General features: G+C 71.8%; 39 protein-coding genes and 2 pseudogenes (1 of these 41 running past the window's edge). 19 read left to right on the forward strand and 22 right to left on the reverse strand.

Features of this window, described 5'->3' with window-relative positions; translation table 11 throughout:
* From ACFHWU_RS12740 to ACFHWU_RS12760, 5 genes and pseudogenes are all read left to right on the forward strand, one after another.
* A pseudogene (locus tag ACFHWU_RS12740) lies at positions 1–134 on the forward strand (IS5/IS1182 family transposase); the annotation flags it as partial.
* A 26-nt stretch (positions 135–160) separates the two neighbouring features.
* A complete protein-coding gene (locus ACFHWU_RS12745) occupies positions 161–511 on the forward strand; it encodes a hypothetical protein (protein WP_416590635.1) in 351 nt (116 codons plus the stop codon).
* A 123-nt stretch (positions 512–634) separates the two neighbouring features.
* Positions 635–907 carry a hypothetical protein gene (locus tag ACFHWU_RS12750; protein ID WP_416590636.1) on the forward strand — a complete coding sequence of 91 codons (273 nt, stop codon included), beginning with the start codon at positions 635–637 and terminating at the stop codon, positions 905–907.
* Between the two features lie 15 nt (positions 908–922).
* The gene (locus ACFHWU_RS12755; protein WP_416590637.1) at positions 923–1,192 is read left to right on the forward strand and encodes a hypothetical protein; all 270 of its coding nucleotides are present in this window, start codon (positions 923–925) and stop codon (positions 1,190–1,192) included.
* Between the two features lie 171 nt (positions 1,193–1,363).
* The gene (locus ACFHWU_RS12760) at positions 1,364–2,449 is read left to right on the forward strand and encodes an alkaline phosphatase family protein (protein WP_416590638.1); all 1,086 of its coding nucleotides are present in this window, start codon (positions 1,364–1,366) and stop codon (positions 2,447–2,449) included.
* Positions 2,450–2,494: 45 nt separating this feature from the next.
* Here ACFHWU_RS12760 and ACFHWU_RS12765 read toward each other — a convergent pair whose 3' ends face one another.
* Genes ACFHWU_RS12765 through ACFHWU_RS12780 form a run of 4 tightly spaced genes read right to left on the reverse strand, consistent with a single transcriptional unit; the run spans position 2,495 to position 8,817 of the window.
* On the reverse strand, positions 2,495–3,730 hold the full coding sequence (locus tag ACFHWU_RS12765) for an MFS transporter (RefSeq protein WP_416590639.1): 1,236 nt from the start codon (positions 3,728–3,730) through the stop codon (positions 2,495–2,497).
* Positions 3,708–5,675 (reverse strand): DUF4910 domain-containing protein, encoded by a 1,968-nt coding sequence (locus ACFHWU_RS12770; protein WP_416590640.1) that lies wholly within the window; start codon positions 5,673–5,675, stop codon positions 3,708–3,710. The genes ACFHWU_RS12765 and ACFHWU_RS12770 overlap by 23 nt, the downstream gene beginning before the upstream one ends.
* Entirely contained in the window at positions 5,672–7,597 is a 1,926-nt protein-coding gene (locus ACFHWU_RS12775) for an aminotransferase class I/II-fold pyridoxal phosphate-dependent enzyme (RefSeq protein WP_416590641.1), read from the reverse strand. The genes ACFHWU_RS12770 and ACFHWU_RS12775 overlap by 4 nt, the downstream gene beginning before the upstream one ends.
* Before the next feature lie 5 nt (positions 7,598–7,602).
* Positions 7,603–8,817, reverse strand: coding sequence for a hypothetical protein (locus ACFHWU_RS12780; protein ID WP_416590642.1), 1,215 nt, complete (start codon positions 8,815–8,817; stop codon positions 7,603–7,605).
* Positions 8,818–8,857: 40 nt separating this feature from the next.
* Here ACFHWU_RS12780 and ACFHWU_RS12785 point away from each other — a divergent pair, with 40 nt between their 5' ends.
* Both ACFHWU_RS12785 and ACFHWU_RS12790 read left to right on the forward strand, forming a co-directional pair.
* Entirely contained in the window at positions 8,858–9,880 is a 1,023-nt protein-coding gene (locus ACFHWU_RS12785) for a GNAT family N-acetyltransferase (protein WP_416590643.1), read from the forward strand.
* Positions 9,877–11,052: a hypothetical protein gene (locus ACFHWU_RS12790; RefSeq protein WP_416590644.1), complete on the forward strand. Its 1,176-nt coding sequence runs from the start codon at positions 9,877–9,879 to the stop codon at positions 11,050–11,052. The genes ACFHWU_RS12785 and ACFHWU_RS12790 overlap by 4 nt, the downstream gene beginning before the upstream one ends.
* Before the next feature lie 16 nt (positions 11,053–11,068).
* On the opposite strand, the gene ACFHWU_RS12795 is transcribed toward ACFHWU_RS12790, so the two are convergent.
* The 4 genes from ACFHWU_RS12795 to ACFHWU_RS12810 all read right to left on the reverse strand — a co-directional run bounded on the left by ACFHWU_RS12795 (position 11,069) and on the right by ACFHWU_RS12810 (position 16,073).
* The gene (locus ACFHWU_RS12795; protein ID WP_416590645.1) at positions 11,069–11,980 is read right to left on the reverse strand and encodes a nucleoside-diphosphate kinase; all 912 of its coding nucleotides are present in this window, start codon (positions 11,978–11,980) and stop codon (positions 11,069–11,071) included.
* Between the two features lie 341 nt (positions 11,981–12,321).
* Complete coding sequence (locus ACFHWU_RS12800) at positions 12,322–13,596, reverse strand: M16 family metallopeptidase (RefSeq protein ID WP_416590646.1); 1,275 nt, start codon at positions 13,594–13,596, stop codon at positions 12,322–12,324.
* On the reverse strand, positions 13,593–14,777 hold the full coding sequence (locus ACFHWU_RS12805) for a hypothetical protein (protein ID WP_416554045.1): 1,185 nt from the start codon (positions 14,775–14,777) through the stop codon (positions 13,593–13,595). Before ACFHWU_RS12805 ends, ACFHWU_RS12800 begins: the two co-directional genes overlap by 4 nt.
* 483 nt (positions 14,778–15,260) lie before the next feature.
* Complete coding sequence (locus ACFHWU_RS12810) at positions 15,261–16,073, reverse strand: DUF6406 domain-containing protein (protein ID WP_416590647.1); 813 nt, start codon at positions 16,071–16,073, stop codon at positions 15,261–15,263.
* 2,616 nt (positions 16,074–18,689) lie between these two features.
* Between ACFHWU_RS12810 and ACFHWU_RS12815 the strand changes: the two genes are divergently transcribed.
* Positions 18,690–19,424 (forward strand): hypothetical protein, encoded by a 735-nt coding sequence (locus tag ACFHWU_RS12815; protein ID WP_416590677.1) that lies wholly within the window; start codon positions 18,690–18,692, stop codon positions 19,422–19,424.
* Positions 19,425–22,325: 2,901 nt separating this feature from the next.
* Here the strand turns inward: ACFHWU_RS12815 and ACFHWU_RS12820 are convergent.
* From ACFHWU_RS12820 to ACFHWU_RS12830, 3 genes and pseudogenes are all read right to left on the reverse strand, one after another.
* Positions 22,326–31,304 (reverse strand): annotated as a pseudogene (locus tag ACFHWU_RS12820) (toxin glutamine deamidase domain-containing protein); the annotation flags it as partial.
* Positions 31,305–31,439: 135 nt separating this feature from the next.
* Positions 31,440–31,781: a hypothetical protein gene (locus tag ACFHWU_RS12825; protein WP_416590648.1), complete on the reverse strand. Its 342-nt coding sequence runs from the start codon at positions 31,779–31,781 to the stop codon at positions 31,440–31,442.
* Positions 31,778–32,170: a YbaB/EbfC family nucleoid-associated protein gene (locus ACFHWU_RS12830; protein WP_416554040.1), complete on the reverse strand. Its 393-nt coding sequence runs from the start codon at positions 32,168–32,170 to the stop codon at positions 31,778–31,780. The genes ACFHWU_RS12825 and ACFHWU_RS12830 overlap by 4 nt, the downstream gene beginning before the upstream one ends.
* A 176-nt stretch (positions 32,171–32,346) precedes the next feature.
* Here ACFHWU_RS12830 and mycP point away from each other — a divergent pair, with 176 nt between their 5' ends.
* Positions 32,347–33,654, forward strand: a complete 1,308-nt coding sequence (gene mycP / locus ACFHWU_RS12835; RefSeq protein ID WP_416590678.1) for a type VII secretion-associated serine protease mycosin — start codon at positions 32,347–32,349, stop codon at positions 33,652–33,654.
* A gap of 9 nt (positions 33,655–33,663) precedes the next feature.
* Here the strand turns inward: mycP and ACFHWU_RS12840 are convergent, their stop codons facing one another.
* The 3 genes from ACFHWU_RS12840 to eccB all read right to left on the reverse strand — a co-directional run bounded on the left by ACFHWU_RS12840 (position 33,664) and on the right by eccB (position 35,898).
* Entirely contained in the window at positions 33,664–33,948 is a 285-nt protein-coding gene (locus ACFHWU_RS12840; RefSeq protein ID WP_282232770.1) for a WXG100 family type VII secretion target, read from the reverse strand.
* Between the two features lie 14 nt (positions 33,949–33,962).
* Entirely contained in the window at positions 33,963–34,286 is a 324-nt protein-coding gene (locus tag ACFHWU_RS12845) for a WXG100 family type VII secretion target (RefSeq protein ID WP_416554038.1), read from the reverse strand.
* 196 nt (positions 34,287–34,482) lie between these two features.
* Positions 34,483–35,898 carry a type VII secretion protein EccB gene (gene eccB, locus ACFHWU_RS12850; RefSeq protein WP_416554036.1) on the reverse strand — a complete coding sequence of 472 codons (1,416 nt, stop codon included), beginning with the start codon at positions 35,896–35,898 and terminating at the stop codon, positions 34,483–34,485.
* A 124-nt stretch (positions 35,899–36,022) separates the two neighbouring features.
* Between eccB and ACFHWU_RS12855 the strand changes: the two genes are divergently transcribed.
* Positions 36,023–36,784, forward strand: coding sequence for an SUKH-3 domain-containing protein (locus tag ACFHWU_RS12855; RefSeq protein WP_416590649.1), 762 nt, complete (start codon positions 36,023–36,025; stop codon positions 36,782–36,784).
* Here ACFHWU_RS12855 and eccD read toward each other — a convergent pair.
* Positions 36,774–38,159 carry a type VII secretion integral membrane protein EccD gene (gene eccD / locus ACFHWU_RS12860; RefSeq protein ID WP_416590650.1) on the reverse strand — a complete coding sequence of 462 codons (1,386 nt, stop codon included), beginning with the start codon at positions 38,157–38,159 and terminating at the stop codon, positions 36,774–36,776. The two genes, ACFHWU_RS12855 and eccD, sit on opposite strands and share 11 nt — an antisense overlap.
* A 126-nt stretch (positions 38,160–38,285) precedes the next feature.
* Between eccD and eccCa the strand changes: the two genes are divergently transcribed.
* From eccCa to ACFHWU_RS12885, 5 genes are all read left to right on the forward strand, one after another.
* Positions 38,286–42,245 (forward strand): type VII secretion protein EccCa, encoded by a 3,960-nt coding sequence (gene eccCa / locus ACFHWU_RS12865; RefSeq protein ID WP_416590651.1) that lies wholly within the window; start codon positions 38,286–38,288, stop codon positions 42,243–42,245.
* Between the two features lie 77 nt (positions 42,246–42,322).
* On the forward strand, positions 42,323–42,919 hold the full coding sequence (locus ACFHWU_RS12870) for a hypothetical protein (RefSeq protein ID WP_416568083.1): 597 nt from the start codon (positions 42,323–42,325) through the stop codon (positions 42,917–42,919).
* A 31-nt stretch (positions 42,920–42,950) separates the two neighbouring features.
* Positions 42,951–44,540: a hypothetical protein gene (locus tag ACFHWU_RS12875; protein WP_416590652.1), complete on the forward strand. Its 1,590-nt coding sequence runs from the start codon at positions 42,951–42,953 to the stop codon at positions 44,538–44,540.
* Between the two features lie 107 nt (positions 44,541–44,647).
* Positions 44,648–45,931 carry a S8 family serine peptidase gene (locus ACFHWU_RS12880; protein ID WP_416590654.1) on the forward strand — a complete coding sequence of 428 codons (1,284 nt, stop codon included), beginning with the start codon at positions 44,648–44,650 and terminating at the stop codon, positions 45,929–45,931.
* Entirely contained in the window at positions 45,910–46,383 is a 474-nt protein-coding gene (locus tag ACFHWU_RS12885) for a hypothetical protein (protein ID WP_416554022.1), read from the forward strand. Before ACFHWU_RS12880 ends, ACFHWU_RS12885 begins: the two co-directional genes overlap by 22 nt.
* 7 nt (positions 46,384–46,390) lie before the next feature.
* Here the strand turns inward: ACFHWU_RS12885 and ACFHWU_RS12890 are convergent, their stop codons facing one another.
* From ACFHWU_RS12890 to ACFHWU_RS12900, 3 genes are read right to left on the reverse strand one after another with little or no spacing between them, the layout of a single operon-like run.
* Positions 46,391–47,701, reverse strand: a complete 1,311-nt coding sequence (locus ACFHWU_RS12890) for an SseB family protein (RefSeq protein WP_416554020.1) — start codon at positions 47,699–47,701, stop codon at positions 46,391–46,393.
* Positions 47,698–48,189, reverse strand: coding sequence for an SUKH-3 domain-containing protein (locus tag ACFHWU_RS12895; protein WP_416554018.1), 492 nt, complete (start codon positions 48,187–48,189; stop codon positions 47,698–47,700). Before ACFHWU_RS12895 ends, ACFHWU_RS12890 begins: the two co-directional genes overlap by 4 nt.
* The gene (locus tag ACFHWU_RS12900) at positions 48,189–48,572 is read right to left on the reverse strand and encodes a YwqJ-related putative deaminase (RefSeq protein WP_416554016.1); all 384 of its coding nucleotides are present in this window, start codon (positions 48,570–48,572) and stop codon (positions 48,189–48,191) included. Before ACFHWU_RS12900 ends, ACFHWU_RS12895 begins: the two co-directional genes overlap by 1 nt.
* A gap of 204 nt (positions 48,573–48,776) precedes the next feature.
* Here ACFHWU_RS12900 and ACFHWU_RS12905 point away from each other — a divergent pair, with 204 nt between their 5' ends.
* From ACFHWU_RS12905 to ACFHWU_RS12915, 3 genes are read left to right on the forward strand one after another with little or no spacing between them, the layout of a single operon-like run.
* Complete coding sequence (locus tag ACFHWU_RS12905) at positions 48,777–50,456, forward strand: right-handed parallel beta-helix repeat-containing protein (RefSeq protein ID WP_416554014.1); 1,680 nt, start codon at positions 48,777–48,779, stop codon at positions 50,454–50,456.
* Positions 50,457–50,459: 3 nt separating this feature from the next.
* A complete protein-coding gene (eccE, locus tag ACFHWU_RS12910; RefSeq protein WP_416590655.1) occupies positions 50,460–52,028 on the forward strand; it encodes a type VII secretion protein EccE in 1,569 nt (522 codons plus the stop codon).
* Positions 52,025–52,714, forward strand: coding sequence for a hypothetical protein (locus ACFHWU_RS12915; RefSeq protein WP_416554010.1), 690 nt, complete (start codon positions 52,025–52,027; stop codon positions 52,712–52,714). The genes eccE and ACFHWU_RS12915 overlap by 4 nt, the downstream gene beginning before the upstream one ends.
* Before the next feature lie 66 nt (positions 52,715–52,780).
* Here ACFHWU_RS12915 and ACFHWU_RS12920 read toward each other — a convergent pair whose 3' ends face one another.
* The 4 genes from ACFHWU_RS12920 to ACFHWU_RS12935 all read right to left on the reverse strand — a co-directional run bounded on the left by ACFHWU_RS12920 (position 52,781) and on the right by ACFHWU_RS12935 (position 57,019).
* Positions 52,781–54,316, reverse strand: a complete 1,536-nt coding sequence (locus ACFHWU_RS12920; protein ID WP_416590656.1) for an FtsX-like permease family protein — start codon at positions 54,314–54,316, stop codon at positions 52,781–52,783.
* On the reverse strand, positions 54,313–55,017 hold the full coding sequence (locus ACFHWU_RS12925) for an ABC transporter ATP-binding protein (RefSeq protein ID WP_416554006.1): 705 nt from the start codon (positions 55,015–55,017) through the stop codon (positions 54,313–54,315). Before ACFHWU_RS12925 ends, ACFHWU_RS12920 begins: the two co-directional genes overlap by 4 nt.
* Complete coding sequence (locus ACFHWU_RS12930) at positions 55,014–55,550, reverse strand: PadR family transcriptional regulator (protein ID WP_416554004.1); 537 nt, start codon at positions 55,548–55,550, stop codon at positions 55,014–55,016. The genes ACFHWU_RS12925 and ACFHWU_RS12930 overlap by 4 nt, the downstream gene beginning before the upstream one ends.
* Before the next feature lie 182 nt (positions 55,551–55,732).
* Entirely contained in the window at positions 55,733–57,019 is a 1,287-nt protein-coding gene (locus ACFHWU_RS12935) for an erythromycin esterase family protein (RefSeq protein ID WP_416590657.1), read from the reverse strand.
* Positions 57,020–57,123: 104 nt separating this feature from the next.
* On the opposite strand from ACFHWU_RS12935, the gene ACFHWU_RS12940 reads away from it, so the two are divergent.
* Positions 57,124–57,671 carry the 5' portion of a hypothetical protein gene (locus ACFHWU_RS12940; protein WP_416568076.1) on the forward strand. It continues 448 nt past the right edge of the window, so only the first 548 of its 996 coding nucleotides appear in the window; it begins with the start codon at positions 57,124–57,126; the stop codon falls past the right edge of the window.

Consider the following 57,671-nt stretch of genomic DNA (forward strand, 5'->3'; position numbering starts at 1 on the left):
ACAAGCAGCGCCACGCGGTCGAGTGCGGGATCAACCGGCTCAAGCGCAACCGTGCCGTCGCTACCCGCTACGACAAGCTTGCGGTCCGGTACGAGGCGACCGTGCAGGTCGCGGCGATCAACGAGTGGCTGTGATCGACTTTGATACACGCCCTAGACCCATGAAACCGCCGCTGTACGGCTACATCCGCCTACTGCCGCCGCACGCCAACACCAGCAACGCCATCGTGGACCAAGCCGAGCGACGCATGCAGCAGTTCGCCGACAGCCACGGCTACGAGCTGATCGCCGTCTTCATCGAACGCGCGACCAGCCGAGCCGCGTTCGACCACCTGATGCATGGCCTCCTCGTCGAGGACGTCCACCACATCATCGTCCCCGCCCACGAAACCCTCTCCGCACACCACAGCCACCTCTTCGACGACCTGATCGAGGAACTTCACGCAGCAGACGTGCTCATCTTCGATTTCGAAGCCATCGACACCTGCGACAGGAGGATGCGGCCATGCTAGGAATCGGGGCAGTCGTCGGCGCGGCGCTGCTCGGCTTCTGCGCCGGGCTGTGGTCATTCAAGGTTAAGTCCAGGTGGTGCCCGGACTGCGGGCGTACGACCTACCCGATAGCGGAACGGCCCGGTGAGTAGCCGACTACTCGCCACACCCGAGCCGAAACCCGGCGACGTACTCATCATCGGCAGGGAAGCCAGCGTCCAGTTCGCCGACGACCGCGCCATCCGACTCCGGGTCATCGCCGTCGACCGCAAATGGACCTACGACGGGTGGATCTGGCTCACCGGATACGTCATCGACCGCCACGGCAACGCCGCCGAACGACGCGAGATCTTCGTCCAGCGCCACGGACTCTACCGACTACCCCGGCGCATAGAAACCCGACCATCGACCAAATGATCAAGAAGGAGAGAAATGATCACCGAAATGCTACGTGACTGGTGGCTACGCTGGCTCGACTGGCACTCCGGCCGGTCCACGGCGTCAAAGCGGCTGCACCACCTGCGCCGCGAGTCGCGGCGACAACGGCAGACGACGCCGGCATCTGTCCGCCACCGCCGACTCGACAGCAACCGGGGACACCACTGGACCACACAGGCGACCGAACTGGTCCCGACCCTGCGCCCGTTGATGACATACGGCCAGCAACTCGGCTACCGGGTCGTCCTGCACGGCTCACCCTGACCGACCCCCGCCGCCGACACCCACCAAGCCGGGATCACCAAGATCATGTGAGGCTGAGATACCTTTCGACCGGCGGATAAGGTATCTCAGCCTCACATGGTGGCGGCGGTTCCGGCCAGCCCGGCGGCGGCGGTGGCGCCGGTGATTCACAAGCCGAGGAGGAGAAGATTTGTGAAGTCGGCTCCGTACACCTCCTTGGCGGACATGCCCGATGTCGTCTGCGACGAACTGTCCCGGGCACGCCGTGGGGTGATCATGCTTGCCGTTGACGGGTTGTCATACGACGCAGCGCTGGCGGCAGGCTGGCGGACCGCCGAGCTGACCCAGTTGGCCAGCACGTTTCCGAGCACGTCGACAACCGCTTGGCTGACCGCCATGACCGGAGTCGGGCCGGCTCAGCACGGCGTACCCGGGATGGTCTACCGCGTCCCCGGCCGTGGCACTCTGGTGTACGCCGTCACCGGCCAGGTGTTGGCGCAGGGGCCGGCCGACCCGGGCGGCGACCCCAGACTCGTGATCGAGCACCCGACCATCTTCGACCGGGCTGCAGGCGACGGCGTGCAGTGCCGCGCGGTGGCCCGGGAGATCGCCCACCTACCCGGCCCATGGGCGCAGGCGCTGCTCCGGGGCGCGACCGTCGTCCCGGCTGCACCGTCGGAGACGCTCGCCCGGCATGCCCGCGACCCTGCGTTGCTGGTTGACGCCGCGATGAAAGAAGTCGACGAGCAGATCGGCGGGCAGGCCGGCGACGTGCGGCGGCGGCAGCCGATGCTCCTGTGGACCTACATCAACCTCGACGACTACCTGCACCGCCACGGCTACAACGAACGAGCCGTGGCGGCCATGGCTGAGCTGGGCAGCCGGGCAGCCCGGTGGGCGCAGGCCGGCTGGACGGTCATCGGCCACTCGGACCACGGCCAGGTCCGGTGCACCCCGGACGAGGACCTGGTGCGGGCATGGTCTGCTCTGGACGATCCGGCACGGCGGTTGCTCCCGGCCGGCGGGGCGGGCCGGGTCCGGTGGCTGTACCCGGCCCCCGGCGACGAAGGCGAGTTTGGCGGCCGACTCGCTGCGGCGCTCGGCTCCTCGGCCCGGATCGTGGCCACGGACGAAGCACTGCGGGACCGGGTAGGCCCGGTGATCGCAGTCGCCGCAGACGAACGCTTCCCCGTGCCGGACACCAGCCTGAGCTGGGAACACGGCGCCGACTCGGCCGACGAAACGGTGGTGCCGCTGGCGATCTGGCGCGGCCGCTGAGACTGCCGTGCCGCCAGGACACGCGGCCGCCAGGACACGGGACCGCTAGGAGGCGGTGCCGACGGGCGAGACGTCAGCCGGCCGCTGCGGCCGTGTCTGGGCCCAAAACGGCAGCAGCGCGGCCCCCACCAGGATGAAGACTGCGGCGACCGCGAAGTAGATCGGCCGGTACCCGACAGTGCCGACGACCAGGGTGCCGACACCGATGCATACGGCGTACGGCGTATTGATGATCGCCTCAGACGCGACGATCGCGCGGCCCTGCAGCTCGGCGGAGGTGCGCCGCTGCACCAGAGTCACCTCGGCGACGAGAATCAGCGGCAACCCCAACCCGACCAGGACCGCCCCGGCGGCGACTCCGGTCAGGGTGGCGGTGCTGGCCGCCGCCAGGCCGACCCCGTTGAGCAGGAAGCCGGCGCAGGCCACGGTGTACTCGCCGTAGCGGCGCATCGCGGGACCGACCAGGAGACCGGCGACGACGCTGCCGGCGCCCTGGACGCCCCCGAGGATCCCGATGATGGCGGTCGGACGCTGCAGCCCGTCGCTGACGAGCGAGAACAGAGCCACGTTGATCATGCCGGCACCGCCGAACGCGACCGCGCTGGCGACGACGATCCGCCGGATGACCGGATGGCGGGCCACGTGCCGGGCCCCGGCGACGACCTCGGTCGCCAGCGAGCCCCGCTGCGTGGCGTCGGCCGACCGGACCAGATCCCGGGGCCGGCGCAGCAGCACCAGCGACGCGACGGACAGGGCGAACGTCGCGGCGTCCACCAGGATGACCGCCTCTATACCGCTGGCGGTGTAGAGCGCGGCGCCGACGACCGGCCCGATCACCCGCATCCCCTGACTGAGACTGCTGAGTACGCCGTTGGCGTTGCCGAGGCTGTCGTCGGGCAGCATCGAGTGCAGCAGTCCGCCACGGGAAGCCCGGTAGATCTGCCCGGAGCAGCCGTACAGGAAAGTGACGACGTACACCAGCCACAGGTCGGCCGTGTCGTCCACTGTCAGCAGTGCCAGGATCAGGACCGCCATCGTCCCGTCGTTGACCGTCATCAGCCACCGGCGCGGCAGCCGGTCCACCAGCAGACCGGTCAACGGCGACAGCAGTACGGCGATCGCCATGAGCAGGAAGACCAGGCCGGCGGCGCTGGTGGATCCGGTGAGGTCCTTCATCCAGATCGCCAACACGATGACCATCATCGTGCTGCCGAACATGTTGAACGCCTGACCGGCAAGGAGCAGCCGCATGTTGCGGTCACGCAGGATGACGGGTCGCATCGATCTCCTCAGCCGCGTCGAGATCCTCAGGATCGGGCACCGGGACGACCCAGCCGGCCCGGTGCAGCATGTCGAAGACCCGGTCGGCGAACGCCACCGAGATGGGGAGTTCGCCGGCCAGCGCCGCCCACCAGGCCGCGCTGCGGCGGCCACGCCGGCCGTCGACGGCCCGCAGCAGCGTGAGTACGCGGGCGTGGCTGCCACCCCGGTCCTCAGCCAGGCGTTCGGCCAGCCAGGCGCGATCGGCGGCGGTGGCGGCCAGTGCCCGGGGATTGACCGGGCCGAGCGCGGCGCGGGCCAGCACCGGACCCGACGCCTCGTCGTCGGCCGACGGCTCGACGCACGGCGCGCGGTCGACAGCGGTGGCGGACACGTCGGCCAGCCAGCGCGCCGTACGGACGATCTCCTCGGTCGGCACACCGGCGTGGGTGAGTGTGCTGACACATCTGCCGACGATCTCGCTGCGGTGGGCCACCCGCCGGACCGACGCGGCGTCGCCGGCCGGGTCCAGCACCGGGCTGCCGTCGTCACGGTACGGGAACGGTGCCGGCGGACGCTGCCGGCCGGGCAGCGCCGCCAGGATGTGCCCGGCGGCCCAGCCGGCACACGCGTCGGCGACGTCGGCGGCCAACGCCGGGTCCGCGCGTCCGCGTACCGCCGCCACGGTCGACGCCGCCACCGTGACGGTGCGACGCAGCTCGGCCGGGTCGACCATGTCGAGTGTGTCAGCGGAGGTGTGGTTGGCCCGGTCCGGCCAGTGCCCGAAGGACATTGTCGGGCACCGGGTCGGCGCGTCCGAGACGAGCGCGTGGTCGGAACCTCCGGAGAACGGCGCGGTGACCGTCTGCCCCGGATCGCACGGCACCGCGCCGCTGTAGGACCGGGCCCGTGCCGGCACCAGGTCGGCGCAGCGTCCGGCCAGGGCCGGCAGAAACGACGGTACGTCGTCCGGCCCTCGCTCGATCATCAGCGAGCTGCCGCAGCGGTACGGGTCCTGCCCGGCCATGTCCACGTTGACCGCCAGGCTGGGCCGCGCCACCGTACCGCCGCCCACGACCTCGTGCAGGTACGCGGCGACACCGACGAACTCGGGCGCCCACAGAAAACGCAGATCCGGTCCGCCGACTGGCCGGGCACCGAGCAGCCGGGCGGTCGCGAGCAGCGCGGCGACGCCGGAGGCGTTGTCGTTGGCGCTGGGCCGGGGGTGGCACAGGTGCGCCGAGAGCAGGAACTCGTCGCCGCCGCCGTCGCCCGGCAGGACCCCGGTCACCACCGGCATGGTGGCCGTCGACCCGGCCACCGCCACCTCGACGGTGACCGCCTCGCCCCGGTCGGCGGCCGCGCTGAGCCTGGCGAGCTGCGCGGCGGTGAGGCTGAAGCCGGCCAACGCCGCACCGGGCAGCAGTTCCAGCCGGCCGACCTGGTCGGCGAACCGGTCGGTCCGGGTGCTGAGCGGGTCTGCGGCGACCGCGACGGCGCCGCCGGCCGCCGCCCGCCGGGCGCATTCCGGAAACGGTACGCGGACGTCGTCCAGCAGCACGAGCGCGCCGGTCGGGTCGGTGCCGGCGCACATCGCCGACCAGCGCAGCAGTGGTGCGGCGACGCCGCCGGCGCGGGTCGGTGCCGAGTACGCCGCGAGGGTGTACGGCTGTGCCGGATAGTCGATCAGCGTCTCGCCGCCGTGCCGGAGGCTGGCCCGCACCGGGGTCCACGACATAGGGGCCTGGTAGGTCCACCACCGCCGGGCCCCGTCTGCCGGGAAGGTGTGCACGGTGACGTCGCGCAGGCCGGCGTCCGCCGCCCGCTGTGCGACGTAGCCGGCCGCTGCGTGGATCCCGGCCGAGGCCTGGTAGCGGTCGTGCCGGGCGACCTCGGCGACGTCGACCATGGCAGCGTCGACGTCGATGCCGTCGTGCACCGCCGCGACCAGCTGGGACAGTCTCATCGGCGGTCCGCCGGGGCGGGTCGACCGCCGGCGGCCCTGGCAGCGGCGGCCGTCATCGCGGCGGTGAAGGCTGCCAGGCGGGCCTCGGACAGCGGGACCGACAGCCGCAGCAGCGCGCCCGGTGGGCCGCCCGGCTCCAGCGACGGCACCTCCTTGGCGAGCACTCCTCGGGCGGCCAGGATCCGGCGTACCCCGTCCTCACCTGGCAGGGCTAGCCACGGCAGCCGGGGGTCGGTCGGCAGTGGGGTGAGACCGGCGGCGATCAGCTGCTCCTCGACGTACGGCTTCACCTGTGCGATCCGGTCCCGCAGTGCGGCCAGCGGATCTTGCTGGGTGAGCAGCGCGGCCGCCAGGTCCAGAGCGAGTGCGCTGACCGCCAGCGGTGGCGCCACCTGCCGGACGACGTCGGCCAGGTCCGGGGCGGCGACGGCGTATCCGACCCGCAGCCCGCCGGCGCAGAACCCCTTGGACATGCTGCGGATGACGACGGTGCCGGGCAGCTCCTCGGTGAGCGGGGCGGCGCTCTGGTCGGGCGGCAGGTAGGCACCGAGCGTCTCGTCGACGACCAGCACGCTGCCGACCGTGGCGCAGGCCTGCGCGACCCGGCGCAGCTGGTCCCCGGTCCAGATCGGGCCGAGCAGGCCGGGCCGGTCGACGACGGTCAGCACCGGCCGGTGGTGGGTCACGGCGGCCACCGCGTCCGCCGGGTCGCGCAGCGACGTGGCCCGGACCTGGCCGCCGGTGGCGCCGGGCAGCTCCGGATGGCCGGCCAGGTCGACCAGGACGGTGCCGCCGTCGCCCAGCCGGGCCAGCGCGTGCAGCAGGCCGGTGGCACCGGCACCGGCGGTGACCCGTTCGGGCGGCAGGTGCCGACCCGGCGGCCAGCGCAGGTACGCGGCGACGATGGGTGCGAGCCGCTGCGCCGCGTACGGGTCGGCGAGGTCGTAGCGGCGTGCCCGCTGGATAGCGGCCGGCCCGGTGTGCAGCGACGCCCACGCGGCGGCCAGCGCGGGTTCGACCGGCCCGGCCTCGTCGGGGGCGGCGCGCAGGTCCAGGGGCTCCGGGACGTGGTCACCGGCAGGTGACGGGTCCGGTGGCGAGCCCGGTGACGGGTCTGGTGGCGTTGGCGGACGGTGACCGTCGAGTGCCGAGGCCACCACCGGTGCCGGTCGGGCGACGTACTGGACGTAGCGGGTGTCCATGGTCAGCGTGGCACCTGCGGTGAAGTCCGCGTCGGTCCGGGCCACGGCGAACCCGGCACGGGTCAGCAGGGTGCCCACCTCGGTCGGGTGGTAGAGGCGCACGTCGTCGGGGAGGACGGCGGTGGTGCCGTCCGGCCGGCGGACGTCGACCCGGCCGCTGCTGCGTCCGGTGGCCGGGTCGTAGCGGCGTTGGAAGTGGAACGCGGTGCCGCCGATGTCCGCGTGTGCCTCGTCGCGGTAGTGCCGGGCGATGGCGAGCACATTGGAATGGTCGAGGATCAGCAGACCGTCGGCGGGTAGCAGGCGGCGTACCGCGCGCAGCAGGCGGAGCTGATCGGCGTCGGTTCCCCAGCCGAATGCCTGTACGCAGATAGCCGCGTCGACGTCGGGCAGCCCCCACCCGGGTGGCTGCGCGCCGAGCAGGTCCACCCGACGCAGGTCGAGGGTGACACCGGCGGCTTCGGCGGCGCTCGCGGCCCGCCGCAGCGCGTACCCGGACACGTCCACCCCGATCACGTCGAAGCCTTGCCGGGCCAGACCGATGGCGTGCCGGCCGACCCCGCAGCCCAGGTCGACCACCCGCCGGCCGGGGGCGTGGGTGGTCAGGACATCCGCAAGGTAGGCGACCTCGGCGGCGGTGCGTTCGGCCGTGTACTCGTCGTCGGCGAACGTCCAGTAGTCGGCCGTGAAGTAGCGCTCGTACCACGGGGTCGGCGGCATGCCGGTCAGGACACGGTGGTGAGTTCGCGACGGGCGAAGAAGTCGCAGACGTCGCAGAGGTCCGGTGCGTTGGCGACACCTTCCTGCTGCAGGTAGACCCCGCCGCAGACGCGGCAGGCCGCCTCCATGAAGGGGAACATGTAGCGCTGCATGTTCTCGAACGCGGAGAACATGTAGTAGTCGATGCCCGGCCACAGGTCGAGCAGATGGTCGGTCATTCCGTACGCCAGGGACCGCTCGTCGGGCCCGGTGGTGAACCGCCCCGGGGTGCCCTGTCGGTTCAGTTCCGGCGCGACCAGCTCCAGGTACAGCGTCAGTTCCTTCTTGGTGATCCGGTACAGCGGGAAGATGTACCGCAGGCCGCCGATCTGCCGGGTCGGGATGCCACCCATCCGGAATCCGCTGGTCATCCAGGTCACCATGCTGGCCAGCAGGTCGTCGGCGTTGAAGCCGAACGCCACCACCCCGGCGCCGCGCGCGTGTGCCTCCTCCTCCAGCATCCGCCGCAGCACCTGGTGGCCGATGACCATCGTCAGGTGGCTGCCCTCGTCGCTGACGATCTCGTTCATCGAGTCGACGAACGTGCCGCGTAGCCGGAACACCCGCTCGACGTCCGCCGCGGTCACGATGACCTGCTCGATCCCCAGCCGTTCGCCGGAGGCTCGGGCGGCGGCGAACGTCGCCGGCTCCTCCCAGTCGGGCAGGCCGGTGATGGTCACGGCCGTCATGTTCAGTGGGGGCAGCCGGTCCCTGGTCCGCTCCAGCAGGGTCAGGTAGGCGACGCTGTCCCGCCCGCCGGACAGCCCGACGATCACGTGGTCGCCGTCGCGCATCACCTCCCGGGACAGGACACTGTCGACGAACGCCTCCTCGACATACTGGATGAAGGCGGGAGCGTCGAACTGCTCGCCCCGGACCTCGATGGCGCCCTTGTCGTCGAAAACGATGCTCTTGGTGTAAACCGAGTTGGGTACCCCGTAGACCTGCCGTTTCGGGCGGCGCATCACATTCAGATCGTAATGCCGGACCTGCCGGACTTCGATGATGTCGTCGACGCCGACAACCGTGGTGTCCTCCGACACCACCTGCCCATCGCGCCAGCTCAACACGGAGTTGACCGGGATGCCGTTGCGGCGTAACACGTCGACCAGAGGCTGCCCCGCCGCCGCAGCCAATTCCTCGGTCGTGCCGACCTTCGTGTGGTAATAGACTGACGCCATTGTGCAACCATAGATGCCCGCCGGTGTCCGGTACAGTGCGATGATGATCCGCTCCATCGTCGTCGAGCACTACGACGACCCACGGGCGGCGTCGCGGGCCGGGTGGGATGCGGTCGCCGGCAGCGGTGACACACCGGTCTTCTATCAGGACGGCTACCTGTCGGCGTACCACGATGCGCCGCTCGCGCCGCTGGAGCGGCTCGGATACCTGGTGGCCCGGGAACCGGCCGGACGGCCGGTGGCCGTCCTACCGATCGCGCTGCACCGGCTCGCCGACCCGATCGGCGGGCTCCGCCGCCTGCATCCCGGCATCGAACGGGACAGCGCGTTGCTCAGCCACGTCTGGCACTGCTACGACACCCAACTGCTCGGCGCGGTCACCCGCACCGACGTGGTCACCGAACTGCTGGACACCCTGCGCCGGCTCGCCGATGACTGGAGGGCCCGCTGGTACGGGTTGGTCAATGTGGACTCGTCAGGCCCGACGGCGGCCGCGCTCACCGCCGCCGGGCTGACCGGGCGGCACCTGGTGGACCGTTACTCCACCGACCTGACCGGCCTCACCTCGTACGAGGACTATCTTGCCCGGCTGGCTCCCCGGCCCCGGGCCAACCTGCGCCGCAACGAGCGTCGGGCGATCGACGCCGGTTTCGTCTGCGACGTGACCACACCGGACGGCGCGGACCTGGTCGAGATCGCCGAGCTGTGCGACCGGACCGCCGCCCGGTTCGGCAACGCCGGTTTCTACCCAACCGAGACGTTCACCCGGTTCGTCACCGCCCTCGGCCCGGCCGCGCACGTGCTACGAATCCGTCAGCGGGGCACGCTCGTCGCGGCCGGGGTGTGCCTGACCGACCAGCACCGCTTCCACACCTGGACCTGCGGTGTCGAATACCGTGTCGACGGCAACGCCAGCCCGTACGCGGCGTTGTTCACCGAGTCGGTCCGGCTGGCGTTGCGGCTGGGCCGGCCGATCCTGGAGGGCGGGCGCAGCAACGACATCTTCAAACGTCGGCACGGGCTGACCGCCCGCCGGCTCGACGCCTACGTGATGCGGCTGTGAACTACCGGCTACGCGTCCATCCGGGCATCGCCCCGCAGTGGGAGCGGTTGACCGCCGGCGGGCCGATGCTGACCACACCGGGCTGGCTGCGTGCGATGGCGGGCCGACTCGGCGGGCGTACACTCACCTTCGTCGTCGAACAGGGCGGCGCGGCGTGCCTGGCCCTGCACGCCACCGTGCAGCCCGTTCCCCGCCCCGGTGAAGTGTTCGACCTGCACCACGTACTGGTCAGTGAGGCTCCCGCGCTGCCGCTGACCGAAGCGTCGCGGGCCGCGCGGGCCGAGTTGTCGAGGCGGGCCGAGATGTCCGGGCGGGCCGTGCCCGAGCCGTCCCGCTGGACACCGAACCTGCTGGTGATGCTGCCCGGCTACGAATGCCTCCCCGTCGGGCCGGCGGCGACCAGCCCGGCCGCGCTCGCGGTCGCCGTCGACGGCATCCTGGACTGGGCCGCGAACGCGGGCATCGCGACGGTGGCGTTCCTCTACACCAGACCAGAGGCGACGGCGTTGACCGGTGCCCTGTCCGCAGCCGGGTTCGTGGCGATGCCACTGTCACTGACCTGGGAGCTTCCGGTACCCAGCGGCGGGTTCGACGCCTACCTGGCGTCGCTGCCCCGTAAACGGGCGGCGGAAGCAGGGCGCGAGCTGGCCCGGCTCACCGCCAACGGCGTACGGCTGCGTCATCTGCCCGGCGATGCGATCACCCCGGTGGTACCGGCGCTGGCCCGGCTGCGCGGCCAGTTGGTCAGCAAGTACCGGGGCGGCTGCGACGAGGGGGCCGAGCGCGGCCGGCTGGAGTCGCTGCTGCACGGTGTCGCCGGCGGCCGCGCACAGGTGGTCCTCGCCGACGCCGGGGACACCGTCGTCGGGTTCGCGCTGTTCGCACCGTTCGGTGACGGGTGGCAGTGTCTGGCCCTCGGCTACGACTACACCGATCGCCGGTCGCGGTTCGCCTACTTCGGCACGGCGTTCTACGGAGCGGTCCCGCTCGCCTCGGCGCAGGGTGCCCGCCGGATCGGCTACGGACAAGGCTCGGCGCGGGCCAAACAGGACCGGGGATGCGTCGGTACGCCGCTGACGGCCTGGCTGCACTCGACCGATCCTGAGCTGATGGCCACGGCGCGGACCGCCGCATCGACGACCGCCCTCATCCCTGGACAGCGAACGTCCTGATCCCGGCGACGGCAGGTCACCGGCGCGGCGCAAAACGGCGTGAGGTGGCGAGCACCAGGCGTTCCCACGGGTCGAGCCGGGCGCCGTGGACCGCGAGAAGGTCCTGCACCCGGACCGGGTCGGGCCCTGGCCGGTCGGGGGTGAACTCGGCGGCCAGGATCGGCGCGAGTGGATGCCCGCCGGCCAGCAGCCCGGCGGCCTTCTCGCCGGCCCCGGCGGCGGCGAGACCGCTGAGGTCATCAGCCAGCAGATCGGCCGCGCTGCGGCGGGCGGAGTCGGACAGCTCTGGCCAGGCCAGGGCGAGGACCCGGGCGCGCAGACCGGCCAGGACCTGCGGGTATCCCCGGCGCTCGGCGGGAGCGCTCCGGCTGAGCAGATCGAGCAGGGTACGCAGGTCGGCCGGGTCGCTGCCGTCGTACCCCCCAGGCCCGTCGCCAGCTCCGCCGAACCCGGTGCCGGATCCGCCCTCGAACCCGCCGTCGGTGAAGACCTCGCTCTCCCGCTGGGAGTCGGCAGGGGTGTCGGAGCTGTGCATCAGAGCCAGCATGACGTTGATGGAGCCGAGGTCGGCACGGATCGTGCCAGGGCTCGCGTCAGCGGGATCGCTCGCCCCTTTGGCCAGGCGCAGCCGTGCGTGGCTGGGATGTCGCGGGTCGGGCCGGACGTCGCGGACCATAAGCGCCACCGTCGGGCCGAAGTCGAAGAGCTGGTCGACGAGACGGTAGAGGTACGCCTTCCACACCTGGGTGATGTTGCGTTCGTGGAACGCGTCCAGGTTGGTCGGCCGGTGCCACAGCACCCGCCACGCCATTGGCTGGAATCCCTGGTCGACCACCCGGTCCACGATCTGCCCGCCGAGGTGGCGGGCGAGGGCATCGGGGGCGAGCAGCATGAAGACCGTACGCTCCCAGTCGACTGCTTCACTCACGCGGAGGCTCCTTCGCCACGGAATGGGGCCGGGTGCGGCCCCGGACCTGCCGGCGGCCGCACCCGTCGTCTGTTTCAGGTCACCGCTTCTTCTTTTTTACGACCGGGCGCCGTGTGTGGACAGCTTGGCGGTTCATCCTGGCCTCCTTCCCGGGTCGAGCGCCGGATAGTCCGTCGGTCGGCGGATCAGCGAGCGGTTGTGCGGCCGGCAAGGGATGGTCACTTGCGGGTCGTTGTCGTCTTCTTCTTCACCCGCGGCCTGCGGCCGAACTTCATGTTTCGGTTCACCCTTTCCCTCCCTTCCATCGGTAGGCGGTCTGCTGGGTGGGCCGCTGCGGGCTGTCACCCGCCGGCGGTGGCCACCACCAGTTGGTCCGCCATGGACACGGCGGCGTTGTGGACCTGCTGTGGGGTGGCAGCTGCAATCCGGTCGGCGTACTCGGCCACCGACCAGCCGGCACTGCCGCCCAGCAGAGCGTGCCGGCCCAGCAGGAGAGTTTCATCGACGGAGGCCTCGGCATCGAGCCGGACCAGCCCGGCAGCGCGTCGGCGGGCCACCGCCACGCGGGCGTCGCTCCAGCCGTCCGCCACCGCCGACCGTACGAGGTCGACGGCAAGCCGGGCCACCTCGTCGCGGTGCTCGACGGCGGTGGTGACCGCGATCCGCCAGACGCCGGTATCGGCGTAGCCGCTGAGGTCGCCCCAGATGTCGTAGGACAGCCCCAGATTGGTACGCAACTGCTCGACGAGGACCGATGTGTTGCCCCCGGCGAACAGTTCCATCACCACCTCGGCAGCGGCGAGCCGCGGATTGGCCAGGGCGAAGGCGGGTCCGCCGAGCACCACCGCCGCGGTGTCGCCGAGCAGCGGATGATCCAGCCGCCGGGACTGTTCGCCGGAAGCCAATGCCGGCAACGGGATGGGGAGCCGGGACGGCTCGGCCGCGGGCCGGTCGGCGCGGGCGCTCTGGTGCGTTACGGACAGGCCGGCGAGGGCGCTTCGCGCCGTCGCAGTGGTCACGGCGGCGGGGGTGACACCGCCGGTGACCACGACGGCGACTCGTCCGGCCCGCACGTGGCGGCGGGACCAGGCGGTGACCTCGGCGGCGGTGAGCCGGAGCGCGTCGGCGGGGCTGCCGCCGACCGGCCGGCCCATCGGGTGGTCGCCGTACATGGCGGCGAAGAACACGTCGTGGACGATGTCCGTGGGGTCGGCTTCAGCCAGGCGCAGCTCCTCGATGACCACCCGACGTTCGGCCTCGACGAGGACCGGGTCGAACTCGTTGGCCGTCGCGGCCTCGGTGAGCAGGTCCAGTACGGCCAGCGCGTCCACTGTCGGTACCCGCGCGTACAGGACGACGTAGTCGCGGGCGGTGGTCGCGTTGCCCTCGCCACCGTACGACTCGATCTCATCGATGACCCGCATCTTCCGGCCGGGCGGCACCGCCTGCATGACCAGGTGTTCGAACAGGTGGGCGATGCCAGGTGAGGTTTCGTCGCGGGATCCGGCGAGGATCCACACCGACACGGTGGTGATCTCGGCACCCGGCCGGTGACGGGTCAGCACCCGGATGTCGTCGTCCAACGCCCGCCCGACGATCTCGGCGGCGGCGGTCACGGATTCGCTCCGGTGGTCGCCGGACTGGGCACCGGGCCGGACAGTTCCGCCACGGTGTCTTCGTCGACCTCGTCGCCGATCGTCAACAGGAACCTGCCGACCGGGCTGTCCACCCAGGCCAGCCGACCACGCTCGTGCAGTGTGGCGGTGGGGGCAGCACTTCGCGGGGCGCCGTCCAGTGGCAGGCCGAAGGCCAGCACCCCGGCCCGGACGGACGCACCGGCGGAGAGCCGCTCGGCGGCCGCCGCCCAGGACCGCTGTTCGATGCGGGCGGAGGCACCTTTGATGTTTCGACGCTGCAGGTGGCGAGCCATGCCGGTGAGGGGACGGCGCAGCACGGCAGCACTGCTGATCGCCCGGCGGGCGCGGGTGTCCAGTTGGTTGCGCCGGGGCGGCGGTGGCAGTGGTGGCAGGCTCGTCCGCGCGACGAGCGCGGCAAGTTCGGCGTACTCCGGCCACAACCCGAGTGCGGTCAGTGCCCGGGTGAGCGTCGCCAGTTCGTCCTCGGAGGCCGAGGCCACCAGCAGGCTGGCGTCGATCAGGTCCCGGGCCCGGAAGCGTTGCTCGAAGCGCTCGTACAGGAGCATCAGGGTGTTCTTCACCGCCGGTGCCCGCCACGGTTGCGGCATGGCAGTCAGCGGTCGTACTCCGGCCAGGTCACCCAGCGACCACCAGGTGGCGATCTCCACGCCGTACGGCAGGACGAAGCGGGATTCGTGCGGGCGTCGCAAACTCACCATCATGTGGAGACGACCGCCGAAACATGCGAACGTGCCGGTGTGCAGGTCCCACCCATCGTCGATGAGCAGAGCTGCCGCTCGCCACAGAGCGGCCTCGGTGCCGGCGACGTAGTCGAGATCGTTCATGGTGCGACCAAGACCGGCCGGGTAGCGGTCGGCTACCTCCAGCCCTTTGATCGGAGTCAGGTCGCTGACGCGTGCGGCGAGCTCGGCCGCCACGGTGCGGTAGAACGTGACCCGCGAGGTGGCCAACTCGAGATCGTGGGCAATCCCCGGGTCGAGGGTGACGCCGTCCGCAGCCCACGCGGAGTACAGGGTGGCGGTCAGGGACGGCTGTCCTTGGCGTAGTGCCGCGACCGCCTCGGCCGGATCCTCGAGCGGCTCACCGCAACAGACGCTCAACGCACTAAGGACATCGTCCGCCGACAATTGGAAGGTCACGGCACGGTGCTCCTCGCGGGCTCGGCGACGCCGGCGTTCGCACCGCGCGGCGACGCCGAGCGCCCGACGGCGGTGCGCTAGTAGTTGGGCAGGCAGTCCGTGCAGGTCGTGCGGAACTTGACCACCTGGACCGCCTGGCGACGCGCGAGCATCTTCTCGACCCGGCTCGGAGTGAGCAGCGTGGGCGCGACAACCGTGTCTTTCCTGACGCTAGTGGAATTCTTCACTTCATCCCCTTGCTAGGAAAAGTGGTGGCGTATTCGGCTGATCGTACGGATCTCGCCACACGCAGTCAATGCACAGATCTCAATCGCCAGCCAGGGATAGGGAATCGATCAGCACCAAACTAGTGAATGCCGGATAAAAGCTGGTAGTCACCCAAAACCGACCAATCACCGCCACCTAGGACGGGAGTCCTCAAGATCACTTGACGAAAATTCGGACGACACGCCGACGCCAGCCCGAATTTTCGTCAAGTGATCTTCACGCTACGCCTGGCGCATCGAGCGGGGTGAGCCGGCCGAGAAAATCGCCGAACGACCAGCCCATGCTGGTAGTGATCACCTGTCGCTCCCGCCAGGCGATCGCATCTGCCGTACCCGGGCCGGCCAGCAGGTCCTTCGGCAGGAAGCCGACGCTGCCCGGGCGGGGTTCCTTCAGCCGAAGCAGCAGCAGACCCTCCATCGGGACCGCGATGACAACGAAGTCCGTCGACAACTTCCCGACCCGCCACTCCCGCTCCGCGGCCAGCAGGTCGTACGCCGGATACTCCGGATGGACCCCCAACAGCGGCCGCCCCGGAAACAGCGTGAACGGCGCACCCGGCACCCACTGCGGCTCCACCGGCTGCATACCGTTCGTCTGCGACAGCCAGTCCCGGTAAGCCCAGGGCAGCGGGCGCCCCAACCCCTGCTCCAGCGCCTGCAACTGACCCTCATCGAGCAGGCCGAACGGCTGCCGCTTCGCCGGCCGCCACCCTGTCACCGCCGTCGACTCGTCCACCACCGGCGGTGCCTCACCCGGCGCCAGCCGCCGCACCGTGACCCGCCACCGGCCAGCATTCTCGAAATGCGCCCCAGCGAAGTACCAGGTCTCATCGCCAACGGGGAAGGTGTCACCCAACTCGCACCGGTGGCTATGCTCTGCGCTGTAGGGGCCGCGCTCCATCACGTCCAGCCTCACCCAGACCGTTCCGCGCCGCTCCAGCCGACGGACCCCGACATCTGCCGGTCCTACCGGTGCGACAGCATTGTTCGGGATGGTTACCAAATCGAGCGACGACCGGTAAGCAGCCATGCTTCCTCCTGTCCGGGTCCGTCAGCCGACTATTGAATCACTCAGCGATGCTTCGTCCGGCAGAACGAAGCCCAACTCGGCGGAGGCGATCCGCTCTGCTTCGGTCCGGGCCACAGGCCGCAACTGGTCGCCTGTCCCGGCGACTACGCCGAGATCTGACGCTGCGGAGACGTCGCCACCCGGACCGTAAACAAGGATCCGCTGGTCGGCTGCTTCGGTCACGACCACGACGATCCCCCCGGATCGCCCGCTCGACGTCCGGATCGCGTAGTAGACGATCATCGGCTCGTCTCGGTCGACAGCGGTCCGGCCGAACCCTGACGTCACCGAGGCAGCTACCCCGCCAGCCGACGCTGCCACAGGCACGGGTTCGGTCAACCCGACGGCCGGCTTGTGCTCGATGCTGCTCGGTGGCCCGAGAGACAGCGGTCCGGGCTGAGTCGGTGCGACCCGGTCGAGATGCGCGAAGTCCCTACTCATCCAGTCCAAGAAGGCCCGGGTCGGCATGGGCTGGGGATGCCACTTGTTCCACGGATTACGGAGCTGGACATGCCCGTTGCTCACACCCACCAACTCGTACGCATGCCCGTCTCGCAAGTCGAACGGAAGTTCATCGTCCGGACCCAGCCCGTACTCGTCGATCCCCTTGGTGCTGACGATGACCGGATTGCCGTCGGACAGCAGCCGGCTGAGCATCGCCTCGACTGTGGGTTCGTTGCCCGGCGATACGTCGAACCGTCCCATCCGGGCCGGCAGGCCGGTCAGTTGGGTCAGCACCTCCGCCCACAGATCGGGAGTGCTGCCGGGATCCATCCGGGCGTAGCCGCGCGGCGCGGCCTGGTTCGGGTCTGACCAGCCCTGCCAGCCCCGCCACTGCTGCTGCCAGGCGACCTGCCGGGACTCGGTCCAGGTCCGGTCGACCGCCGCCAGCGCCTTCTCCAGGATGCTCGCCCACGCCGCCCCGACCTCTGGTTGCGAGGCGTATGCGGCCCTCGGCGGCGGATCGGCGAGGACCGGCACATCCGGGGTGACGGTGATCCGCAGCCGTCGGCCGGTCGGGGTGGTGCGGTCGCCAGGGAGGCTGCTTTCGTGCAGCAGGACGTCGACCGTCCCGTCCGGGTTGGGACGGAACAAATTACCGATCGTCTGCGGGCTGTGCCCGGCGACCGCGCCGATCGAGGCGAGCATGCCGCAGTCACCAAGAATGCCCTGCTGCACCTGCTCCCGCCGGGGCATCCCACGCCAGAGTGGCACTGAAGCACCCGAGTAGGGGTCGACTGGTCGCCCGTACCCGACCGAATACCTGCGCGTCGACTCGGACGGCAGGGTGGGGCGGTCGGCGTACACGTGGATCTCGGTCGGGCCGACGGCGAGCGGTGCTGCTTCCGGCGCTTGCTCGACCGGCGCGCTCGGCGCCAGGTTGAGGATTGCCCGGGTCAGAGCGTCCGAGACCAGCACCATGGTGCGGGTCTGCGCCAGGTAGTGGAAGCTGTGGCTGCCGAGCAGCTGGGTGATCGCCGGGCTCGACCCGTACGTCGCGGTGATCGTCGCATACGCCCGGCGGACGTCCTCGGCCAACAGCGCCCGCCGGCCGGCGTCGGTCGCCAGGTCGAAACCCGGGTGTACGCCGCCCACGTCGATCTGCGGCGCGTTCGCCAACACGTACGGGCTGATGTCGACCTGGCCGGTCAGGTCGACGTACACCCCGTCGCGGGCGATCCGCGCGGCCAGCGCCGGATCGACGGCCCGCAGCTGGACGAGCTGATCGGCGCGCAGCCCGATCACCTGACCGGCGGAGGCCGGCAACATCGGCAGGCTCTGCTGACCGTGCTCGGCATCGACGGCGAGCCGGTGCAGCTGCTCGGTGAGCTGCGGCGCGAACGGAACGTACCCGTTGTGCACCAGCCGGGCCCGGTAGTCGCGCTGCTGGGCACGTTGCGGCTCGGTCAGCGTCGCCGGGTCCGCGCCGAGCACCGCCAGGACGGTCTCCGGAGCGATCACCGGTGAGGTGAGCCGCAGCAGCAGGTTCGCCAGGTCCGGCGGCAGCTGCGCCCACCGCGCGTACGCCTGCGGGGTGCCGCCGGTCAGGCCGAGCTGGTCGACGAGTACGCCGATCTCGGCACGCAGCGCCAGCCGGGTCGGCGGGTCGGCGGCGGTGTAGCGGGCCGCCAGCGCCCGGATCCGGGTCAGCCGGGGATCGGCTGGTCCACCGTCCCGACTCGCGGCCAGATCTGGTGCCCGCTGATCCGGCCCTGCCGCCTCGCCGCCGCGTACTGCTTCATGACCACCGGTATCGGCAGGCTGCTGTGCACCGTCACCGTCCCCGACTGGTCGATGATGTATCAGCCCATCCCGACGTGCGCCCCCGTCGCCCGCTGTTCGGTCGACGGTGTCTCCTTCGCCAGCCAGCCGAACTCGAACGGATGCAGCTCGATCGGATTCGCCGTCCCGACCAGCCGTTCGATCAGTTGCTGCGCGTCGTCCTTTGTCATCGCCCGGCACTCCACTTGTAGTCGTGGGTGGCGTCGATACGCTGCGGTCATGTCCGACGCCAGCGACGCCCGGCCCGCCGTCAGCGACACCCTGTACGCCGCCATTCTCGCCGACCCCGACGACATGGACCTGCGGCTGCGCTACGCCGACGCCATCGAACCCACCGACCCCGACCACGCCGAGCTGATCCGCGCCGAGATCGCCTGCGACCTGGCCGTCGTCGCCGGCAACCCGGTCAGCGACGAGTTGTCCGATCGGGCCGCCGTACTCAGCCACCGGCTGACTCCCCGACTCGGCGCGCCCGTCGCCGGCCTGGTCACCAACTGGCTCGTCCGGCGCGGATTTGCCGAGTTCGTCAAGCTGCCGGGGGCCGACTTCCTCGACCGCGGCGCGGAGATCTACCGCCGGGTTCCGGTCCGCCACGTCTGGCTCACCGATGTCGGTCCGGACCTGATCGGCCCGATCGCCGCGAGCCCGCTGCTGGCCCGACTCACCAGCCTCGGACTGAACAACAACCCGATCGGCGACGACGGACTGCGCACCCTGCTGGCCTCCCCGTACCTGCGCCAACTCCGCTGGTTGGGCCTGGTCAACTGCGGCATCACCCCGGTGGGTGCCGAACTGTTTGCCGAACTCGCCCCCCGGGTCCTGCCCCACCTGCGGTTCGTCTACTTCGCGCGCAACCGCGCCAAGCTCGTTCCCTACGGTGCCGGCTTCGACGCCGTCGGTGGGCAGGACCCGATCGACGTCTACGTTCCGGAGATCGCCGAGCGGATCACCGCCGAGCACGGACCGCTGCCCTGGCTCGACCCCGACATCGCCTGGCGGGGTGGGTACGTCGACTTCGGGCAGGTGTGACCGGGGTGGTGGCGAGCTTCGGTTGGCCTCGGCGATCCGCTGGGCGTGGAAGCGGATACTCGGCGGGATGTTGCGTGAGTCGTCGGGCAGCGCTGCGGCCAGTTTGCCCAGCTCGGACTCCACCGATTGCCGGAACTCGCCGAGCGACAGAATGAGCGGGCGGGCCACCGCAGCGGCACCGAGGATCCGCAGCTGGCCGGAGGCGTCGGACAGGCCGAGAAGGTCGTGGCTGCCGCCACGGGCGGTTGCCGGCCCGTGCAGCGGGCGCAACTCCAGTGTGCTGGCCAGGGCGGCGACCCCGCCCGGGTATTCGGGGGCCTGGCCGGTGGAGAGGACCACCCGGTCGTACTCCTGGCGGGTGCCATCGGTGAACTCGACCAGGAACGTACCGTCCAGCGTGTGCCGAGCGGAGACGATCTCGCGCAGGGTCTGACCGATCCGGCTATCGGTGGCGGCCACGTCGTACGCGCCGACGTCGGGCAACGTGTTGCGGCGGTTGTAGCCGCCGGAGAAGCTGCGCTGATACCGCAACTCGGCATCCCGGGCCGGGTCCCCGGTGCGGTCGGCCGGCGGCAGCCCGACCGCGCGGGCCGACCAGTCGATCGTGGCCGCCGGTGACGCGGCGGCCTGCTCGATGTCCCAGGCCCCGGAGGCGCCCGCGCCGAACACCAGCACCCGGTCACCCGGCTGGTACGCGTCGGCCAGGTTCTGCCCACCGAAGTCGACCCGGGGACGGGCTGGCCGAGGGTCGGTGAACCGGCCGTCGGCGTCGAAGCCGAGCCGCTGCGCGACGCCGGCCGGCAGCGCCGCCGAGTGGACCGGGGAGCCGTCCGGCGCGTACGGCGTGCCGGACGTCCGGTCGACCGCGTACCCGCTGTCCGGATCGACCACCAGCGGATCGGTGAGCCGGCCGGCGGTGTCAGCCAGCAGCGGCGGGTCGTCCTGGCTGGTACCCGTGCCGGTCAGGATGTCGGTGTCGGTGCCGCCGAGGACCGTACGGACCGGGGCGGGCAGCGTCGCCGGGTCGACGGACAGGCCGGTCGGGTCCCGGAACACCGGCACCGGACCGGAGAGGTCGACCTGGTAGCCGGTCGCCGGGTCGACGTACCGGCCGGTGGTCGACGCCGGCGCGGCCGGCACCCGCGCCGGGCCCGGACCGGCGGCGATGTCCACGGTGGCCGCGTAGAAACTGCGCTCGCCGATCGTCACCCGGTAGGTGGCGTGGGCCGGCCAACCGGCGGCGTCGGTCGGGCGGGGGGTGATCGCGGTCGCGGTGCCCTGGTAGCTGGGCATCCCGGTGTACGCGCGGGCCGCGCCGACCGCCGCCGCGAAGTCGCTGGCGAGGGCGAACTGGGTGCCTTCGTCGGCGAAGTCCGCCGGCTGGAACGGCAGCCCGGGGATCTCCAACTCGGTGGGGACCTGCCCCATCAGCAGCTGCTGCCGGTCGGCCCACGGGTCGTGGCCCTGCGACACCGCCAGCACCGGCGGCAGGCCGTCCCCGGTGTCCGGCGGCGCGTCGAGGGTGGCGAAGTCGGCCGTGGCCGCCCAGCCGCCGCCGATGACCAGCCGGTCGAAGACGTGCCGCGGGTCGGCGTCGAGTGCCGCGTCCACCCGGTCGGTCAACGCCAGGTCAGCCCGGTCGCGGGCGGCGGTCGCCTGCGCGGCCCACTGGCGGGCCGCCGCCCGTACGTCGGCCTGTACCACCCGGATCTCGTCGGCCAGGCCGGGTCGGTCGCGGGCGACCGTGAGCAGCCCGGCGAGGTCCGCGAAGGCCGGCCCCAACTGGGTACGGACGGCAGCGAACCGGGCATCCGTGGCGGCCAGCCCGACCACCGGTACGTTCGGCACCAGGCTGTGCACCCGGTGCCCCGGGTACGGTTCCAGCAGCCCGCTGCTGATCAGCAGGCCGACCGCTTCGGCATGCAACTGGGCGACCTGGGCCGGGTCGGCGTGCCGGCCGGTGCCGGCCTGCGTCAACTGGTCGGCGACGGTACGCAGCTCCGCCAGCCGGCCGATGTCCCGGGCGGTCAGCTGCCGCTGTCCGTCACCTTCGGGCCGGGCGCCTTCGGCGAGCGCGGTCGTCGCATCGGTACGCAGCCCGTCGGCCCGATCCTGGGCGATGGCATCCACTTCGGCCAGTGCGGCGGCGACTGCCCGCCGGACATGGTCGGCGGAGGCCCGATCGGACACCCGTACGGTCGCCCCGTCGGCGTGCGTCGCGATGGTGGCGACGGGTGCCATCGTCGTACCGGGCGGCAGCGAGGTCACGGCGAGGGTGACGGTCACCGGCCCGGCCGGGGTGTCGAGGGTGACCGTGCCGGCGTCCGGGTCGGCGACCGCACCGGCCGGCAGCAGTCCAGTGTCGAGCGCGTCGCGTACCGCCGCAGCGACCGCGACCGGGTCGGCGGCGTGCAGCGCACCGCCGAAGGTCGTCCCGGCGGCGGCGCTGACCAGTCCGTCCGGCGCGGCGCTGAGCGACCCGTCCGGCCCGGCGGTGGCTAGTGGTTCGGCTCCGGCTGGTCCGTCAGTGGCCACACCTGGCGGCCGGTCGTCCGGCCCGCCCGGCGGGCCGCCGCGTACTCCTGCATGATGATCGATGGCGGCATGCTCCGGTGGGCCGTCACCGTCCCGTCGTGGTCTATCACCCAGTTCCCCTGGCCCAGACCCAGCCCCTGAGTTCGTTCCGTCTGCGAAAGGATTTCCCTCGCCACCCAGCCGAACTCGAACTCGTGCAGCGCTATCCGGTTCGGCGTCCCGACCAGCCGCTGGATCAGCTCCTGCGCTTCGTCCCGAGTCACTGTTGGTCCCTCCCCGTGCCGTCGGCGCATCCATCGACCACAACGTGTGCGTCGCCGCCAGGTACTCGGCGGGCGGCTGCGTCGCGGTTCCGCCGTACTGCGGATCCCACCACACCGGCCCGTCGGCCCCGTACGGGTAGACGATCAGGAACGCGTGCGAGCCGGCCGCCTGCGCGTTTCCGTCGGCGTCCAGGTGCAGCCGTCCGGTGTCCTGGTCGAAGCTCAGCCAGTCGGCGACGACCAGGGCTGCACTACCTGGGCCGGCCGCCGCCACCCGCTGCTGTAACTGCGCGTACTGCTCGGCGACCGCCGCCACCCGGTCCACCGGTGTCCCCGGCAGGTCCGCCGGCGGACCGACCCACTCCCCGCCCAACCACTCCTCGGCCCGGCTGATCCCGTCGGCCTCACCCGTGACCCGGTCGATCGTCCCGTCGCCCGCCCGGTCCGGCCAGCGCGGCAACGACACCATCGGCCGACCAAGAAACGTCGACAACCCCGCCAACGAACAATCCATACAATTGTTGCCCCGACCCGACCGCCCCGGACCACCATCATTCACCAACCCACCAAACGGATGCGACGACGGATCCGCACCCACCACAAACCCACCACCCGACCACAACACCGCCTCAAGATCAGCCTGAAAACCCACCTCCTCCAACGGCGCCAAATGCAACGGACCAACCGGGCGCGGCCCCGACAGCCCATCGGCGCCGGCGACTACACCGGAGCTTCCGTCAGTTACTCCGGCGCCTCCGTCAGCTACTCGGTTTCCGGCGAGTCCGTCTCCGGCCACACCTGCCGACCCGAGATCCGCCCCTCCCGACGCTCCGCCGCGTACCGGCCGATCGTCACCGGTACCGGCAGACTGCCGTGCACCGTCACCGTCCCGTCCCGGTCGATGATGTAGCTCCCCAGGCCGACCCGCATCCCGGTGCCGCGTTCCTGCGGACTCAGGATCTCCTGCGCCAGCCAGCCGAACTCGAACTCGTGCAGCGCCATCCGATTCGGTGTCCCGACCAGCCGCTGGATCAGCTCCTGCGCTTCGTCCCGAGTCACTGTTGGTCCCTCCACCCGCTGCCGGCGCATCCATCGACCACAACGCATGGGTGGCGGCGACGATGTGCGTCGGCGGCACCGGCCACGTCTGGCCGTCCTGCGGATCCCACCACACCGGCCCGTCGGCCCCGTACGGGTAGACGATCAGGAACGCGTGCGAGCCGTCGGCCAGGGCGTTGCCGTCGGCGTCGACCTGCACCTGCCCGGTACGCTCGTCCACACTGAGCCAGTCGGCAACAACCAGGGCGGCACTACCCGGCCCGGCCGCCGCCACCCGATCCTGCAACTGCGCGTACTGCCGGGCGACCGCCACCGCCCGCTCCTGCGGCCCACCTGGCAGGTCCGCCGACGGACCGACCCACTCCCCGCCCAACCACTCCTCGGCCCGGTCGACACCGGCCGCCTCGCCGGTCTGCCGGTCGACGGCGCCGTCCGGCAGGATGTCCGGCCAGCGCGGCAACGACACCATCGGCCGACCAAGAAACGTCGACAACCCCGCCAACGAACAATCCATACAATTGTTGCCCCGACCCGACCGCCCCGGACCACCATCATTCACCAACCCACCAAACGGATGCGACGACGGATCCGCACCCACCACAAACCCACCACCCGACCACAACACCGCCTCAAGATCAGCCTGAAAACCCACCTCCTCCAACGGCGCCAAATGCAACGGACCAACCGGACGCGAGCCGGCCAGCGGCGCATCGCCGCCCGCCACGGGTACGGCCCGGTCGGCTACTCCGGTGGCGGGCCCGGCTCCGGCCACACCTGCCGACCCGAGATCCGGCCCTGCCGACGCTCCGCCGCGTACTCCTCGACCACCACCGTCGCCGGCAGGCTCGGCTGGGCGGTCACCACGCCCGTCAGGTCCACGATGAAGCTCCCCTGACCGATGTGCATCCCGGCTCGCCGCTCCTGGGTCGACAACTCCTCCCGGACCAGCCAGCCGAACTCGAACGGATACATCTCGATCGGGTTCCTGCTGCCCGGCAGTCTGCCGATCAGTGCTCTGGCCTCGTCCGCGGTCATCGACGACCCCTCCCTGCTCCGGCGATGTCGACGACTCACCTGCGGCATTCGCCGACGCCAGGGTCGTTGACCCGGTATCGCGGCCCGCACCGGACACCGGCCGGGTGCCGGTCAGGTCGGGCTGGCCTCCCGGCAGATCCGGGTCAACTCCGCCTCGCTCGGCAACGACACCGCCGTGAAGTGATGCGTCACCGACTCCGCCATCACCCGATCGACGAGCCTGGTCTGCTCCAGGTCCGGCGTCGAGTAGAGAAACGCCGCTGCTACGTCCGGACGGAAGTTCCACCTCTGCGTCGGGCGATCCCAGATCACGGCCTGCACCGGTCCGCGCTCTTGAGCCAGCGCGAGCACGTTCGCCGGAGTCCCATCCAGCTCCCCTGGCGGGTACATCAGATAGTAGATGAATGTCATAGTCAGCCGAGACCCTCCCTTGCGCTATCTGATCGGCAAGTCCCACGAAGTCCACCTGATCGAGACCGAGACGGCCAGCAAACTCCGAAAACGTGATTCCTTGCCCATTCAACCATATCGCGAAATCACTGGCAACGTTGCGCCACCTAGAATCACTTATCCATTTTGCAAATCCATTTTGGATCGAACTTCCGTAAGTTTCAGAAATCAGTTCCAGGCCGCCCGGAAGTTGCGACGACAGCCCAGTCGATTTGTTCATTATTAGAATATTTAGAAACGCTTCAACCCTGCTCTCGGATGACCGAACAGGATCTCGGACGACCTCGTACCAACCGTGGGTCTGCTTACCAACTAGCCAGCTTCGCTTCGTCGGGAACTGGACCTCGAATACGCGACCACTGGGAGATACAAGAACAGTGTTCAGCCCATAAAACCTGTTCCCCGGATTCCAATAGGACTTGACCTGTTGAACCTCATATCCCCGACCAACCAGGCCATCCAACGTCTCATTAACCGCCGAGCCATAATGTCGCTCTGGCGCCAGGAGCGAAAATCGAACTAGATCACCGACCTTGCCGAGCGCCCCATGTAGATCAAGCCCGATAGGCTCAAATTCCACCTTGAACTTCCGCGCCAATGACTCAGCATGCTTTACCCGATGCTCGAGACCTACTGGCGTAAGCCTCTCCGGCCCGACGAGTCCAATCTCCGCGCCGGCCTCGGCAGCCGCCACAACAAGGTCTGCGAGTACGATATCGGCGTCTTGGCGAGCAGCAAGCAGAGCCGTGGCCAGGAGCTCCCGGTCGCCAGCCGAAAGGCTGTCCAGGTAGGGAATCGGCTCTAAATTCCCGACTGAATCGGACGAAGGGTCGCTTGCGACGAGAGAAGCCGTCAGGTCGGGCTGGCCTCCTGGCAGATCCGGGTCAACTCCGCCTCGCTCGGCAACGGCATCGCCGTGAAGTGATGCGTCACCGACTCCGCCGACACCCGGTCCACTCCTCGAAAGTTGTTGCGCTCCTGGTTCACGAACAGCACTGCTATCGCGACGTCCGGCTGGCAACTCCACTTGGCGGTCGGTCGGTCCCAGGTCACCGCCATCGTCGGGCCCGGATGGTTCGCTAGGGCGATCACGTTCGCCGGGTGGTCCGACGGACGTGTCGGGTGGTACAGCAGGAAGTACTGGAACTCCAAGTCCGCCACCCACATCACCTCTCCGGTCCAGCCCGAACCCGGGCACGTCAGTGTAATCAAGTCCCCGAGCCGTAAGCACGTCGACGAGAGTCTGTTGAGTTGTAGTGAGCCACTCGCCATAGCGCTGCCGAACAGTGTTGTCCGGAGCCGTACCTGAGTCGAGCTTGCCTAGCCACGCCGCAAGTCCATGGAACTTCGCCGGCCCGAACCGGTCTGCCAGAACATCGAGGCCACCGGGTAGCCCGTCGGCCAGTCCGGCCGCCTTGTTCAGCGCGAGAATGTCGAGGAAAGCGTTGACGCGATCAGCCGAATGAGAGTCCCTGTCCCGCAGCACCTCATCCAATCCGTGAGTCGCTTTTCCGACTCGCCAGCTCGCCTCGGTTGGAAACTGAATCTCGTACAGCTGACCCTCAGATGATCGAAGAGCGACATTGAGGCCGTAGAATCTGTTGCCGAGATGCCAGAAGACCTTGCCGGTCACCACTTGATGATGAGCCGACTCAAGGCCGCTGAGGACACGGTCGACCGCGGCACCGTAGGCGGGCCCAACGGGGCTCTGCACGGAGAAGCGGACGACGTCGTTGATCACGGCGAGCGCGGCTGGTATGTCATCGCCAACAGGGCGGTGCTCTGTCACGAACTTTCTGGCCAGCGACTCCGGATCCTTGACCCGATACTCGGTCCCGAGCAGCCTGAGTTCCTGCACACCGGTCAGGTCACCCATCATTCGTAGCCCGACAAGGACGTCGTCCAGCGTTGCCTGGATCGCCTGCGCGCTCTCCCCCGCAGCCGCCACGCCATGCTCCAGCTCCTGCCGCTCGGCGTCGGACAGCCGATCGAGATAGCTCGTCGTATCCGCGGCAGGGCCGCCAGCTATCGGCTGGCCTCCTGGCAGATGCGGGTCAGCTCCGGCTCGCTCGGCAACGGCACCGTCGTGAAGTGGTGCGTCACCGACTCCGCCGTCGCCCGGTCCGCTGCCCGTACGCTGTGGCGCTCCGGGTCGGCGTACAGGATCGACGCCGCCACGTCCGGCCGGAAGCCCCACCTCGACGTCGGACGGTCCCAGATCACCGCCTGGGTCGGCCCGGTGCCGGCCGCCACCGCTATCACGTTGACCGGCGGCCGGGTCTGGTCGTCCGTCCGATACAGCAGGTGGTAGCGGAAGGTCAGGGTCGGCATCTGTGCTTCCTATCGCATCGGGATCGAATCCGGGCAGGTCGGACGGGTCCAATCCTCGCGCAGCCAACTCCTGCCGGAAGCTGCGACTCGGGTCGGCGGCCAGCCAGTCGACGTAGTCCTGTCGCAGGCCGGCCTGGTCCTGCTTGCCGATCCACTTGGCGAAGCTGGTGTCCTTCGGTGGGCCGTACCGCTCGGTCAGCACCGGCATGCCACCGGGCATCCGGCCGGCAATGTCGTGCGCCTTGTTGACGGTGAGGATGTCGAGGAAGGCGTGCATCCGGTCGGCCGGGGTCCGCGCCGGGTCACGCATCACTTCGTACGGACCATGGGTTTGCTTGCCGATCGCCCAGCTGGTGACGGTGGGGAACTGCACCTCGTATGTCCGGCCGGTGGGCGTGACGAGGGTGCAGTTCAGCCCGAAGAACCGGTTACCGGGGTGCCAGAAGCTCTTGACGTCGGTCACCTGGTGGCCGCCGGCGGTCAACGCGTCGAGCACTCCCGCAACCGCCGGCCCGTACGCGTCGGTCTCCGGTGCCCGTACGGAGAACCGCACCACGTCGTTGATCTCGGCGAGCGCCTCCGGGAGGGTGTAGCCCTTCGGCTCGAAGTCGGTGCTGAACTTGCGGGCCAGCGACTCTGCACCTTTGACCCGGTACTCACTGCCCAGCGGGGTGAGCGCGGCGGTGCCGGCCAGGCCAAGATCGGTGTTGAGCCGGTCGCCGATGGTCCCCAGCTCGGCCAGGATCGCATCGGCATCGACCTGGGCGGCGGCCAGCTCGGCGAGCAGCGTGGCCCGGTCGGATTCGGTCAACGCATCCAGGTACGCCGATTCACCGGTCGCCCCGGTCGTCGACACCGCAGTCGTCTGCGGGCCGTCGGCCGGCATCGGATTGCCGTCGGCGTCGAGGACGATCGACCAGACCCCGTCGACCTCGCTGCCGTAGATCGGCGCAGCGTCGGAGACCTGCCGGCTCTGCGCGTCGATCCAGATGATCTGCCCGTCGTGGTTGACGGCGTTCCAGGTGTGCGCGCCGCCGCCGGCCGCAGCGGTCCAGCTGGTGATGATCAGCGCGGCGAATCCGGGGCCGGCGCGCCGCAGCTGGTCGGCGACCGCCTCCAAGCCGGCCGGCCCGCGGCCGGCAGGCGCGAAGGACGCCCCCAGCCACTGTTCCTGACGCCGGGTGCCGGCCGGCTCGGCGGTCACCGACGCGCCGGTCGCCGCCGCGACCTGTGGGTCGCCGTACCAGGTGGCGAGGACGGACAGGCCGACGTCGGCGCAGTTCGTGCCGCGGCCGGGGTTGGCCGGGCCGCCGTCGTTGACCAGCTCCGGCCAGCGGCCGTCGCGCGGGTCGGGGTGCCGGGCCGGACGGCCGTCCGGCCCGACCGGCACCTCGTCGGTCAACGCCTGCTGGTCGGCGGGGTCCGGCGGCACCAGACCCTGCATGTCGCCGGTCGGTCTGGTCTCCGGCAGCGCCCGGCCGTCACCCAACGCGCCGGAATCCGGCGGTACGGTCGGGCCGGGCATCCGTTCGGTGTCCACCACCGGGGTGACGCCGAGTTTTTCCAGCATCGGCCCGCACGACCGGCAGGGTGGTCGGTAGTCGCCATGTTCGTACACCACGTCGACGTCCTGGGCGCGGCGGAACTGGTGGGTGACGATCCGCGCCCCGGCCAGCTCCGATCGGGCGTACGCGGCGAAGTCGCCGATCCGGCCGGCATCCTGCCACTGCCGATCCAGCTGGTAGACCACATCGGACACCATGGCGACCTCGGCGCACCGCCCGTGCCCGCTGCCGACCCGGCTGACCTGCTGAGCGACCTCGGCGAGCACTGTCTCGACCAGCGGGTGCGGCGTCGGCTGGGTGGCCGGGTCGGTGCTCTGGTCGGCGGTCATGCTGCTGTGTGTGGTGAGCTGCCCGCTGCGGGTCATCAACGCGCCGACCACGCCCGGCCGTTTACCCATCGAGATCTGTTCGCCCTGGGTGGCCTGCTGCTGGTGCCGGGTCACCGCACCCGTGACGGCGTCGACCAGGGCCCGGGACGCGTCGATGAGCGCCTGGTCGGCGTCCGTGCTGTTCGGATCGCCGTCGAACCGGACCGGGTCCAGCTGCCAACTGTGCGTACCGGTGCCGGTAGGGCCGGCCGACCGCTGCAGGGTCTGCGGGTCGACGGTGGTGCCGGCGGACGGTTGCCGGGGCGCCGGGCCGACCGGCTGGTCCGGGCCGCCGGTGGTCGCGGCCGGCGGCGCGGACGCCGGTGGGCCGATCGGCGGCAGTACCGGCGGCGTCGGGCTGGTCGTCGTGGTCGGGCTGGTCGCGGCCGACGCCGACCCCGTCGTGGTGGTCCCGGTCGGGGTGCCGACCGACTGGCCGGGCTGAGCCGGTACGGCTGGTGCGGCGACGGCCGGCCCGAAGCTGACCGAGCCGGCGGAGGGCCCGGCGGTAGGTCCGGCCACCGGCGCCGGTGGCCGGACCGGCGCCGAGGTGGTGCCGGTCGACGAGCTCCGTGGAGCAGCCGTGGGGTTGCCACCGGCCGTTGACGCCGCCGCCGCGGCCTGGGCAGTCGTCTGGGCTCCGGACTGAGCCGGCCCCGACGTGGCCGTCGTCGCCGGTGTAGACGTCGCAGCCGATGTCGACGTCGAACCCGGTGTGGGCGGGGAGCTCTGCGGCCCGGCTGCGATCACGGCCGGAGCCGCCGCCTGCGCTGAGATACCTACCCCGGCCGGGGCACCGACGACGACCTGTACCGGCGGCCCGTCGTCCGCCCGCGTCGGCCCTACACCGTCCGGCGCCGTGACGTCCGGCGCCGTGACGTCCGGCGCCGTGACGTCCGGCGAGGCTGTGCTGGTCAACGGCGCGTCGGTCAACCGCGCGTTCGCCGGGCTGGCGGTGTCGCCCACGCCGACCGCCGCCGGCTGACCCGAGGTGACCACCGGTGGAGGCTCGGCACCAACAGTCGGTTGGATGCCGGGTTGGTCGACGACCGTCGGGGCCGCCTGGGTCGTCGGGGCGTCCTGCGTGGTCGGGGCCAACGAGATGGAGCCGGCCCCGGAATCCGGTACGGTCTGCGGCGTCGGGTCAGCCGTGACCGGCGCCGGGACGGCGGTACCCGTACCGCTGGCCGGGTCGGACCCGGTCGCGCCGAGGTCGAGCCCGGCGGCGTCCACGCTCGTCACCGGAGCAATGCCGGCCAGGTCGACGGTGCCGGGCACGCCGGCCGGCGGCGCGACACCACCCAGCCGGTTGGCCCAGCCGGCGGCCGTGCTGCCGGCGGAGGACGCCGCCATGGTGGCACCACCCCGACCGGCACCGCTGGTAAAACCGCCGAGCGCCCCCTGCCAGCCGGGGCTGGTCCACTGCTGGTTGACGGCGAGGTTCGCGGCGACGCTGGCCGCCGGGGAGATGACCGCGTTCTGCAAGCCGGCGGCGACCGACCGGCCGCCCCAGCGAACGACGCCAGCGGCCCGGAAATTCATTGCCGGCGGCCGGAACGACACCGGCACCCGAGGCGCGACCGTGTTACGCAGCAGCCGGTTGCCGCCGAAGCCGAGCATGCCGCCGAACGCGCCGCCGACCCCGGCGGTGAGGGTCCGCCGGCCGTCCCAGTCGTCGCGGTTGCCCTGGGCGACCTGGAACGCCTGGGCGCCGATGTCGATGATCAGCTCTTCGCCGATCTCCTGAGCCAGCTCGATGCCCAACTGGGTGCCGAGCCGCTGGGCGCCGGTTTGGGTGACGTGCGTGGTGGCGATCCTGGCCGAACCCTGCAGCGCGGCCCGCATCCCGGCCTGGGTGAGCAGCTGCCGGCCGAGCTGGGCCAGCAGCCGGCGGAACGCGACGGTGACCGCCTGCCGGCCGGCGGCGAGGATGCCGGGGATGGCACCGGCGGAGACGCCGCCCAGCCAGGCCATCAGCAACGCCACGAACACCGCGATCACCGTGATGGCCACCGCGATGAGAATCGTCAGCTTCGCGTACTCGATCTCGCTGGCCGCGGTGTCACAACCGTTCGCGAAGGCGGCGGCGGCCTTCTGCAGGACCGGCAGCCCGGTGTTGGGGCCGACCCCGACCTGCTGCCAGAAGTTGGCGAACTCGGCGCCCGCGTCGCCGCCCCAGCTTTCGATGACCCGCAGCGCGGCCGGGTCGGCGTCGGCCAACGCGACCCGTACCACCTCAGCGAGCTCACGCCAGGCGGCGGCGAGCTCACGCATCTGGTCCTCGTCGCCGGTGGGCCACGCCTCACCGGCGCTCACCCAGGTGACGGCATCCCAGACCCACCCGTACTCGCCGAACCACTCCCGGGGATTGATGATCGCCACGTCGTTGGCCCTCCGACAGCGACCGGGCTACCTGCCGCCGCCGAAGCTGTCGCCGACCGCGCCGTCGTCGGCGACCGTGCCGTCGACCGAGGAGACGATCCGGAGACCGGTGTCGGCGAACGCGGCGATGAGATCGTCACCGGCGTCCAGGGTCACCTTCGCCGGGGCCTCGTCACCGCCGTCCAGGTAGTGCTCGTTGAACGTCCGCCCGGCCTCGTCGTCGCCCCACGGTCGGGCCTCGTTGAGCGCCCGGATGCTGCCGGTGACGCGGGACCACTCGGCGGCCAGTGACTCGGCCGCCGCGCCGAGCGCGTTGCCGGCCGGGCGGGCCCGGTCGGGGTTGAGGAAGGTCTGCTGCGGCTCGGTCATTTCCGGTCACCCCCGGGCAGGTCGGTGTCGAGCTGGCGGAAGATGCCTTCAAGATCGAAGTCCATGTGTGCCTGGAACTGTGCGTCGGGCACCAGCGGCCGGCAGATCCGCTCCACTTCGGCCATCGCCTGAGCGGTGGCGGCCCGGATGGTATCGGTGACCGTGGTGGACAGCTGCGCGGCGTTCGGCCGGCGGTAGATCCGCGGGTCGAGCTCCACCTTGGTGACCTGTCCTCTCGGCCCGACCGTCACGGTGACGAGCCCGTCGTCGGAGGTGACGGTGGCCGACACCGCCCGCAGCTGCTGCTGCAGGTCGGCGGCGCCGGAGCGCATCCGGTCGAACTGTGTCATCAACTCGTCGGCGCGGGCGCGCAGGCCGTGCACGTCCATCGTGTCCCTCCCCGTCGCCGCGTCACACCGGGCGCTGCCGGGCACTGAGTGGGCGTCGCCAGGCACCGCCGGTGAAGCGTCATGACGACGATACTGAATGTGTGCCAGCCGCACGAGCCCGCTGGTCGCCGCAGCTGGATTAGGATGTCGGGCGGTACGGGAGGTCTGGAGGTCAGCTGATGCGGTCACCGACCCGGCTGCTGGCCGTCGCGTTGGGCGTACTGCTGACCGGCGCGCCGAGCGTCCTGCCGGTCGTCGCGGCGGTGCCGGCGTCTGCTGCCCCGGGCAGTTGCCGTAGCCCTGCCGACCCCGGTCCGGTGATCCCTCAGATTTCCTGGCATCAGCGCTGGTTGGCGCCCGAACGCGGCTGGCCGGTGACCGACGGGTCGGGGGTACGGGTCGCGGTGATCGACTCCGGGGTCGACGACGACCACCCACAACTGTCCGGTCAGGTGGCTGCCGGCTTCGACCTGACCGGCGTCGAGGTCAACGGCACGGTGGACTGCGCCTCGCACGGCACCGCCGTGGCCAGCCTGATCGCCGCCACCAGGGTGGACGGCGTCGGCTTCCACGGCATCGCCCCAGGGGTGACGATCGTTCCGATCCGGGTCACCGAGCGGATCCAGGCGCGGCAGGACGGCTCCGCCTCACCGGCGGACCGGCTGGCCGAGGCGATCGACCTCGCGGTGGCCAGCGACGCGAAGGTGATCAACATGTCGCTGACCATGTACCGCGCGGACCCGGCGGTACGGGCCGCGGTCGAGCGCGCCGTGCGGGCTGACGTGGTGCTGGTGGCCGCCGCCGGCAACAGCCACCAGCAGGGCGCGCCGCCGGATCCGACGCCGTACCCGGCGGCGTTCGACGGGGTGATCGGCGTCGGGGCGATCGACGAGAACGGCGTACGGCTGGCGGATTCCCAGGTCGGTGACTACGTGGACCTGGTGGCGCCGGGTGGGGCGGTGGTGGCGGCGACCCGGGTGTCCGGGCACCAGGTGGTCGCCGGCACCAGCTACGCCACCCCGGTGGTGAGCGCGACAGCGGCGCTGCTGCGGGCCGCCGAGCCGGATCTGTCGGCGGCCGATGTGGCCCGGCGGCTGACGGCGACGGCGGATCCGGCATCCGGCGGCCGGTCGGCGGGCTACGGCCACGGGGTGGTCAATCCGTACCGGGCGGTGACCGAGCGGTTGACGGCGGGCGAGCCGGTCGGCGCGCCGGCGCTGCCGACGGTCGTGCCGGATGTCGCCGCGGCGCAGCGGGCAGCTCGCTGGCAGCGGCTGACCCGGACCGCCGTGGCGGTCGCCGCCGGTACGGCGTTGCTGATCCTGGTGGTCGCGGTGACCGTGGCGGCACTGCCAAGTGGCCGACGCCGCCGCTGGCAGCCGACCCGGCGGATGGTCGACCGCAGCGGCGCGGCGTCGCAAGGCGGTACGCGCACCGATCCGCAGGAGGCGTACTTCGTGGTGCCCGGACCGGCTGGTCGGTGACCGAGTCGTCTACTCGAACTTGGCCCGGTTGGCCGCCTCGCGTGCCTGCATTCGTACGGCCGCTTCGCGCAGCGCCTTCTCGATCCGGTTGAGCAGGTCCTTGAGGTCGTTGGCGGCAGACTCCCACTCCGCCTGCCGGGTCAGGTACGCGGTCTGCGCGTCACCCTCCCAGGTCGCCACCAACGGCTGGATGCCGGTCTTGAGGCCGTCGAGCTCTTGAATCATGTTCTTGGCCGCGGTGCCGCAATTGTCGGCGGCGTTGTTCAGCGCGGCGAAATCGTAGCGGATGTCCATCTCGATCCCTCCGGTCAGAGCTTCAGCGCCGCAGTGATCTGGCCGGCGGTCGCCCCCGCCGAATCCATCTCGGATTTGATCTCATCGTCGCTGACTTCGTAGTCCTTACCCGCCGAACCGACCGCCTCGGCGATCGACCGCAACGCCAGGTTCAGCCGCGCCATGTCCTCGTCGAACGCCTGACGCACCTGCTGGAACGAGCCGGCACCGATGCCCTTCCACTGGTCGTAGAGCGGCATGAGCTGGTCCATCAACTGGTTCAGGTTGCCGGTCAGCCGGTTCGCGACGTCATCGACGTCCTTCTCGGTCTGAACCATCAGCCCGGTATTGGTGTTCATCCCGGTCATGGTGGTCTTCACCCCGTCCTCTGGTGGGATGCCCCGCAATCCGAGGGGCGGTGCCGCATGGTGCGCGGACGCACCATCTGTCAACGGAAACGGTAGTTCCTTGTGTCCAGTGACGCCAGACCGATACCGGTCGATCAGGACGGTCCGACCGCCACCCGCCCGCCGTCCCTCAATCCACAATAGCCGGTCAAGCTGGTCGTCGGGCCGCCGCCGGTTCCAGCGCCGGCCCGCCCGGCAGCCGCACCACCAGGCTGGCGGGTAGTCGTACCGGCTCCACCTCTGGGTAGCCGAGCATCGCGGCGACCGCCCGGTCCGCCAGTGGATAGCGGACGCCGAGGTCGGTCACCAGGGTCAGGGTGCCGGCCGGGGCGTCCGGCGCGGGCATCGACTCGACCAACGCGCCGTGGCCGGGCTCGATCACCACCCGGTCCGCCAGCGGTACGCCGTCGGCGGTGCGCGCCGGGGTGACGATCGCCTGCGTCGGCGGCTCGACCTGCGCGTCGACCAGCACCTGCGGCTGGTGGCTGCCGGGCGGATAGCCGGCGCAGACGCTCTGCCGGCCGTCGGTCAGCCGCAGAATGTCCGGTCGGCGCTGCGGCGACCGGGCGCCGGTCTCCCCGGACTCGACCGCCCGCGGCGCGCCGACCACGGTGGCGGCGGCAACCGGCCGCGCGGTCGGCGGTTCGCCGCCGTACGCGTCCCGGGTGCCCGGATCGGCGAGCAGCACCTCGGCCTGCAACTCGGTCAGCGGTGCCAGCCGGTCCCGTTCGGCAAGGTAGTACTGCCGGTCGCCGGTCTGGTTCTCGACCACGTAGATCTCGCCGGTGACCGCGTCCGGCAGCGCGGTCGACGGCTCGCCCCGGCCGGGCACCGGCCGGCTGCCGATCGGCTCCGCGGCCGGCAACGCGTTCAGCCAGGCCCCGCCGACCAGCACGACCGGCTCGGAGCGCAGGGCCAGGCCCTCCAGGACGATGTCCTCGTCGACCAGTTCGTGCCGCTGGTCCCGCCAGATCAGCTGCAGGTGCCCGGTGTCGGCGTCGCGGACCAGCAGCGCCCCGTCGTCGGTGGGCCGGCCACCGAGCGGCGGCCGGCCGACGGTCAGCACCGTGGTGGTCACCAGCTCACCGGACTCGTCCCGGACGGCCTGGGAGCACAGTGTCCACCCGCCGGTCAGCATCCGCTTCGCGTCGGGCAGCGCGTCCGGTGCGTCCGGGATGCCGATCCGAGGGCCACGGGGCGTACCGGCCAGGGAGTTGCGTGACACGTCGGTCACCGGGGCGAAGGACTCCAGCGCCAGCAGCGCCGAGGCGTAGTTGACCACCGGATGCAGGTGCCCCTCGCGGTAGAGGTACCTGGTGCCGGTCTCCCTCTCCAGGATCACCGAGGCGCCGTCCTGCCAGCTGGTCGCTCCACCGGGGACGATGAAGCCGAAGACGCCGACCGCGCCGAGGCACAGCACCGCCACCATGACCCCGCCGAGGCCCGCGCCGCCAAGCCGCTGAAACGGGGCGACCGCCGGATCCGGGTCCCTCGCCACCAGCGCGGACGTCATCCGCTGGACGAAGAACTGGTACGACTGGACCTGGTCGCGCCGCGACGGCATGCCTGGCTTCCTTCCACCCGTCAGCGCCGCACGGCTGCACCACCACGCGGCGTGCTGCCTACCATAGGGTCCGGTGACGACGGCGTACCGTGGGGTCTCGCCCGCAGCCCGGAGGGAAACATCGATGCTCGGTCGCGACGAGGCGCTGGACCTGGCCCGCCAATGGGCGACCGAGCACGGCGCCGGCACCGACGAACGGATCGGCCTGCACGAGTTCGAGCACGGATACGTCGCCTGGCTGATCCCCACCGACGACGCGGGAAGTCGGACGGCCGGGCCGCCGACCGGTTCCGGGTCGCCGCGGATCGTGATCGACCGGGAGTCCGGCGAGGTCAGCCAGTGGCCGCCGGTCCCGGTGACGGTCGTCGCCGAGCAGTACGCCGCCGCCCGGGCCGCCGACCGCCGATTCCCGCCGGACGTCCGGCCGGTGCTGGAGGCCGCCGGCTGGTTCCCCGGCCGGGACGTCTCCGCGATGGTCGACCAGTGGGCCGCCCGGTGGGCGGGTGAACTCGACGGACTGGTCATGGCGCCGGTCGCCCGCGCGGCGCTGACCGAGTTCGGCGGGCTGACCATAGCCCAGTTCGGCTCGGACGGCACCGCCGACGCCGGCTTCCCGACCTTCGTCCACCCGGTACGCAGCGGCTTGGTCACCGAGGAGGCCCGGGTCTTCGTCGACGAGTACGACCATCCGGTGTTCCCGCTCGGCGGCAACTCGGACGGCCCCGCCGAGCTGGTCGTCGACGCCGCCGGCCGGGTCGTCCTGCTGCACTGGGCCGGCTACCAGTACGTCGCCGACGACGTCGACACGGCACTGATCCGGCTGGTCCGGGGCGGCCCGTTCCCGCCGCTGCGGCCGGAGCAGCTCGCAGCCGGAGTCAGCCGTTGATCGCCCGCATGAAGCCGTACAGGCCGAGCACGGCGCAGGCCACCGGCACCACGGCCAGCTGCAGCACCACGTCCAGCCCGTCGCCGAGCCGGGCCAGCCGGGGCGTCGGCGGGCGTCGGCTGTAGACCATCCCGGCCGCCAGCACCAGCGCCACCACCAGCAGCACCACGGGCAGCAGGGCCAGCCGGGTACCGGCCGCCATCCCACCCGTACCGGTCAGGGTCAGCAGACCGACGCCGACCAGGCCGCCGGCCAGCAGCGGCACCCGGTGCCGGATGGTCGAGACCAGCCGGGCCCGCAGCAGCTGACCGGCCGTCACCACCGCGACCAGCAGCACCGCGCCGACCGTCGCCGACAGGGTCAGCACCGCTGACCCGGCGGCAGCGACCACGGCCGCACCGAACATCAGGCCGGTCAGCACCTCGTCGGCGCGGGCCGTCGCCCGGTAGATCTCCGCCCGGTCCGGCTGCGGGTCGTCGCGGACCAGGTCCTCGGCGGTACGCGGCAGCGCCGGCATCGGCAGTTTGCCGGCCCGGACCGAGATCAGCGGCAGCGCCGGCAGCAGCAGGGTCACCACGGCCACCAGCACCGCTGCGGCGCGCGGCCCGTCCAGCGACCCGACGGCCAGCACCGCCCCGGTCGTCCCGCTGACCCCGGCGAAGATCGCCGCCACGAAGACCCGGCCGGCGTCCCCGACGCCCAGCATGCCGAGCACCCCGGTCAGGGTCAGCGCCGCCGAACCGACCAGCAGATGCGGTGCCCCCAGATCGGTGACCGGTTCGCCGCCGGCCAGCGACACCGCGCCGCCGACGAACGCGTACGGCAGGGCCAGGGCGGCGAGCACCGCGCCGGCCAGCGAGTCGGCCATCGCCCGGGACAGCAGCACGCCGACCGCGACGAGGACGGCTGCGGTGCCGAGCAGGGCCGCCCCGGCGGCCACCCCGGTGCCGCCGGCGATCACCACCGCGACCAGGGCGAGCAGCAGCAGAACGGCACCGGTCAGCAAACCGGTCAGCCGGGTGGCGGCCGGCGTCCAGGACAGTCCGCGCCGGCGGGCACCGGCGGCGATCGCCTCCATCAGGTCGTCGTAGGCCAGCTCCGGCCACTCGGTACGGCGGGGCAGCAGATGCAGCGTCTCGCCGTCGCGGACCTGCTGCGCGGCGAGCGTACGGTTGAGGTCCAGGGTGGATCCGTTGGTACGCCGCAGCGCCCAGCCGCCGTCGGCCGTACCGTCGGAGGGGTTCTCGTCGGCCTGCCGCAGCACCGCCGGGAGCAGCCCGACCAGCGGCAGGTGTTCGGGCAGGGCGAGGTCGATGCGTCGGGTCGGCGCCACGACGGCGATCCGGGCGAGTCCGGTTCCGGCCTGGGTGACCACTGCTGACTCCTCATCAAGCCCGCGCGGGCTGTCCTGACTCGAGAAGGCTACCTACCATGTGCCGGTGCCGTCGGTGCCGGTAGTGACCCGGTGTTCGGGTGTGACGACGACGGGGAGGGTCGATCCGTGGGTACGGTGGTGATACGGCGTCCAACGCGCCGACCCGAGCCGGAGTACCCGTCCGGCGAGGTTCTGCTCGATGCGCCGCCCGAAGTGCCGGCGCCAACCGGCCGGACCTGGGGGCAGCTGATGATGCTGCTGCCGATGCTGGCCGGGTCGGTCGCGATGGCGCTGATGTACGCCGGCCGGGGCGGATCGACGCTCAGCTACGTCGCCGGTGGACTGTTCGGGCTCTCCGCGCTCGGCATGCTCGCCACCCAGTTGTCCAACCAGGCGGGTGGGCCGAGCCGGCAGGAGATGGCGCAGCGGCGGCGCGAGTACCTGGCGCATCTGTCGCGGCAGCGTCGTCGGGTGCTGCGGACCGTACGCCAGCAGCGGGAGGCCACGTTCTACCGGCACCCGGACCCGCAGACGCTGTGGTCGGTGCCGGTCGGTCCCCGACTGTGGGAACGCCGCCGCGGCGACCCCGACTTCGCCACCGTACGGGTCGGTCTCGGGCCGCAGGAGCTGGCGACGCCGCTGATCCCACCGCCGCCGACCGCGCTGGAAAAGCTGGAACCGATGTGCGCGTTGGCGCTGCGCCGGTTCCTGACCAGCTACGCCACTGTTCCGCAGTTGCCGGTGGACATGGCGCTGCGCGGCTTCGCCCGGGTGCATCTGCGCGGCGACCCCGACCCGGTCCGCGCCCTGGTCCGGGCGGTGATCGCCCAAGCCACCGCGTTCCACGCGCCGGACGACATGCTGGTGGCGATCTGCCCGGCCCCGACCCGGCGGGAGCACTGGGAGTGGGTCAAGTGGCTGCCGCACGCGCTGCACCCGACCCGCACCGATGCGACCGGCGCGCTACGGCTGGTGTCGTCGACGGTGACCGGGTTGGAAGCGATGCTCGACGACATGCTCGCCAACCGCCCCCGGTTCAACCTGGCCGGCGGCGGCTCCGCCACCACCTCCGGCCCGCACCTGCTGGTGGTGCTCGACGGCGGTGACCCGGCCGGCTCCGATCACCTGATGACCGACGGCGGCGTGGAGGGGGTGACCATCGTCGACCTGTCCGAGCCACCGCCCCGGGTGCTCGACCGGGCCCGGCTGGTGCTCGATGTCGCCGCCGACGGGTCGATGGCCAGTGTCACCCTGGACGGCCGAGCGCAGATCGGCACCGCCGACACCTGCACGATCGCCGAGGCGGAGACGTTGGCGATGGAGCTGGCGCCGCTGCGACTGTCCGCCGCGTCCCGGGGCGAGCAGCCGCTGCACCTGGAGCAGGACCTGGCCGACCTGCTCGACCTGGGCGACCCGTACGAGTTCGACGTGGAGCGGGCGTGGACGCCCCGGCCGAACCGGGACCGGCTGCGGGTGCCGCTCGGGCTGACCCCGGACGGCACCCCGGTCGAGCTGGACCTCAAGGAGTCCGCGCAGGACGGCATGGGCCCACACGGCCTGCTGATCGGCGCCACCGGCTCCGGCAAGTCGGAGCTGCTGCGCACCCTGGTGCTGGCGCTCGCCGCCACCCACTCGTCGGAGACGCTCAACTTCGTGCTGATCGACTTCAAGGGCGGGGCGACGTTCACCCGGCTGGACAAGCTGCCGCACACCAGCGCGGTGATCACCAACCTCTCCGACGAGCTGCCGCTGGTCGACCGGATGACCGACGCGATCAACGGCGAGCTGGTCCGCCGGCAGGAGCTGCTCCGCTCGGCCGGCAACTACGCATCGCAGCGTGACTACGAGAAGGCCCGGGCGGCCGGGGCGCCGCTGGAGCCGATGCCGGCGCTGCTGATCATCTGTGACGAGTTCTCCGAACTGCTGACCGCCAAGCCGGACTTCATCGACATGTTCGTCCAGATCGGTCGGGTCGGCCGGTCGTTGAGCGTGCATCTGCTGCTCGCCTCGCAGCGGCTGGAGGAGGGCCGGCTGCGCGGACTGGACACCCACCTGTCGTACCGGATCGGCCTGCGGACCTTCTCCGCGATGGAGAGCCGGGTGGTGCTCGGCGCCACCGACGCGTACGAACTGCCCCGCTCCCCCGGCCACGGCTACCTACGGTTCGGCACCGAACCGCTGGTACGGTTCCGGGCCGCGTACGTCTCCGGCACGTACCGCAGCAAGACCGCCGAGGCGGTCGCCGCCGGCGACGGCGACGACCGGGTCCAGGAATACACCACCCAGTACGTCGCACCCCGGCTGCCGGCCGACGCCCGCCAGCCCGGGCCCGAACCGGCCGACACCACAACCGGCGAGAGCCTGCTCGACATCCTGGTCAGCCGGCTCACCGGCCGCGGCAAACCGGCCCACCAGGTGTGGCTGCCGCCGCTCGGCGCTCCGATGACCCTCGACCAGCTGCTCTCGCCGCTGGTCGCCGACCCGGAACGCGGCATCACCGCGGCCAGCCCGACCCTGCAGGGCGAGCTGCGGGCCGCTGTCGGCCTGATCGACAAGCCGTTCGAGCAGCGCCGCGACGTGCTCTGGCTGGAGCTGGGCGGCTCTGCCGGGCACACCGTCGTCGTCGGCGGCCCGCAGAGCGGCAAGAGCACCCTGCTGCGTACGGTCGTGTCGTCGCTCGCCCTCACCCATACCCCACGCGAGGTGCAGATCTACTGCCTCGACCTGGGCAGCGGCGCGCTCACCGCGCTGCGTGACCTGCCGCAGGTCGGCGGGGTCGCCACCCGGCTGGACGCCGGGCAGGTCCGCCGGACCATCGCCGAGCTGCGGCTGCTGATGGCCCAGCGGGAACGCCGGTTCGCCGAGAACCGGATCGACTCGATGGCCACCTACCGGCGGGAACGCCGGCACGGCGGGCACACCGACGACCCGTTCGGCGACGTGTTCCTGGTGATCGACGGCTGGGCGGCGGTACGCGCCGAGTTCGAGGACCTGGAGCCGGCGATCAACGACATCGCCAACCGGGGGTTGTCGTTCGGCGTCCACCTGGTAATCAGCGCCGGCCGGTGGATGGACCTGCGACCGGCGGTACGCGACGTCTTCGGCACCCGGCTGGAGCTGCGCCTCGCCGACGCCAGCGACTCCAACCTGGACCGGCGGGCGGCGATGAACGTGCCGGACAAGTCGCCCGGCCGGGGCATCACCCCGGACGGCATGCAGTTCCTCGCCGCGCTGCCCCGCACCGACGGCGACGCCGACGCCGGGACCCTCGCCGACGGTGCCCGGCGGTTCGTCACCGACGTCGCCGCCGCCTGGCAGGGCCCGGGTGCGCCACCGGTGCGGCTGCTGCCGGCCGTGGTGCCGTACGAGTCGGTGCCGGACACCGGACGCCCCGGCGTGCCGATCGGCATCGCCGAGGTCGACCTGCAGCCCGTACACCTGGACCTGGGCACCGATCCGCACTTCATCGTCTTCGGCGACGGCGAGTCCGGCAAGAGCAGCTTCCTGCGGGCGCTGGCCCGGGGCATCACCGACCGCAACGATCTGACCCAGGCCCGGCTCATCGTCGTCGACTACCGGCGCAGCCTGCTCGGCGACATCAGCGAAAAACACCAGATCGGGTACGGCACCTCGGCGGACGTCACCGCCGGCATGCTGACCGAGGTGGTCAATGTGATGCGTGACCGGCTGCCCCCGGCGGACGTGACCCCGGAGCAGCTGCGTACCCGCAGCTGGTGGCGGGGCCCCGACCTGTACATCCTGGTCGACGACTACGACCTCGTCGCCGGTGGCGGCGGCAACCCGCTGCTGCCGCTGCTGGAGTTCCTGCCGCAGGCCCGTGACATCGGGCTGCACCTGGTGATCGCCAGGCGCAGTGGCGGCGCCAGCCGGGCCCTGTACGAGCCGATCCTGATGCGACTGCGCGAGCTCAGCTCGCCGGGCCTGGTGATGTCCGGCAGCCGCGACGAGGGGGTGCTGCTCGGCAACGTCCGGCCCGGCCCGCTGCCGCCGGGGCGGGGCTGGCTGGTCACCAGGCGGGAAGGCACCCGGCTGGTCCAGTTGCTACATTTACCGTCCACATCGTGACTCTCGGTCTACGACAATTGCAGTGACGCGATAGTTTTGTGGATGCCGATACGCGCATGCGGCCTGGGGGAGGGATCATGGCGGACGACAGCTGGCTGGTCAACGAGACGATCGACGTCGATATCGAGCAGCTCGACGACTTCGCCCAGTGCGTGATGGCCGAGTTGCGGCTCAACTTCCAGCCGAGCCTGGCAAGCGGCATCAACCACATGCTCACCATCCCGGTGCCGTTCGGCGGGTCGGGGATGTCCGAGGGCCGGTTCTTCCAGGGCCGGCACGACGAGAACCGTAAGGCGGCTACTCTGCTGCTCGGCGAGGTGGCCAAGGGCCTCGCCTCCCTGGCGACCGCCGCCAAGTCGATCTCCGCCGAATACCTCGACGGCGACGCCCTGGTCGCGGCCGACCAGATGACCATTTACACCGCATTCTCCAATCTAGAAGGCGGCGAGACGCTCGACGATCTCTGGCAAGATCCGGAGAGCGGCGTCGAGGATCCGAGTCTGGTGGTCGATCCGGACGAGGAAAGCTCCTCCTACGCCCCCGAGGCGGCCGACCGGGACCTGTCGCTGTACGAGGCCGAGACGATCGGTGAGGGCGACGGTGCCTACGACATCCGCGCCGACGACGAGGACATGCACGACGATGAGCTCGACAGCCCGTCGGCCGAGCACTGAGCAGCGCGGATAGCGACGTCGAGGAGCGGGGATGTCTGACGAGTACTTCGGCTGGCAGCCGGTGTCGATCCCGTACGTGAACGCCGGGAACGACTACGTCGTCCACGACTACTCGGACCCGAACCAGCGCTACGAACCCACCGTCTGGGACAAGGAGACGACCAACATCGAGACGATGTGGGGTTGGATCCAGAACGAGAGCGACGAGCGGGTGATCGCCGTCGCCGACATGTGGCACCGGATCGGCGTGCTGCTCGACAGCACCCGCACCAACCTGCAGCGGTACGCGACGGCGCTGGCTGCCAAGTGGCAGTCACCGGCCGGTGAGTACTTCATGCAACGGGTGGGCGCCACCCTCTACTCCCTCGACGAGTGGAAGGAGGCCGCCGACAGCAACCGCCGTGGCCTGGAGCAGTTGGCCGGCAAGATCGAGTCGACCCAGCAGGAGTTCCGCAGCCTCTGGGAGCAGTACACCGTGGAGGCGGCCGACCCGGACAACGGCCTGCAGTGGTCCGACACGTACGACTGGATCCCGGGCACCACCGGCCGGACCCGCAAAGACGTGATGGACGACTACTTCGAGCGTGCCCGGGACATCATCAAGCCGTTGGCCGACATGTACATCGATGTGTACCTGAGCCACATCACCCGGGGCACCACCTTCCGGGGCCCGACCGACGCAGCGGTGGTTGACCCGTCGGTCGCTTTTCCCGGCGGCCCCGGGGCACCGCCGCCCGGCGCACCGCCGGGTGGTGCGCCGGGCGCACCGCCCCGGCCGGAGTTCGCGGGGCGTGGCGAGCCGCCCACCGCTCCCGGGCTGGGCCGGGACACGCCGTCCCCCACACCACCACCGCCGGTGCCGGACGGGCTGCACCTGGCTGGGGGCACCGTCTCCCCGCCGACCGCGCCTCCCCCGGTGCCCAACCTCCCGCAGACCGGTGCCGGCCCGGCGCCGAGCCCGCCACCGGCGGTAGTGCCACCCGGCGTCACCCCCGGGCCACGACCAGGGGCACCGGGGGGCAACCGACCCGGAGCACTGCCGCCGGGTGCGAACCGCCCGAGTTCTCCGCTCCGGCCGGCGCTGCCCGGGGCCGGTGGTCCGCCGCCGAACAACCCGGCCAGCCGACGTCCGGCACCGCAGCGCCCGTCGCTGCCCGGCAGCACCGGACCCACGCCGGGTGGCTCCCGGCCGCCGGGGCCGAGCGGCCGCCCGGCCGGCGGCGGCACTGGCCGGCCGGCCGCCCCGCCGCCCAGCCTGGGCGGCCCACGAAGCCGCCCCGCCGCCCCGACCACCGGCGCTGCCCGGCTACCGCAGCCGGCCGCACCCGGCTCCGCCGGTCGGCCGGCCCCGGCTGCTCCACGGCTGTCCGGCCGGGCCGGGCCGACGAAGCCCGGCGGGGTCGCCAAGGGCCCGGGTCCGGTGCTGGGCGGGCAACGCGGCCCCGGCCCGGCCAGCGGCACCGGTCGCACCAGCCGCAGGACCGACGACCGGCAGCAGACCTGGGAGTACGGCGACGGTGACGACGAGCTGTGGCAGATTGACCCGGCGGCTCCCGGCACCATCGACACCCCCGACGAGAAGCCGCCGCAGCAGCAGGTCCGGAGCCTGGGCCAGCGATGAGGCCGGCAGACGGCCGAGCTGAGCCGGACGAAGCACCCGACGCAGTATCATCCGGGCACAGCGCCGGGTCGCCCGGCGACTACCCGACGGAGAGGTGTGCTCCGCCCATGCGTGCTTCCCGGCGGTTACTCGGCCTGGTGGCAGCCGGGCTGCTCGGGCTGCTCGGCACGGCGTCGCTGCCCGCCGGGCCGGCGCAGGCCGACGAGATCCGGGACCAGTCCTGGCATGTCGAGGCGATGCGGCTGCCCGAGGTGCACCGGATCACCCAGGGCGAGGGGGTGACCGTCGCGGTGGTCGACACCGGCGTTGACGCCTCCCACCCCGACCTGCGGGACAACGTACTGCCCGGGGCCGACCTTCACGACCGCGACAGCAAGGGCCACGTCGACCGGCGCAACCACGGCACCGGGATGGCGTCGCTGATCGCCGGGCACGGGCACGGGCCCGGCGGCCGTGACGGGGTGCTCGGGGTGGCGCCGAAGGCCAAGATCCTGCCCATCACGCTCTCCAGCCCGAAGACTGAGATCATCCTCCCCGAGTCCATCGCACTCGGGATCAACTGGGCCGTCAACAGCGGTGCCGACATCATCAACGTCTCGCTCACCGGATCGTCCGACCCGGCGCTGGAGCAGGCGGTCGAGAACGCGTACCGGCGCGGAGTCATCGTCGTCGCCGGCATCGGCAACCGCCGCGACATGCTGATCGGCCAGCCGGCCTACAGTGCGTGGACCATCGCGGTGACCAGCAGCGGGCGGGACGGTGGGCTCAGCCCGGAGTCGATCCGCGCCGAGCAGACCCACATCGCCGCGCCCGGCGAGGACATCGTCCGAGCTGCCGACGGTGGCGGCTACTACACGATGGACGGCGCGAGTGCAGCGACCGCGTTGGTGTCGGGGGCGTTCGCGCTGCTCAAGGCACAGTATCCGGACGAGGGCCAGGGCAGACTGTTCCAACGGCTGGTCGGTACGGCGTACGACGCCGGGCCGCCCGGCAAGGATCTCGACTTCGGCTGGGGCATCCTGGACATTCACGCCGCGCTCACCACCGAGCCGGACGATCGGGCCAGCCCACGGCCGTCGCCGACCGCCAGCGACCCGGTCGCCTACCTGCCGCCCGAGCCGGGCTACGAGTTCGGGCTCGACGAACTGATCGGCATGCTGATCTTCTTCACCATCCTCGGCACGCTGGTCACCGGTGTCGTGCTGCTGATCCGGTGGCTGCGGCGCCGGGCGAGACGTCCGGCGGCCGCCCGGGACGGCCCACCGCCGGCGACCGACGTCGGTGCATCGTTGGTGCCGGCACCGGCCGCCCAGGCCGGGCCCGACCAGCCAACCGGGGGCGAGCCGCCGACCGCCGAGGACGATTCGGTATGGCGTCCACCGAGCCGGTGAACGTGCCCCGGCGAGCCGCCGGCCCCGTCGCGCCCGCCGCCGGCCGGCGGCGGCCGGTGGTCGTTGTGGCCGCCGTACTGCTGACGGCTCCTACCGCTGCCCTCTGGCTGGTCGCCGGTCTCGCCTTCCTGGTCGTGACCTACCAGGCCGAGGGTGACGCGAAGTTCCTACTGTGGATCATCGCGTTCGCGATTCTCGGGCTCTGCCTGCTGCTGGTCTTCATGACCCTGGCCGGCATGCGGATCGTCTGGGTCGCCGGGCCGAACATGCTGCGGGCCCCGGCCGGGTTCACCGCCGGGCTGCTCCTCGTCGTCCTGGGCGGCCTGCTGCTGTTCGGCAAGATCGAATACCACCCGACGATGCTGCTGCCGATGGTCGTCGGAGCGCTGGCCGGACTGGCGGTGATCCTGCTCGCCACTCCGCCCGCACGGCACTGGCTGGCCGACCGGTAGCCGCCGATCAGCCGATGCTTGCGGCCGGCGGCTGGTCGGCCGGTGGCGGGTCCACCGGCAGCCAGCGTCGACCGCTCCGGTCGAAGCGGGCCAGCAGCTCGTCACTGCCGTCCTGGTGCAGCACGTGCAGCTCGGCCCCGTCCGGCACGGCCAGCGCCCGCTGCTGCGGCCGCTCGTCGAGCCAGGTCGCCGGGGTGTCCGGGCCGGGTTCCCACCGTACGACCGGAACCCACTCGTCGGCGGCGGCGAAGGGCGACTCCGGCCCGAGCAGGCCCAACCGGGCGTACAGCCGCTTCGGGGTGTCCCGGCCGGGGCCGTGCCAGCGGTGCACCGGGCCGGCCATCCGGTCGTAGCCGTCCGCCACGTACGCGTGCAGGTGGCGGTGCGCAACGACCAGCTGCATCCGGACCGGAAGGTTTGGATCTGCCTCGACAGCCTCGGCCTGGTCCGCCTCGGTTGGATCCGTCTGGGCCACGTCGACCTGGTCCGTCTCAGTCACGGTCCGGCGCAGTTCGTCGAGCCACCGGCTGACCTGCCGGACCGCCTCCCCGGGAATGCTCACCGCCGACGCGGTGCCCGGGTCGACGGCGAGCTGCCAGCGCGGGTCCGGCCAGTTCGCGAAGAGTCGCACGCTGGAGGCGACGACCGACGGCAGCGGCACGTCGAACACCTCGGCCAGCATCGCCGGGGAGGTGAAGACCGGCACCGACGGCTGGCCCGCCTCGTCCGGCAGACACCACCAGGGGAACCGGGGGTCGGCCAGGTCTCGTACGGCGGTGTCGGGGTCGGCTTCCGGCGGCATCGGTACGGTGAACTCGGCGCGTAACAGGGCGGCCATCACCGCGTCCGGGTCCTCGGCCGCGACAGCGGCGCGCAGCGCCCGAGCGATGTCGCCTGCATCGGGCGACGGTGCCAGCTCCCGCAACTGCCCGGCGGTGATCCGGTGGGCGATCGGCAGTCCCGGGTCGACCGCCAACCACCAGTTGTCGTCGGGGATCGTGGCGACCACCTCGGCCAGGGTGACCGTCACGTACCGTACCGACTCGCCCGGCAGGCCGGCGACGATGGCCTGCGGCGAGGTGAAGGCCAGCACGTGTGGTGCGCCGTCGTGTTCGACGGTGGGCCAGGCGAACGGTGCCTGCCCGGCGGCGGTCTCGGCCGACACTGGCAGCAGCAGCGGCCCGGTGCCGAGCGCCGCCAGGTAGCCCGCCAGGTCGGTGGCGGCGGCCATGCCCGCCTCGGCTGCGGTGGCCGGTCGCCACCCGGCCGAGGCCGACTCGGACAGCGGCTGCGACCCTGGCTCCGGGTCGGCGGTCACCAGCTGCCGTCCTCGGCGAGCCGGTGCGGCCGTTGACCGAGGATCAGTGCGGTGACGGCCTGTTCCACCGACCGGCCGAGAAACCAGTCGCCGCCGTGGTCCAGCACGAACACCCGCTGTCGGGCGTCGATGGCCAGGATGCCGGTGCCGTCCGCCTCGACGCCGAGCGGGCTGACCGGCACGCCCAGCATGTCGGCGAGTACGGCGAGGGTGGCGACGGTGTGCACGGCGCGCAGCGGATCGAGGTGGACCGTGCTCGGCGCGACCGCCTCGCCAGGGCCGTCCGGTTCGACGTACAGGCCGCCGAACTCGGCGTACGCCTCGATCGCGGGACCGACCACGGTGTGCTGCCGCCCGTCGGGTCCGGCGTGCCCGACGACCCGCAGGGCCCAGTCACGGCCCCGCTGTTCGTCGCGCCGGCCGGGCTGCCAGCCGGCCCGGGTCAGGGCGGCCAGCACCGACGGCGGAAACCGGTCGTCGCCGGCCATCAGAGCGCCTCCACCCCGAACCAGTCGAGCAGCTGGCGGCAGGACCGGCACGGGGCGACCGCCGTGCCGTGGGCCGGATCGTCCGGCTCGCGGATCAGGGAGACCCGGATCCGGGCACCCCACAGTGCCGCCCGGGCCGCAGCCGGCGACAACTCGGTGCCGGGCTGGCCCGGCTGTACGGCGTACAGCCGGTCGGAGATCAGCACCGGCTCGGCGCACCGGCCGACGGAGCGTTCCCGCTGGCTGACCGGAAGTTCGTCCAGGATCCGCCGGACCAGCGGGTGCAGCTGTGGGAGATGGTCGCCGCGCACCGAGGTGTGGGTGTGGACCTCGCCGTCGACCAGCAGAGCGGCTGCCGTCAACGGCAGCATGCGTACCGCCACCACGCTCTCCTTCGCCGTCCGGTCGAAGCCTGCCGGGGCCGGTCGGGGCCCTGGGATTCCGCCGTAGAGCGTAGACAACCGGTGCCGGTCGCTGCTGCCAACGACAGGCCCGCGCGGCGACGCGGTCGTTCACCGGACACCCTGTCTGGTGGTGCTGCGATATCGTCGGAATCCCCTGTCCCACCGTGTACGAAGCCCGGAGCGATGACGCGCACCCTCTTGGTCAGTCCGGACCAGCCCGGCGCCTATCCGTCGATCGGTGACGCGCTCGCGGCGGCGTCCGACGGGTCGGTGGTGGCCGTCGACCCCGGCACCTACTACGAGGCGTTGTTCATCAACGATCGACAGATCACTGTGGTCGCCGCGCAGGGTGCCGGGTCGGTGACCGTCGACGCCTCAGCCGGCCATTACCCGACTGTGTCCGCCAACGGCGGCACCCTCGAACTGCGTGACCTGGTGCTGCTGGCCGGCGACGCGCCGGCGGTGGCGGTCGACCGGGCCCGGCTGACGATGACCGGCTGCCAACTGCGGGCCGGGTTCGGGGCCGGCGTCGTGATCGGCAACCGGTCGAGCTTCACGCTGACCCGGTGCACGGTCACCGGGGCGCGGCACGGCCTGGTGGTTGAGGATTCGGACGGCGACGTCGACGGTTGCGAGTTCACCGACCTCGCCGAGGACGGCGTGATCGTGCGGATCGGGGCCGCGCCCACCATCCGGGCGTCGACCATCACCGGCTGCGGCAACCGGGGCGTCTACGTCTACCAGCACGGCCGTCCGGTGTTGGAGACGTGCGAGATCTCCCGGACCGGCGGGGCCGGGGTGGCGGTCGCCCACCAGAGCGCGCCGACGCTGCGGCGCTGCCGGATTCGCGACACCCGCGGGCCGGCGGTCTCCTTCGGTCGTGGCTGTGCGGGCAGTGTCGAGGAGTGCAGCACCGAGAACACGGCGACGCCGGCGTTCGACATCGCCGACGGTGCCGAGCCGACCATCGTCACCGGTACGGCGAGCCGGCGTGCGGTGTTCGGCGCGGCCGCCGCCGCGTCGGCCGGCGGGCCGGACACCGCCCGGACCGAGGAGTTGCTGGCCGAGCTCGACGCGATGGTCGGCCTGGAGTCGGTCAAGGATGAGGTGCGCGGGCTGATCGACGAGATCCAGGTGAACGAGTGGCGGCGCGGCGCGGGCCTGCCGGTCAGCGCGGTCAGCCATCACCTGATCTTCGCGGGCGCGCCGGGCACCGGTAAGACGACGGTGGCCCGCATCTACGGTGAGCTGCTGGCCGCGCTGGGGGTGCTGTCCGGCGGGCCGTTCCGTGAGGTGTCCCGGCGCGACCTGGTCGGGCAGTACCTGGGCCACACGGCGGAGAAGACGGCCGCCGTGTTCGAGCAGGCCAGAGGCGGGGTGCTCTTCGTCGACGAGGCGTACACCCTGTCCCGGTCGTTCGGCAGTGGCGGGGATTTCGGTCAGGAGGCGATCGACACCCTGGTCAAGCTGATGGAGGATCACCGGGACGAGATCGCGGTGATCGCCGCCGGCTACACCGGGGAGATGCGGCAGTTCCTCGACGCCAATCCCGGCCTGGCGTCCCGGTTCGCCAGGACGATCGAGTTCGGCAACTACACCCCGGAGCAGTTGGTGGTGATCGTCGAGCGGATGGCGGCGAACGACGAGTATCTGCTCGCCGCCGCCGTGCCGGAGGTCCTTTTCGGACACTTTTCGACGGTGCAACGGGACGAGAGCTTCGGCAACGCCCGCGAGGCGCGCAAGCTCTTCGAGGGGGTACGCAAGGCGCAGGCGCAGCGGCTGCGCCAGTCCGGCCAGCGGCCCAGCCTGGACGAGCTGCGTACGGTGACCGAGGCCGACGTCCGTACGGCGACCGGACGCTGAGCGATGACGACCGACCCCGGCCCGTCCGCCGACCAGTCGCCGGGCGCACCGGCGGGCTGGCAGCAGTGGGCACCGCCCCGACAACGTGACGCCGCGCCGATGCCCGCGCCGGCGCCGCCACCCGCAGCCGCACCGCCGACCGTGGGCGTGGCCGCTTCGGCCCCCACCTCGGAGCTGCCGACGGTCCGCGCTGCCGGACTGTCGGGGCAGGTCGCCAGGCTGCCGACCGGGCAGGTCGCTGGCCGGTCGGCGGCCGCTCCTGCGACGGCGGCGCGGGCCGCCGTGCCGATGTCACCGACCGTGTCAGGATCGGGCGGGCCGACGGCGGACATGATCTCCGGAGTCACCGGGTCGGCAGCGGCGACATCGATCCCGGCGACGGCGTCGGGCAGCCGGATCCGGCCCCGGCGGGTCCGCCCCGGCACCGGCCCGTTCGCCATCGGGCAGTTGGTCTACTGGCAACTGGCGGCGACGGTCTTGCTCGTCGCGTACCAGCGGGGGCCGGTCGTGGCGCTGGTGACGGCGGCGGCGCTGGCGCTGTTGCTGGCACCGACGGTGGTCCGGCTGCGCGGGCGGTGGCTCTACCAGTGGATGGCGGTGTGGTTGCGGTACCGGCTGCGGCCCCGGCGGCTGCCGGCCGGCGGCGGCAACCGGGCGACGGGCCTGCTGCGGTTCGTGGAGCCGACTGCCATAGTGGACGATGTTTCGGTCAGCGGCCGGACGATGGCGACGATCAGTCACCGGGGTGGCGTCTGCGCCGTCCTGGAGCTCGACCCTGCCGACGGTTCGCTGTTCGTCGGCTCGGCACTCAGTCTGCCGTCCCCGGCGGCGCTGCTGCCGGCGCCGGATCCGGCCGCCCCGCCGACCTCGGTACAGCTGCTCGTCCAGGTCGCGGCGGCCCCCCGCGCGCACACCGGACGAGGGCTGGTGGAGCGTTCCTACCGGGAGCTGACCGGCGGTGACGTGCCGGCCCGTCGGCGGGCCTGGTTGGTGCTCCAGGTGATGCGTACACCGGACGGTTACACCGATCGGGCGCTGGCACCGGCGCTGATGTCGTCGGTCCGGCGGGTCCAGCGCCAGCTGAAACAGGACCGGGTGCCGGCCCGGCTGCTGGGCGGCGACGATCTGCTGACCGCCGTCGGCTACCTGGCGCAGCTGCCCAGCCGGCCGGACGGCGGCAACGTCTACGGCACCGCCAGCAACCGGGTCGCCGGCGAGGAGACCTGGCAGGCGTGGTGGAGCGGCGAGGTGCCGCAGGTCTGCCGCCGGCTGCTGCGCTGGCCGGAGCTGCCGTGGCAGCTGGACGACGTGTTGCGGCAGCTGCCGATGGTCGACACGGTGGTGTCGGTCGCCGTCGCCCGGGAGCCGGGGCATCCGACCGAGACCGCCGTCGCGGACGTGACGGTGTCGGCCGCGGTCCGGCTCACCGCCGCCGACGTGACGACGCTGGCCGTCGGCGACCAGGCCCTGACCGAGGCGGTACGCGAGCGCGGCGGGCTCACCGAGCGGATCGACGGTGAGCATGTCCGTGGGCTGGCCGCCACCCTGCCGCTCGGGGGGTTCCTGCCGTGACGGGTCCGTTGTCGATCATTCCGCCGACCGGCCTGCACACCGCCGATCTCGAAGCACTCGGCGACGTACGGTTGCGGGCCGGCGGCGACGGCATGGTCGTCGGGCGCAACCGGCAGGGCGGGCCGGTCGCGGTGCGGCTGTTCCGCCCGGAACCGACCCGGCTGCTGCTGGTCGGCGGGCTGCGCTGCGCGCAGCTGTTGGCGCTGCGGGCGATGGCGCTCGGCGCGCACCTGTTCATCCAGACGGCCCGCGAGCCGGACTGGCAGGGGTTTCTGCACCAGTGTGGTCTGGGTCAGGAGTCGGCGTCCTTCCTGCCGCCCGGCGCCCAGCCGCCGCCACCGCCGTCACCGGCGCATCCCCAGCTGCTGGCGGTGGATATCGGCCCGGCGATGGGCGGCACGCCGGAGGTGGGGGTGCCGTGGCGGACGACGATGGTGGTCCGCAACGACGTGGGCAGCTGGGATCTCGACCCACTGGTCCGCAGCGACCTGGTGGTGCTGCAGCGGTTGACCGCCGCCGAGGCGGCGCTGGTGGCGTCGGCGTTGGGATTCACCGAGGCGCAGAGCTGGTTGACCCGGATCCATCCGGAGATGGTCGGCCTGGTCAGTCAGGGCCGGCTGCAGTGGGTGATGCTGCATCCGACGTCGATGGAGTCGGCGCTGCTCGGCCCGGTCGGCCGACCCTGATCAGGCTGACCGGGCCGACCGCGCCGTAGCCGGTCAGATCTGCCGAGCGTCAGACATACCGAGCCGTCAGGTCTGCCGGAGCTCCGTCAGGTCGGTGGCTCTACGCAGGAACAGCAGGCCGACGCCGACCGTGGCCAGGGCGGCCACCATCGTGCCGGCGCCGAGCAGCGCCAGGTCGTCGAGCGGCACCGGCACCGGCACAGTGATGCCCGGATGTTCGATCGTCCGGCCGTACTCCGTCCAGTCCTCGGGGGTGCGACAGGCGTCCACCGCATCGCAGAACGTGGCGGTACGCGGCCCGGAGGAGACCTCCGTACCGAGAGCCCGGGCCATCATCGTGCCGGCGGTCAGCGCCACCAGAGTCGCTGGGAGCAGCGGCGTGAGGGTCTGTACCAGGACGGAGCGGGCCAGCACCGCGCGCGGCACGCCGGTGGCGACGAGTGCCGCGTTGGCGCGGCGACGCTCCACGATGCCTTCGACGACCGCGACGGCCAGACCGGCGGCGGCGATCGCCAGGCCCACCAGGACCGCGATGTGCACCAGGGTGACCGCGTTGAAGTAGAAACTGTTGTCACTCGGGCTGTACGGCTGGCCGCTCTGTTCGGCGAGGATCCGGTGGACCCGGTCCCGGCTGCCGAACTCGGCCGCCAGGTAGGCGCTGAAGCCGGCGGTGCCGGCACCGAACAGGACGCAGGCCAGCAGCCCGGCGAAGGTCCGTGCGCCGTGCCACGGGTCGGCGGTCAGCCGCCGGGCGGCGAGCAGGGTCGCGGGGCGGCGGGCGACTCGCCGCAGGAACCGTCCGGTCGCGTACGAGATCCAGCCGGTGCCGGTGGCGACGCCGATCGCGATGGCCAGCGCCCCGGCGAACGCGATGACCGCAACGCCCCACAGTGGGGCTTCCCGGCCGGCAGCCCAGTCGACGAGCGGCCGGAACAGGAAGGTCACCACCAGGCCGCCGAGGATGAGCAGGCCGGGCCACCGCCCGGGCCGCCCTGCCCGGCGCCGGCGCTGTACGCCGAGCGGCGACACGACGACCGTACGCAGCAGTGCGGCGGCGACCGCGGTCGCGAGCAGCGGGATGCCGGCCACGATCAGGATCAGCGACCAGACCGGCGGCAGCACGTCGGTGGGTAACGGCAGCAGGCCGTGCTCGTCCGGACGGTGCAGCAGCCGCCGGCCGGCCAGGTACCCGGCCAACCCGGTGACGGAGCCGAGCGCACCGGCCAGCCCGGTTTCGGTGGCGGCCAGCGCCCGGACTTGACCGGGGGTGCCGCCGGCCAGCCGGATGGCGGCGAGTCGCTGGTCCCGGGCGGGCGCGCCGAGCCGGGCGCACTGCCCGGCGAGGGCCAGGACCGGGATCGCCAGGAGGAACAGGGCGATGGTGACGCCGGTCCGCAGCTCCGCCTCGGCGATCAGCGCCGGGCCGTACTGCGGGGACCGGTCGGAGCCGCCGTCCGGGACGGTCGGTACGGCGATGACCGTGGCGGCGGCGAGGAAGGTGACGGTGGTGAGCAGCGCGGCGGCGGCGGTGAGGACGATCCGTACCGTGTCGGTGCGGGTGCCGACGAGGCCGAGCCGCAGCAGGGTGGCCGGACGGATCACGACCGGGCCGTCCGGGTGACGACCGGGCCGAGCCCGGCGGGGTCGATCTCGCCGTCCCGCAGCATGATCTCCCGGTCGGCGTACCCGGCGACCCGGGGGTCGTGGGTGACGAGCACGACGGAGGTCCGCTGCTCGCGGGCGACCCGGATGAGCTGGCCAAGGACCTGCTCGCCGGTCAGGGTGTCCAACGCGCCGGTCGGTTCGTCGGCGAAGAGCACCCGAGGTTCGGTGATCATCGCGCGGGCCAGCGCGCACCGCTGCTGCTGCCCGCCGGACATTTCGCCGGGCACGGTGTCGGCCTGGTCGGCGACGCCGAGCCGGTCCAGCCAGGTGAGCGCCGCGGTCCGTGCTGCTCGCCGCCCCGTGCCGGCGAGCAGCAGCGGAAGCGCGGCGTTCTCCGCTGCGGTCAGCTCGGGGACGAGCTGACCGAACTGGAACAGCACCCCGAGTTCGGTACGCCGCAGCACGGCACGGGCCGACTCGGAGAGCAGGTCGATGCGCTGGTCGCGGTAGTGAATCTCACCGGCGTCCGGGCGCAGGATGCCGGCGAGGCAGTGCAGCAGGGTGGACTTGCCGCACCCGCTGGGTCCGGTGACGGCGACGATCTCACCTTCGGCGACGTCGAGGCTGACGCCGCGCAGCGCCGGGGTGGCACCGTACGCGCGGACGACCCCTCGGCCGGCGAGCAGCGGACTGTTCACTGACGTACCTCCCGGTGCAGATCGGCGACGCGGCCCACGGTGGTGTCCAGCCAGCGCAGGTCGGCGTCGAGGTGGTTGATCGCGTAGTCGGCGGCGACGATCTCGCCGAGGGTGGCGTCCGGGGCGGTCTTGGTGCGGGTGAGCTCCCGGATCCGCGCGGCGTGTGCCGCGCGCTGGGCGGCCAGGTAGCGCCGGGCCCGCTGCGGGTCGTCGATCAGCAGCGCGACGACGACCTTGGCGAGCAGCGCGCTGGTGACGTACGGGGCGGGCGGTTCGACCGCGTCGAGCCAGCCGTCGAGGGCGGTCCGGCCGGCGTCGGTGAGCGCGTACGAGGTGCGGTCGGGGCCGGCGGCGCGGTCGCGCCGCGCCTGCTCGACGAGGCCGTCGCGTTGCATCCGGCCGAGGGTGGCGTAGACCTGGCCGAACGCGATCGGTTTGGCGCGTGGCAGCCGCTGGTCGTGGTCGCGCTTCAGCTCGTAGCCGTGCCGGGGGCCGCGGGAGAGCAGCCCGAGGAGCACGTGGACGGTGGACACCGGGCAACTATTCACTGAGCGAATAGCTGCCGTCAAGTTCCCCACCGGGACACGCCGACCACGGGGTTACACACCCGGCTGCGCGAGCGGCACCGGCTGCTGGCCGTGCTGGACGCGTTCGGCACACCCCGGCGGGCACTTGGCTGGGCGGTCGTCTGGCAGCATCTGGTGCCGGGTGATGCTCAGACGCCGGACGGGAAGGTCTCCGGTTCACGCAGCTCGACATGCGGGGTCCGCAGCGGGCGCACCCCGCGGCTGCGGTCGAACCAGAGGAACGCGTCGTAGCGGTCGCCGAGCACGGTCGGCACGTAGTTGCCGCGCCGTTCCATGTTCGACTGGTAGACCACCCCGATCGCCCGGTGGTCCAGCTCGTCGGTGAGCAGATCCGGTCTGCCGTCGGCGGGGAAGACGAACAACGACTCGGCCGGGGCCGCGACGGAAAGGATCGCTTCCAGCGACCCCGGCCGGGCCGGCGGTACGGGCATCAGCCGCATCGGCGCCCCCCAGGTGTCACCGGCCACCACCGTTCCCCGGTAGGTACCGAAGCCGACCAGGACCACCCGGTCCCGGCCGTACCGCTCGCGGGCCAGTTGCCCGATGTTGACTTCGCCGAGTTCGGCCATGTCGGTGGCCCGGGCGTCGCCGACGTGCGTGTTGTGCGCCCACACCACCGCGCGGGCGTCCGGTCCGTATCGGTCGAGCAGCCGGGCGAGGGTGTCGTCCATGTGCCGGTCCCGGACGTTCCAGGACAGCCGGCCACCGGACACCAGCGCCCGGTAGTAGCGTTCGGCACCGGCCACCACCTCGGCGTTCTGCCAGGCGCCGAAGCTGCCGGCCCCGTCGGCGGCGGCGTCGCGCCGCAGCCGGACCAGCAGGTCGATCACCTCCGCCTCGCAGCCGGCGGGCACCAGCCGCAGGGCGGTCGCGTAGTCCTGCGGGTCCTCGCCGTAAGGTTCGAAGCAGCGGTACGCGTCGAGCGCCGCCGGCACCTGGTCCGGTCGATGTTCCCGCAGGTAGACGAGGATCTCGCGGAGCGACTCCCACAGCGAGTAGACGTCGATCCCGTGGAAGCCGACCCGGGCGGATTCGCTGACCGAGTCGTTGTGCCGGCGCAGCCAGCGGCAGAAGTCGACCACCTCGTCGTTGGCCCACATCCAGGTGGGCCAGCGTTCGAAGGTGGTCAGCGCGTCGCGCGGGTCGCGGGGGGCGTCGAGCCGGCCCCGGACGCTGCGGTCGACCCGGTCGCAGTCCGGCCAGTCTCCTTCGACGGCGACGAAGGAGAAGCCGTGCTCGGTAATCAGTCGGCGGGTGACGGCCGCCCGCCAGCCGTAGAACTCGTGCGTACCGTGGCTCGCCTCACCGAGCATCACCACCCGCGCGTCGGCGGCCCGTTCGATCAGCGGGTCGAGGTCGTCGGCGTCGACCAGCGGTCGCGCCAGCGCGGTGATGTCCGCGGCATATCTGGCCACCGGGCCCGGGTACCCGGGCGTTACCGGCACAAACCCCGTCAGCCGGGGCCGCTGGAACCGGCGAGGCGGGTGTTGCGGGCGGGTTCGGGCTAGGCTGCCTGAGCATGGAGGAGCAATCGCCGGACGCTGAGCCAAGGCGGTCCCGCGCCCCACGGGCCAGGACGCCGAAGGCCGGCTCCACGCCGCCCGCCGCCATCGCTCCCGTGCTGTTCCAGCCGCCGCCGAACGCGAGCGCGGCCGGCAGCGCCGAGGGCCCTACCAAGAAGGCCGCGCCAGCGAAGAAGGCGACTCCGACGAGGAAGGCCGCGCCGACGAAGACCGCCGCGCCAGCGAAGAAGGCCGCCGCCAAGAAGACCGCGCCAGCGAAGAAGACCCCAGCGGCGAAGAAGACCCCAGCGAAGAAGGCCGCGCCGGCGCCGGGTCCGGTCGGCGCTCCCCCGCCAGGTCCGGTCCCCGGCGGTACGCTGCGGCACCTGCTGACGCGTCCGGCGTACGCGCCGGAGCTGCTCGCCCTGGCCGCGGTGGAGCGGATCGGTCCGGCGGCGCGGGACTGGGCGGCCCGGCTACGCGACGACTACCCGGCGGCCAGCGACGACGCTCTGGCCCGGCTGGCGGCCCGGCGGTTCACCCGGCTCGCCGGGGCCGGCGCGGC

Source organism: Micromonospora sp. LOL_015, assembly GCF_048060275.1.
Lineage (GTDB): Bacteria > Actinomycetota > Actinomycetes > Mycobacteriales > Micromonosporaceae > Micromonospora_E.

Coding starts and splice junctions, on each gene's coding strand:
- ACFHWU_RS12830 (WP_416554040.1), bottom strand. CDS start 32,170: ATGGACGTGCACGGCCTGCGCGCCCGCGCCGACGAGTTGATGACACAG.
- ACFHWU_RS12815 (WP_416590677.1), top strand. CDS start 18,690: ATGGACCTGCGGCTGCGCTACGCCGACGCCATCGAACCCACCGACCCC.
- ACFHWU_RS12810 (WP_416590647.1), bottom strand. CDS start 16,073: ATGGCTGCTTACCGGTCGTCGCTCGATTTGGTAACCATCCCGAACAAT.
- ACFHWU_RS12780 (WP_416590642.1), bottom strand. CDS start 8,817: ATGGCGTCAGTCTATTACCACACGAAGGTCGGCACGACCGAGGAATTG.
- ACFHWU_RS12870 (WP_416568083.1), top strand. CDS start 42,323: ATGGCGGACGACAGCTGGCTGGTCAACGAGACGATCGACGTCGATATC.
- ACFHWU_RS12755 (WP_416590637.1), top strand. CDS start 923: ATGATCACCGAAATGCTACGTGACTGGTGGCTACGCTGGCTCGACTGG.
- eccB (WP_416554036.1), bottom strand. CDS start 35,898: ATGCCGTCGCGGCGCGACCAGGTCCAGTCGTACCAGTTCTTCGTCCAG.
- ACFHWU_RS12895 (WP_416554018.1), bottom strand. CDS start 48,189: ATGGCCGGCGACGACCGGTTTCCGCCGTCGGTGCTGGCCGCCCTGACC.
- ACFHWU_RS12765 (WP_416590639.1), bottom strand. CDS start 3,730: ATGCGACCCGTCATCCTGCGTGACCGCAACATGCGGCTGCTCCTTGCC.
- eccE (WP_416590655.1), top strand. CDS start 50,460: ATGACGACCGACCCCGGCCCGTCCGCCGACCAGTCGCCGGGCGCACCG.
- ACFHWU_RS12770 (WP_416590640.1), bottom strand. CDS start 5,675: ATGAGACTGTCCCAGCTGGTCGCGGCGGTGCACGACGGCATCGACGTC.
- ACFHWU_RS12745 (WP_416590635.1), top strand. CDS start 161: ATGAAACCGCCGCTGTACGGCTACATCCGCCTACTGCCGCCGCACGCC.
- ACFHWU_RS12885 (WP_416554022.1), top strand. CDS start 45,910: ATGGCGTCCACCGAGCCGGTGAACGTGCCCCGGCGAGCCGCCGGCCCC.
- ACFHWU_RS12775 (WP_416590641.1), bottom strand. CDS start 7,597: ATGCCGCCGACCCCGTGGTACGAGCGCTACTTCACGGCCGACTACTGG.
- ACFHWU_RS12840 (WP_282232770.1), bottom strand. CDS start 33,948: ATGGACATCCGCTACGATTTCGCCGCGCTGAACAACGCCGCCGACAAT.
- ACFHWU_RS12905 (WP_416554014.1), top strand. CDS start 48,777: ATGACGCGCACCCTCTTGGTCAGTCCGGACCAGCCCGGCGCCTATCCG.
- ACFHWU_RS12855 (WP_416590649.1), top strand. CDS start 36,023: ATGCTCGGTCGCGACGAGGCGCTGGACCTGGCCCGCCAATGGGCGACC.
- ACFHWU_RS12825 (WP_416590648.1), bottom strand. CDS start 31,781: ATGACCGAGCCGCAGCAGACCTTCCTCAACCCCGACCGGGCCCGCCCG.
- ACFHWU_RS12845 (WP_416554038.1), bottom strand. CDS start 34,286: ATGAACACCAATACCGGGCTGATGGTTCAGACCGAGAAGGACGTCGAT.
- ACFHWU_RS12785 (WP_416590643.1), top strand. CDS start 8,858: ATGATGATCCGCTCCATCGTCGTCGAGCACTACGACGACCCACGGGCG.
- ACFHWU_RS12880 (WP_416590654.1), top strand. CDS start 44,648: ATGCGTGCTTCCCGGCGGTTACTCGGCCTGGTGGCAGCCGGGCTGCTC.
- ACFHWU_RS12875 (WP_416590652.1), top strand. CDS start 42,951: ATGTCTGACGAGTACTTCGGCTGGCAGCCGGTGTCGATCCCGTACGTG.